The following is a 57,671-nucleotide window of genomic DNA, read 5'->3' on the forward strand; positions in this document are numbered from 1 at the left end:
CCGAGGGGGTCAAGATGGTGATGCCGGGCGACAACATCACGATGAACATCGAGCTCATCGCGCCGGTCGCGCTCGAGGAGCAGATGCGGTTCGCGATCCGTGAGGGCGGCAAGACCGTCGGCGCGGGAATCGTGACGAAGATCGTCAAGTAGCGAGGCGTGATGTCGGTGCAGGGCGGCGGGTCCCGTGGCTCCGGTGGAGCCGCGGGAGAACGAGGGACACGTATCCCGGTCTCGCTGGCCTGCACCGAGTGTACGGCGAGAAACTACAAGACGACCAAGTCCCCCGGGGACTACGTGGAACTGAAGAAGTTCTGCAAGCAGTGCAAAAAGCACACGCTGCACCGGGAGACGAAGTAGTCGGATCCGAAGTAGACGAACCGCTCGGCTCGTGGCATCAGTCCCGGGTCGAGCAGGTTGAAGGGGTATAGCTCAGCTGGTAGAGCAGCGGATTCCAAATCCGCAGGTCGGGAGTTCGAGCCTCTCTGCCCCTGCCCACAAGGGCCCCTCCTTTCGCTGTCCCTTCAGCACCAGGTGGGGGTCGCACGAAACGCCTCGCTCGACCTCGCGGAAGCGAGCGGGCGAGGCGTAGATGTCGGTGACGCTGCTCGAAGCGAGATCCGGCACGTTTGGGACGAACGGCGATGGCGACACGACGAGAGAAAGACGAGGCACGCAAGGCCCCCAAGAAGGGCTCTGCGCCGGAGTCTGCCCCGGACTCGGGGGCGGACGCCTCGCTCGCGGTGCGCAAGGGGAGCGATCTCGACGTGGCGTCGGACGCAGACGAAGCCGGCGAAGAGCACGACGACGCTGCGGCGGAGGGCCCCGAGGGGCAGCCTTCGGGCGAAGAAGCCGGGGACGAGGAGGCCGCAGCGCGGCCGCTCGGCTCCGACCGCTACGTGATGGCGGGGTTCTTCGGGGCGGCGATCCTCGGCGCGTACGTGCTTGGCAAGGCCATCCATGGGATCTGGGCCAACCTCGCGAACCGGGACTGGTTCAGCCGGGCGGTACCTGCGCTCGCGGCGGTCACGGACGAGGACAAGGCGACGTATGCGACCGTGATTGCGGGCGTCGTTGCGATCATCGTCACGCTGCGGACCTATCGTCGTCCCGACGTGCGGGAGTGGACGGACGAGGTCGCTTCGGAGCTGATCAAGGTCAAGTGGCCGACCAAGAAGGACGTCACGAACTCAACCATGGTGGTCATTGCGGCGAGCGCAGTGGCCACCCTCTATCTCGCGTTGCTCGACCGGTTGTGGTCGTTCGTGACGGGCATCGTCTACGGCACTGGGAGCTAGGGCCGTTCGGGAGCCACGCGCCATGGCGAAGAAGTGGTACGTCATTCATACCTACTCGGGCTACGAGGCGAAGGTGCGCGATGCGCTCCAGCAGCGAGCGAAGCAGCACGGCCTCGAGGACAAGATTGGCGAGATCTTGATCCCGAGTGAAACGGTCACGGAGAACCGCCCCGGGGGCAAGCAGCGGGTTCGTCAGAAACTCAGCCTGCCTGGCTACATCTTCGCCGAAATGGAGATGAGCGAGACGGTGTGGCACCTCGTGAAGGACACGCCGAAGGTGACGGGCTTCATCGGCAACCAGACGCCGCAAGAGGTCCCGTCCCCGCAGATCGAGAGTCTGCGTCGCGGCATCGTGGAGGGCGCGGTCAAGCCGAAGCCCAAGCTCACGTTCGAGGTCGGTGAAGAGGTTCGCGTGCTCGACGGCGCGTTCGCCAACTTCACCGGGACCGTGGACGACGTGAAGATGGATAAGCAGAAGCTGAAGGTCAAGGTGTCGATCTTCGGCCGTCCGACCAGCGTGGAGCTCGATTTTTCGGCCGTGGAGAAGCGCTGAGCGACGTTCCGGGTCGGAACGAACAAGGTAGACGCAGCACAGAACGGGTAAAGCAATGGCGAAGAAGGTCACCGGGTACGTCAAGCTTCAGCTCCCTGCGGGGAAGGCCAACCCCTCGCCGCCGGTCGGTCCTGCGCTCGGCCAGCACGGCGTGAACATCATGGCGTTCTGCAAGGACTTCAACTCGCGGACCGCCTCGCAGGGCGACATGATCATCCCGGTGGTGATCACGGTCTATTCGGACCGGTCGTTCACGTTCATTTTGAAGACGCCGCCCGCGTCGGTCCTCCTCAAGAAGGCCGCGGGGCTGGAGACCAAGAAGAAGCCTGGTTCGGGTTCGAAGGAACCGAACAAGGTGAAGGTCGGCCAGGTGTCGCGCAAGCAACTGCAGGAGCTTGCGCAGATGAAGATGCAGGACATGAACACGACGAACCTCGAGTCGGCGATGCGCAGCATGGCGGGTACGGCCCGCTCGATGGGCATCACGATCGTCGATTGAGTCGTTCATCGCGCGTTCTGTCGCATCTCCGTTTGGCGGAGAAGCCGGCGACGAGCGCGCGGCCGCGCAAAAGCGCGGTTTTACAAGAGCACCCCCCCACGTTGGGGGAGAACCACGGTTAAGAACGGCGCACCGTGGGAGGCGTAAGCCGATAAACAGGAGGGCAGATGCCGAAAGTCGCCAAGAAACGCGCTGCGGCCCAGGCCATGGTGGACCGCACGCGCAAGTACACGCTTCAAGAAGCGTGTGCGCTCGTAAAGCAGGCCGCATCGGCGAAGTTCGACGAGACCGTCGACCTCGCAGTGCGGTTGGGCGTGAACCCGCGTCACGCGGACCAGATGGTTCGCGGCGCCGTGGTCATGCCGGCCGGAACGGGCCAGTCGGTCCGCGTCCTCGTCTTCGCCAAGGGCGAAAAGGCGAAGGAAGCGGAAGCGGCGGGTGCTGATTTCGTCGGTGAGGCCGACCTGGTGAACAAGATCCAGGAAGGCTTCATGGACTTCGACCGCGTGATCGCGACGCCCGACATGATGGGCTTGGTCGGTAAGCTCGGTCGTATCCTCGGTCCGCGAGGCCTCATGCCGAACCCGAAGGTCGGCACCGTCACCGTCGATGTGAAGACGGCGGTGTCCGAAGCGAAGGCCGGCAAGGTGGAGTACCGCGTCGAGAAGGCGGGCATCGTGCACGCTCGGATCGGCAAGGTCTCCTTCAAGGAGGACGCGCTCGCCAAGAACGCGGAGGCCTTGATTCAGGCGCTCATTCGCGCGAAGCCGTCGACTGCGAAGGGGATTTATCTCCGGAGCATCACGTTGTCTTCGACGATGGGCCCGGGCGTCCGGATCGACCCGGTGCACCTCAGCGACAAGGGTGAGGAGGGCTGATCATGGAGCGCACGGAGAAAGAGGCTCTGGTCGGCGAGGTCAAGCAGCGATTCGATCGCATGACCTCGGCGGTCTTCCTCGACTTCACGGGGCTCAACGTCGCAGTCGTCACGAAGCTGCGCGACGAGTTCCGGAAGGCGGGCGTCGAGTACCGAGTCGTGAAAAACACGCTCGTTCGTCACGCGATCAAGCATCACGCGTGGTCGAAGAAGCTCGACGATACGCTTGTCGGGATGACCGGGATCGCCTGGAGTTACGAGGATCCCAGCGCCGCCGCGAAGGTCGTGAAGGCCTTCCGCAAGGACAAGGAACACGAGAAGCTGAAGATCAAGGCGGGCCTCATCGAGGGCCAGGTTCTCGACGCCGAAGGCGTGGAGAATCAGCTCGCGACGATGCCCGGCAAGGACGAGCTCAGGGCGACGCTGCTTGCCACGTTGCAGGCGCCTCTCCAGCAGTTCTTGCAGCAGCTCAATGCGCCTCTTCAGAACTTCGCGTACCTGTTGAAGGCCAAGGAGGACGCGGCCGGCGGGGCGGGCTGAGCAGCCCACGTTCCGGGTCCGATCGTGGTCGGGGCGAAGGGGGACCGGAGGTGGTCCGGAGCTCCAAACGCTCGACCAGTGAGAAAGGGCATTGCGCCCTTCGGGTTTTGATCTACAGACGCGCCCCGGGGTACTCATCCCACCGCGGCGCGCAGACGGTTTGAAGGAGTCTCGTCATGGCTGAGATCACGCGGGAGCAGGTCGTCGATTACCTTTCCAACCTGCCGGTCATCCAGATCGCCGAGCTCATCAAGGAGCTCGAGAACAAGTGGGGCGTGAAGGCTGCTCCGGCCGCGGTGGCGGTGGCTGCTGCTCCGAGTGGTGGTGGTGAGGCGGCGCCCAAGGCCGAGGAGAAGACCGAGTTCGACGTCGTGCTGGCGAACGCCGGCGCGAACAAGATCGCGGTCATCAAGGCGGTCCGCGAGATCACGGGCCTTGGCCTCAAGGAGGCGAAGGACCTGGTCGAGGGCGCGCCCAAGAACGTGAAGGAAGCGGTCTCCAAGGCCGACGCCGAGGAGATGAAGAAGAAGCTCACCGAGGCAGGTGCGACGGTCGAGCTCAAGTAAGGATCCGGGCTTCCCGTTCAGGGACAGCGCGATCCGCCATGCGACGGCGGCAGGGGCGAACGTCCCTGCCGCGCGTCGAGTTTTGTCTTTGGGGGGTTTGCTGCTGCGTCTGTCGCGTGTTTCGGGCGCGTCTTCCAGGTCGCGGTAGCGCAGCCGAGTTTGTCCGTCGCCGGGACCTTTGATGGCTGTTTCGTAGCTTCGAGGCTGATGCTCGGTTCGTGGAGCGCGCGGGGATCGAGCCCTGTGCACCCGTAGGAGCCGGAGGAATATCGATGCCGTCGGTCGTCCAATCCAACTTCCGCATCCGTAAGAGTCTGGGGCGTGTTCGTCGCATCATCGACGTTCCGAACCTGATCGACATCCAGAAGTCCAGCTACGACAAGTTCCTCCAGATGAACGTCCCGCCGCACGAGCGGGAGGAAGTCGGGCTCCAGGCGGTGTTCCGCTCGGTGTTCCCCATCAAGGACTTCAACGGGACGAGCGAGCTCGTCTTCGTTTCGTACAACCTCGAGCCGCCGAAGTACGACGTCGAGGAATGCCGCCAGCGAGGCATGACCTACGCGGCGCCGATCAAGGTCACCAACCAGCTCATGATCTACGACACCCGTGACGGCGGCGAACGCATCGTCCGGGATATCAAGGAGCAGGAGGTGTACTTCGGCGAGCTGCCGCTGATGACCGAGACGGGCACGTTCATCATCAACGGCACCGAGCGCGTCGTCGTCAGCCAGCTCCACCGCTCGCCCGGCGTGTTCTTCGATCACGACAAGGGCAAGACGCACTCGAGCGGCAAGCTGCTCTACTCGGCGCGCGTCATCCCGTACCGCGGCTCGTGGCTCGATTTCGAGTTCGATCCGAAGGACATCATCTACGTGCGCATCGACCGTCGCCGGAAGATGCACGCGACCGTCCTCCTGCGCGCGCTCGGCTACTCGACGCAGGACCTCCTGAACTACTTCTACTCGACGGAGACGGTCTTCCTCGAGAAGGGCGGCAAGTACGCGAAGAGCATCGAGTACGACCTCCTCGCGGGGCAGCGCGCGACGCGTGACATCAAGATCAAGGAAGATGTCATCGTCAAGAAGAACACGAAGTTCACGCGCGCCGCGATTCGCAAGATGAAGGAGGCGAAGCTCGAGCGCATGCAGGTCGAGACCGAGGAGCTCGTCGGCAAGGTCGCGGCGCACGACGTCGTCGACCCGGAGACGGGCGAGGTCATCGTCGAGGTGAACGAGGAGCTCACGGACGCCAAGCTCGAGCGCATCCGCGAGGCGAAGCTCGAGAGCTTCCGCATCCTCTTCATCGACGGCCTCAACGTCGGCTCGTACCTCCGCGACACGCTGCTCGCCGACAAGGTGAAGACGCAGGAGGACTCGATCCTCGAGATCTATCGCCGCCTGCGCCCGGGTGATCCGCCCACGCTCGAGACGGCGAAGACGCTGTTCCACAACCTGTTCTTCAACCCGGAGCGCTACGACCTCTCGAAGGTCGGCCGGTTGAAGCTCAACTACAAGTTCTACCGGGATCTGCCGGAGGGCCAGCGTCCGAACCTCGATCTCACGGTGCTCACGCCGCAGGACATCCTCGAGACGGTCCGGCACCTCATCGAGCTCAAGAACGGCCGCGGCTCGGTCGACGACATCGATCACCTCGGCAACCGCCGCGTGCGCGCGGTCGGTGAGCTCATGGAGAACCAGTACCGGATCGGCCTGGTCCGTATGGAGCGCGCGATCAAGGAGCGCATGAGCATGTCGCAGGAGATCGACACGCTCATGCCGCACGACCTGATCAACGCGAAGCCCGTCTCCGCGGTGGTCAAGGAGTACTTCGGGAGCTCGCAGCTCTCGCAGTTCATGGACCAGACGAACCCGCTCTCCGAGGTCACGCACAAGCGTCGTTTGTCCGCCCTCGGTCCGGGCGGCCTCACGCGCGAGCGCGCGGGCTTCGAGGTGCGCGACGTCCATGCCACGCACTACGGCCGCATCTGCCCGATCGAGACGCCGGAAGGTCCGAACATCGGTCTCATCGCGTCGCTCTCGACGTTTGCCCGCGTGAACGAGTTCGGCTTCGTCGAGACGCCGTACCGCAAGGTGACGGAGAGCACGGTGACCGACGAGGTGACCTGGCTCAGCGCGCTCGAGGAAGAGGGCAAGTACATCGCGCAGGCGACGGCCGCGCTCGATGATGGTCGCAAGTTCCGCGAGAACGTGGTCTCGGCGCGTCTCAACGGCGATTTCAAGATCGTCGCGTCGGACATGATCGAGCTCATGGACATCGCGCCGAACCAGATGGTGAGCGTCGCGGCTGCGCTCGTGCCGTTCCTCGAGCACGACGACGCGAACCGCGCGCTCATGGGCGCGAACATGCAGCGCCAGGCCGTGCCGCTCATCAAGAGCGAGGCGCCGCTCGTCGGCACGGGCATGGAGAACCGGCTCGCGCGGGACTCGGGCGTGTGCGTCGTGGCGCGTCGTCCGGGCATCGTGGAGAGCGTCGACGCGACGCGCATCGTGGTGCGCGCGGCGGGCGAGGGCGCCGAGGTGCCGGACATCTACCACCTCATGAAGTACCAGCGCTCGAACCAGTCGACCTGCTACACGCAGAAGCCGATCGTGCGCACGGGCGACGTGGTGAAGGCGGGCGACGTGCTCGCGGACGGCCCGTCGACGGACATGGGCGAGCTCGCGCTGGGGCAGAACGTGCTCGTCGCGTTCATGCCGTGGCAGGGCTACAACTTCGAGGACTCGATCCTGGTCTCGGAGCGCATCGCGAAGGACGACGTGTTCACCTCGATCCACATCGAGGAGTTCGAGTGCGTCGCGCGCGACACGAAGCTCGGCAAGGAAGAGATCACGCGCGACATCCCGAACGTCGGCGAGGAGGCCCTGAAGGACCTCGACGACTCGGGCATCGTGCGGATCGGCGCCGAGGTTCGTCCGGGCGACATCCTCGTCGGAAAGATCACGCCGAAGGGCGAGACGCAGCTCTCCCCCGAGGAGAAGCTGCTCCGCGCGATCTTCGGCGAGAAGGCCGGCGACGTGCGCGACAGCTCGCTCAAGGTCCCGCCGGGCGTGAGCGGCATCGTGATCAACGCGCGCGTCTTCTCCCGCAAGGGCACGGAGAAGGACGATCGCGCGCGGGACATCGAGGATCAGGAGCGCGCGCGGATCGAGCGGACGCGCGACGAGGAGATCAAGATCCTGCGCGATTCGTTCTATCGCCGGGTCCGCGAGATCCTGGTCGGCAAGACGACGAACGGGAAGCTCATCGACGACAAGGGCAAGGTCCTCTTGCAGAAGGGCGATGAGATCACCGAGGCGGCCCTCGCCGAGATCCCGCGCCGTTACTGGGGCGAGATCCCGGTGGAGGAGACGGACCGCATCCAGAACATCCTGCGGGATCTGGAGGACCTCGTCCGCACGCGCGAGGAGCACTTCCGCGACAAGATCGAGCGCCTGTCGAAGGGCGACGAGCTGCCGCCGGGCGTGATCAAGATGGTGAAGGTCTACATCGCCATCAAGCGCAAGCTCCAGGTCGGCGACAAGATGGCAGGCCGCCACGGCAACAAGGGCGTCATCAGCCGGATTCTTCCGGAGGAGGACATGCCCTACCTGCAGGACGGCCGGCCGGTGGACATCGTGCTGAACCCGCTCGGCGTGCCGAGCCGCATGAACGTCGGTCAGATCCTGGAGATTCACCTCGGCTGGGGTGCCTACGAGCTCGGCCGACAGCTCCAGCAGATGATCGAGGTGCAGAAGGCCGGCGCCGAGATTCGCAACCGGCTGGCGGAGGTCTACGCCGGCGACGAGGAGAGCTCGGCCATCGTCGCGTCGATGGATGAGGGTGACGCGGTGCGGGCCGGGCGCAAAGTTCGTCACGGTGTGTTCGTCGCGTCGCCGGTCTTCGACGGCGCGAGCGAGGAGGACATCAAGGGCGCGCTCGCGCTCGCGGGTCTGCCGAGCTCGGGCCAGGCGATCCTGTTCGATGGTCGCACGGGCGAAGCGTTCGATCAGAACGTCACGGTGGGCATCATGTACATGCTGAAGCTTCACCACCTCGTGGACGACAAGATCCACGCCCGGTCGATCGGCCCCTACTCGCTCGTCACGCAGCAGCCGCTGGGCGGAAAGGCTCAGTTCGGCGGTCAGCGCCTCGGCGAGATGGAGGTGTGGGCGATGGAGGCCTACGGCGCGGCCTATGCGCTGCAGGAGTTCCTCACGGTGAAATCGGACGACGTCATGGGTCGTACGCGGATGTACGAGGCGATCGTCAAGGGCGAGTACACGCTGGAGGCCGGCCTGCCGGAGAGCTTCAACGTGCTCATCAAAGAGCTGCAATCGTTGTGTCTGAACGTCGAGCTGGTCGAGACGGGCCTCGAGGCCTCGGCCGCGGAAGAGGAGTGATGCCGAATGCGTGACATCTTCAGCTTCTTCGAGAAGCCCAAAGATCCGCTGTCGTTCAGCGCCATTCGGATCTCGCTCGCGAGCCCGGAGAAGATCCGGGAGTGGTCGCACGGCGAGGTGAAGAAGCCGGAGACCATCAACTACCGCACGTTCAAGCCGGAGCGGGATGGTCTCTTCTGCGCGAAGATCTTCGGGCCTGTGAAGGACTACGAGTGCAACTGCGGCAAGTACAAGCGCATGAAGCACCGTGGGATCGTGTGCGAGAAGTGCGGCGTCGAGGTCATCCAGTCGAAGGTTCGACGTGAGCGCCTCGGCCACATCTCGCTCGCGACGCCGGTCGCGCACATCTGGTTCCTGAAGAGCCTGCCGTCGCGCATTGGCAACATGCTCGACATCACGCTGAAGGATCTGGAGAAGGTCCTTTATTGCGAGGCGTACATCGTCATCGACCCGAAGGAGACGGGTCTGCAGCGCGGCGACCTCCTCAGCGAGGAGCGCTACCTGCAGATCATCGACGAGTACGGCGACGACAAGATCGCGGCGGGCATGGGCGGCGAGGCCGTGCTCGAGATGCTCAAGCAGGTCGACGTGCACGCGCTCGCGGAGTTGCTCCGCGAGGAGATGCGCAAGGCGACGAGCGAGGCGAAGCGCAAGAAGCTCGCGAAGCGCCTGAAGGTCGTCGAGGCGTTCCGGGAGAGCGGCAACCGGCCCGAGTGGATGATGCTCACGGTCATCCCCGTGCTGCCGCCCGACCTGCGCCCGCTCGTTCCGCTCGACGGTGGTCGGTTCGCGACGAGCGATCTGAACGACCTCTACCGCCGCGTCATCAACCGCAACAACCGCCTGAAGCGGCTGCTCGAGCTGAACGCGCCGGAGATCATCATCCGCAACGAGCGGCGCATGCTCCAGGAGGCGGTCGACGCGCTCTTCGACAACGGCCGCCGCGGCAAGACGATCACGGGCCCGAACAAGCGTCCGCTGAAGAGCCTCAGCGACATGCTGAAGGGCAAGCAGGGTCGCTTCCGGCAGAACCTGCTCGGCAAGCGCGTCGACTACTCGGGCCGCTCGGTCATCGTCGTCGGCCCGACGCTGCGCCTGCACCAGTGCGGTCTGCCGAAGAAGATGGCGCTCGAGCTCTTCAAGCCGTTCATCTACAACAAGCTGGAAGAGCGCGGGTACGTCAACACCATCAAGAGCGCGAAGAAGATGGTGGAGAAGGAGCGTCCCGAGGTCTGGGACATCCTCGAAGAGGTCATCAGCGAGCATCCCGTGCTCCTGAACCGCGCGCCGACGCTCCACCGCCTGGGCATCCAGGCGTTCGAGCCGGTGCTCATCGAGGGCAAGGCGATCCAGCTCCACCCGCTCGTCTGCGCGGCGTTCAACGCCGACTTCGACGGCGACCAGATGGCGGTGCATGTGCCGCTCTCGATCGAGGCGCAGATGGAGGCGCGCGTGCTCATGATGAGCACGAACAACATCCTCTCGCCCGCGAACGGCAAGCCCATCATCAACCCGACGCAGGACATCGTGCTCGGGCTCTACTACGCCACGCGCGAGCGCAAGTTCTCGAAGGGGAGCTTCCGCGAGGGCAGCCTGCGCTTCGGCGCAGACGGCCAGGGCACGGACGGCTCGACGGCCGAGGGGTACCTGCGCGGCGTCTACGCATCTCCCGAGGAGGTGCGCATGGCGTACGACGCGGGCGAGGTCGTGCTGCACTCGGGCATCCGCGTGCGCGTGCCGCACATCGACGAGGACGGCAACCTCGTCAAGAACGAGCACGGCCAGATCAAGCGCCGCATCGTGCAGACGACGGTGGGTCGTGTGCTCATCTCCGAGGTCCTCCCGAAGGGCGTGAGCTTCGACTACGCGAACAAGACGCTCGACAAGAAGGCGCTCTCGGCCCTCATCGACGTTTGCTACCGCGTCCACCGCAACAAGGAGACCGTCCTCCTCGCGGACCGGCTCCGCACGCTTGGTTTCGACCACGCGATGCGCGCCGGTATCTCGATCTGCATGGATCACATGGTGATCCCGCCGGCGAAGAAGGACCTCCTCGAGGAGGCGCAGCGCGAGGTCGAGCGCGTCGTCGAGCAGTACCAGGAAGGTCTGATCACGGACGGCGAGCGCTACAACAAGATCGTCGACATCTGGGCCGGCGTGGCGGACGCCGTCACGGCCAAGATGATGGACGGGATCGGCAAGGAGCGCATCACCGATCCGGAGACGGGCAAGGACAGCATCGAGCCGAGCTTCAACCCGATCTACATCATGGCGGACTCGGGCGCGCGCGGTTCGACCCAGCAGATCCGTCAGCTCGCCGCGATGCGTGGCCTCATGGCCAAGCCCTCCGGCGAGATCATCGAGACGCCCATCACGGCGAACTTCCGTGAAGGCCTCACCGTGCTGCAGTACTTCATCTCGACGCACGGCGCGCGTAAGGGTCTCGCGGACACGGCGCTCAAGACGGCGAACTCGGGTTACCTCACCCGCCGCCTCGTCGACGTCGCGCAGGACGCGGTCATCTCCGAGTACGACTGCGCCACGATCGACGGCATCCGCGTGACGAAGCTCGAGGAGGCCGGCGAGGTGATCCAGCCCCTCGGCGACCGCATCCTCGGCCGCGTCGTGCTCGAGGACGTGATCGACCCGCTCACCGGCGAGGTCCTCATCACGGCCAACACCGAGCTCGACGAGGCTTCCGTCAAGCGGATCGAGGACGCGGGCATCGAGGAGGTCGTGATCCGCTCGGTGCTCACCTGCCAGACGCGGCGGGGCGTTTGCGCGCTCTGCTACGGCCGCGACCTCGCTCGTGGCTACCGCGTCAACATCGGCGAGGCGGTCGGTATCATCGCCGCCCAGTCGATCGGCGAGCCCGGCACGCAGCTCACGATGCGCACGTTCCACATCGGTGGTACGGCGGCCCGCGGCAAGATCGAGGCGAGCTACCTCGAGGCCCGGACCGAGGGCACCGTGCGCCTGCGCCGCGCGAACGTGCAGCGCAAGAAGGACGGCTCCATGGTGGTCATGAACCGCCACGGCGAGCTCGTCGTCGTCGACGAGACGGGCCGCGAGCGCGAGCATCATCGCCTGGTCTACGGCGCCAACATGAAGGTTGCCGATGGCCAGCGCGTGAAGCCGGGCGAGCTGCTCGCCGAGTGGGACCAGTTCGCGACGCCGATCCTCACCGAGGTCACCGGCATCGTGAAGTACGGCGACCTCGTCGAGGGCGTCAGCGTCCAGGAGCGCGTCGACGAGGTCACGGGCCTGTCGCGCAAGGTCGTCATCGAGTCCAAGGCGGCCGACCTCCGCCCGCGGATCTCGCTGAAGGATCCGCACTCGAACGCCACCTTGAAGCTCCCGAACAGCGAGCTCGAGGCGCGTTACCTCCTGCCGGTCGGCGCGCACATCGTCGCCCAGCAGGACGACATGATCGAGGCCGGCGACATCATCGCCAAGATGCCGCGCGACACGACGAAGGTGCAGGACATCACCGGTGGTCTGCCCCGCGTCGCCGAGCTCTTCGAGGCCCGCAAGCCGAAGGATCACGCCATCATCACCGAGATCGATGGCGAGGTCTCCTTCGGCAAGGACACGAAGGGCAAGCGCAAGGTGATCATCACGCCGTTCGGCGCGGACGGTCACCCGATCGCGGATCAGGCGCGCGAGTACCTGATCCCGAAGGGCAAGCACATCCAGGTGCAGCCCGGCGATCGCGTGCGCGCGGGCGACCCGCTCCAGGATGGCCCGCCGAACCCGCACGACATCCTGCGCGTGAAGGGTGAGAAGGAGCTCGCGGCCTGGCTCGTGAACGAGATCCAGCAGGTCTACCGCCTGCAGGGTGTCGGTATCAACGACAAGCACATCGAGGTCATCGTGCGGCAGATGCTCCGGCGCGTTCGCGTCAAGGACGTCGGCGACACGAACTTCCTCGTGGACGAGCAGGTCGAGAAGCACATCTTCGAGCGCGAGAACGAGCGGGTGCTCGAGCGTGGCGGCCGTCCCGCCATCGCCGAGCCGCTGCTCCTCGGCATCACGAAGGCGAGCCTTTCGACCGAGTCGTTCATCAGCGCCTCGTCGTTCCAGGAGACGACCAAGGTGCTCACCGAGGCGGCGATCAGCGGCAAGGTGGACGATCTCCGTGGTCTCAAGGAGAACGTCATCATGGGCCGCCTGATCCCGGCCGGTACGGGCCTGCCCGCCTACAAGCGGCTGCAGGTCATCGTCGAGGGCGAGCAGCCGGTGCGCGAGCGCGCGCCGGCGGCCGAGCCCCCGGCGCCGGCCATGGCGCCGCCGCGTCCTCGCCCCGAGGAGACGCTCACGGCCGTCAACGAGGAGTGAGGTGCAGGGGAGGGGGGCCGTCGTCGCTGACGGCCTCCTGACCCCTCGACGCACGCCCGCCCTGTCTTCAGGCGCGGGCGTGTGTTCTTTTGTTCGGCCAGGCACGCGCCGTCTCCTGCCGATCCGCCGGATGGCTGCTGCTTCGCGGGTCTTGGGATCCCCCGTCGTTGCGGACATGTACTATCTCTGCACTCGCGATGTCCGTGCACGGCACCAACCAGCGTGTCGCTGATCGCCTGCTCTCCGAGGGCCGGATCGGGGCCGAGGAGCATCGGCGCGCCGTGGAGCACGCGAGCCGTCAGCGTGGCCGCATCGAGGACTCCCTCGTCGAGCTCGACATCGTGCCCGAAGGAGATCTCCTCAAGTACGTCGCGACGCTGCACAACACGCGGTTCGTCTCGACCGAGAAGCTCGCGAAGGCCGCGATCGAGCCGCGCGTGCTCGGCCGCGTGTTACCGAAGACCGCGAAGATGCACGGCGTCTTCCCGGTGCTGCTCGACGAGGCGAAGTCGGTGCTCTCCGTCGTCACCGCAGATCCCGACAACGACGCTGCGATCCACGAGGTGAAGCTCGCGGCGGGCGTGCGCGAGGTGCGCGCGCTCGTGGCGCGGCCGGCGGCGGTGCGCGCTGCGATCGCGCGGCACTACTTCAAGGACGCATCGGCCTTCGAGGCGGTCCTCCGTCCGGTCGCGACGAACGCGACGACCGGCGACTTCATCGACATCGATCTCGGCCCCTCGCCGGCGCGCCCTGCGACGGGGCCCGTGCCGACGCCTGCCGCATCGCCGCGCAACACGGCCGCGCAGACGCCGCCGCCGCGCGCGCCGATGCCCACGTCTCCCTCTGCGACCGGACAAACCAGCCCGTCCGTGATGGCGCGCGAGCAGACGCAGCCCTCGCCGAATGCGGGCAGCACGCAGCCCTCCGTGAACGGCGGCGGGCCTGCGCCGCTCGCGGCGAGCGCGCAGACGTCGCCGACCGGAGGGCACGCGCCGACCACGCAGGTTCGTCCGTTGACGGCGACCACGCCGTCGCCCACGCCGCCGCCTCCACCGGTCCCGATCCTCACGCCGATCGAGACGCACGAGTACATCGAGACGCTCAACGTCCTCGTGAGCTTGCTCGAAGCGAACCGCCAGGATCTCCGCGGCCACTCGGCCGTCGTCGCGCGCCTCTGCCGCCGCACGTGCGAGCGCATCGGCCTCGCGCCTGCGCACGTCGCGGCGTTCGTCGTGGCCGCGTACCTGCACGATCTCGGCAAGATGGGCGCGTATCACCTCACCGCGCTGAACGTCGCGGAGTACGAGGGCCACCGCGTCGCGGGCCTCAAGGCCGTCGCGCTCCCGGCGCAGCTCATGGGATCGGTCGGGCTACCCGCGGAGACCGTCGCCGCGCTGCAGGCGATGTACGAGCGATACGACGGCCGCGGCTTGCCGCATGGCCTCGCCGGCAAGGAGATCCCGCTCGGCGCGCGCATCCTCGCCGTCGCGGACACCTACGCCGATCTCACGCAGAACCCGCGCAATCCGTTCCGCAAGATCCTCCGCCCGGCCGAGGCGTGCGACGTGCTCGCCGGGTATCGCGGCACGGTCTTCGATCCGAACATCGTCGACCTCTTCCGGCACGAGGTCACGGGCGACGACATGCGCGCGCGGCTTTTGTCCGAGCGGTACACCGTGCTCGTCATCGATCCGGATCCCGAGGAGACCACGGTGCTCGAGCTTCGGCTCATCGAGCAGGGCTTCGAGGTGCGCGTCGCGCGGACCGTGGCGCAGGCGTGGCGCGAGCTCGAGGGCGGCGAGATCGCGGCGGTCGTCAGCGAGATCGACCTCGAAGAGCCGGAGATGGGCCTCGCGCTCCGCGCCGACGCGCAGAAGGAGTCGTGGGGGCGCGGGATCACGTGGGTGATCCTCACGCGCAAGAACGACCGTCACAGCGCGCAGAAGGCCTTTGATCTCGGCGTCGACGACTTCGTCGCGAAGCCGACGTCCGCGGACATCTTCGCCGCGAAGCTCCGTCAGCTCGTCGAGCGCCGCGTCGCGCGCGGCGGCGGGCGTGGCGTGACGGGATCGCTCGCGGAGATGAGCATTCCGGACATGGTCCAGGTCCTCTGGCATGGCCGCAAGACGTGCGCGCTGCGGATCCAGACTGGCAAGGGCACGGGCGAGATCCACTTCGCGGATGGGCAGGTCGTGGACGCGCGCTGGGAGCAGGTCGTCGGCGAGGAGGCCTTCTACCGGATGCTCACGTTGAACGAGGGCGAGTTCCGGCTCGAGCCGGGCGTCGAGCCCTCCGGCCGCACGATCGCTGCTTCGCCCGAGGCGCTCTTGCTCGAAGGCATGCGCCGCCTCGACGAGGGCATGCTGCACGCGCCGTAGCGGTCATTCCAGTGACCGCTCTCTTTTCCTGATCTCCCGTCACCGCGCGTCTCTGGAGCGTGGAGCGGCGTAGAATGAAAGCGCCGCGCGCCTTCATGGGGTGGCTCGCGTGGCGAAGCGTTCCTCGCTCGGCGTTGCCGGGCCCTTGCCTTGGAGAATCGCGATGAAGCTCCTTCGCGCCCTCGCCTTGTCTTTGCCGTTCCTCTTGGCGCCCGCCCTCTACGCGACCGATTCGGATGCGTGCGGCGGTTGTTTCATCAGCCAGCAGGAGACCACGCAGGTCACCGGCCATCGCATGGTTCTTTCGATCTCAAACGATCGCACGACCCTTTGGGATCAAATCACCTACGCCGGTGATCCTTCCTCGTTCGCCTGGCTCCTGCCGATCAAGGGACAGGTCGACGTCGGGCTCTCGTCGGACGCTGTCTTTGGCGCGCTCGAACAGGCCACGCAGGTCTCGGTCCTCTCGCCCTCGATCAACTGCCTCCCGTCGGGCTGCGTGGGCGCGCCGAACGCCGGCGGGGACGGCGCCGGCGGCAGCGGCGGCGCGGGCGGCGGCGTCGAGGTCATCGCCGAAGAGGTCGTCGGTCCGTACGCGACGGTGCAGCTCTCCTCGCAGGATCCGAGCGCGCTCGCGAACTGGTTGCTCACGAACGGCTACAACATCCCGCCGGACATCAAGCCGATCGTCGACGCGTACGTGAGCGAGGGCTTCGACTTCCTCGCCCTCAAGCTCGTGCCCGGCCAGGGCATCGATTCGATGCGCCCCGTGCGCGTCACGTCGCCGGGCGCGGTGCCGGTCTTGCCGCTGCGCATGGTCGCCGCGGGCACGGGCGCGATCACGCCGATCACGTTGTGGGTCCTCGCCGAGGGCCGCTACGAGCCGACGAACTTCCCGAGCTTCAAGATCAAGGCCCCGGATCTCGTGTGGAACTGGGACACGCAGTCGAGCAACTACAAGGACCTCAAGCAGAAGAGCTTCGACGCGTCGGGCGGCAAGGCGTGGCTCGTCGAGGCGGGCGAGCCGCTGTCGCGCTACTGGATCGAAGACAGCCTCAAGTACACGGCCGAATACGACCCGGAAAACAGCGGCTACGGCGGCGATCCGATGGGCCCGACTGCGCTCGAGGAGTGCGTCGAGGACCTCGACGCGCTCTTCGGTGCGATCCCCGAGAACAACCTCTGGGTGACCCGCATCCACGCGGAGCTCTCGCGCGCGGCGCTCGCGGCGGATCTGAAGCTCGGCGCGTCGAACGACCAGTCGTACATCGAGCGATGGCTCCAGGTCACGAACGCCGTCGGCACGCCGCCCGTGTGCCCGCCGCCGCCGGAGTGGTGCACGGGCACGGGCGAAGGGCCGGGATCCGACCCCGACCTGAACCCGTGGGACAACGGCTTCGGCGTGGGCGAGGACGACCCGAACCCGGGCTCGAGCAGCGGCGGCTGCGCCGTCGGCGGCGAGTCGGGCATGCCCGCGGCGCTCGGGCTCCTCGGCGGCGCGATGCTGCTGTCCGTCGCGCGTCGCCGTCGTCGCCGCTGATTTCACCGCGCGTGCAGTTTTTCCGGGGGCCGCGAATGCGCGGCTCCCGCGAAATTTTCGCGGATCGCGCGTCTTGCTGTTTCGTTCGGGTCACCCTAGCCTCTTCGGAGGCGTGGACCGCGTCCATGCGGCCGCGACCCGGAGGAAGACATGTACGGTCCCAAAGGTCAGAGCAGCGGCGGTGGACGACCGCCTGCGGCCCCGAAGAAAGTCACCGTCCCGGACATCCGCGCGCGCAAGGCGGGTGGGCCGCCGATCGCGATGGTGACGGCCTACGACTTCACGATGGCGCGCCTCCTCGACGAGGGCGGCGCGGACATGCTGCTCGTCGGCGATTCGCTCGGCATGGTCGTGCAGGGGCATCCGACGACGCTGCCGGTGACGGTCGAGGAGATCTGTTACCACGGCCGTGCGGTCGCGCGCGGGGCGCGGCGCGCGCATGTGGTCGGGGACATGCCGTTCATGAGCTTCCAGGTCTCGGCCATGCAGGCGCTGGAGAACGCGGGCCGCATGATGAAGGACGGCGCGTTCGAGAGCGTGAAGCTCGAAGGCGGCGAGGAGATCGCCGAGCACGTGCGCCGCATCGTCGCGGCGGGCATCCCTGTGTGTGGGCACATCGGGCTCACGCCGCAATCGGTGCACGCGATGGGCGGCTTCAAGGTGCAGGGCAAGGGCGAGGAGAACGCGGCGCGGCTCGTGCGGGACGCGCAGGCGCTCGACGAGGCCGGCGCCTACGCGATCGTGCTCGAAGCGATCCCGCCGGATCTCGCGGAGGAGATCACGGCGGCCGTATCTGTCCCGACGATCGGGATTGGCGCGGGCGCGGGGTGTGATGGGCAGGTGCTCGTCTGTTACGACATGCTCGGCATGTACCCGGATCTGCGCCCGCGCTTCGCGAAGCGTTTCTCCGAGGTGGGCGAGCAGATCATGGCGGCGACGCGGGCGTACGTGGACGAGGTGCAAGCGCGCACGTTCCCCGGCGCCGAGCACAGCTTCAAGCCGAACGGCCCGCGCCGCATCACGCCGCCGGCCGAGCCTGCTGCTGCGGTGCTGGAGCTGGAGGAGATTCCTCCGCACTGGCAGACGCATTGAGCTTCGAGGGCGAGGGCGGGCCCGCGAGCCCGCCCCGCGCCTTCGGCATCAATTGCAGTTGATGCCGCAGATGAGCTCCACCTCGCCCACGCAGATGCCGTCCCAGCTCTGCTCGCAGCAATAAGGATCGGCCTTGCAAACGGCCGCGGCGCACGGGTTGCACGTCGGATCCAGCGCGCCGCCGTTTCCCTGGCAGATCGAGTGCGCGCAGTTGCAGCTCACGCCGCACTTCATCGTGGCCGCGTCCACGCAGGCCTGGTTCCAGCCCGTCGTGCAGCACTCGGGCTGATCCATGCACACCGACGTGATGCACGGATCCGCGCCGCAGATCATGTCCGCGAGGTAGGAGCAGGCTCCGTTCCACGGCGCGCTCGAGTTCATGCCGCAGCAGTTCGCGTCCTGCATGCACACCTCGTCCACGCAAGACGCGCGGCAGACGTCCGGATCGAGCGCCTCGCCCGTGCCGCAGACCGAGTGCGGGCACTCCGCGCAGGGCCCGCAATCCTCGGCGCACGAGCCACAATCCTCGCCGCCGTTGCACGCGCCGTCGCCGCAGAAGCAGGCGCCGCAGTCGTTCGGGCACGTGTCGCACGTCTCGCCGTTGCACTCGCCGTTGCCGCAGCAGCCGGCGTTGCAGAGCTGATCGGCGAGCGCGACGCAGTTGCCGCCCCAGAATCCGTCGCAACACCCAGCGCCGTTCTGCGACCCGCAGACCTGCGCGACGCAGGAATTGCAGCCGTCCGTGAGCGGGTCCCCGACGGTGCAGACCGCGTGCTGGCAGACGTCGCCGCCGCCCGATGAGGACGAGGAGGACGACGACGACGACGACGAAGACGAGGACGAGGACGAGGACGCGCTTGAGCTCGATGCGCTCGACGAGGACGACGAGGACGACGAGGCGGACGACGACGACGCGCTCATGCCGCCCATGCCGCCGCTTCCGCCTGCGCCGCCGTCACCGCCCGCGCCGGCGTTGTTTCGCGTGCCGAAGAGGTCCCTGCCGTCGGCGGTACACCCGGCCGCGGCAAGCGCGGCGATCGCAAGCAAGCACGTGAATCGCATGTCCCCACTCCTGGGCAAGGACGCGATGCTAACGCGGTTCAGGCCGGCGTGGACGCCGAACCCTCGCGCTTTTGCCCCACCGCGCGCAGGAACAGCTCCAGCACGGCGAGGCCGAGCAGCCCGAGCGCGACGTACGGCGACGCGTCAATCGAGGGAACGACCCCGCCGAGCTCCTCGGCGCGCGCCGCGTCGATCACGCGCCGCGGACGCAGATCGATCTCGCGCTCGGGCACGGTCGCGACGCGGATCGCGCGCTCGCCGTCGAGGCGCACCTCGTACCTGCCCTGGACTGGCGCCACGGCGCGGCGACGGCCGTCCTGCTCCACGACCGGGATCGGCCGGCGCGCCTCGCCCGCGCGCACGGGCAGCCGCTCGATCGCGACGTCCTTGAACCCGTCGAACGTGAACGCGTCGCCGACGTCGATCTGCCGCGCCCCGCCTCGCGCCCGCGCCGTCCCGACGAACCGGTCGAGCAGCGCCAGGAAGGCGGGCCGGAGGACGAAGTCGCTCTCGTCCACGGTGAGCGGCAAGGACAGCGCGAAGACGGCGCCCCGGCCGAGTGAGCGGCGCAGGAGCAGGGGCGCGCCGTCGTCCCACCGCGCGAGCACGTCCGCGTTCGTCGCGGCGGCCGGGTCGAAGGACGCGCGCCCGTCGGGCGAGAGTTTTCCCAGGCCCTCCGCGCTCGGCCCGAAGAACACCGCGCTCGTGAGATCGGCGCCCGGGGACGGGCTCGGCCCCCAGCGCACCACGCCTGGCACGAGCGGGTCGAATCCTGCGCCGAGCGGGGCCGTCGCCGCGCGCGGGCCGAACGTCAAGAGCAGCACGCCCCCTCGCTCGACCCACGCCGACAGCGAACGCCGTCCCTCCGGCGTGAAGCCCGGCACGTCGTCGACGATGAGCCCCGCGAATGCAGCGAGCTCGTCCGTGTGGTCCGGCACCGCGGGCAGCGGCCGCACCTCCGCGTCGAGGTGCATCGCCGCGAGGGCCTGCTCGATCGGCGGCGGCCCGCCCGTGGCCACGTGCGTCGAGGCCACGTCCACCACGACCGCGATCGGCAGCGCCCCGCCGGCCGGCACCACCGGCGCCTCGTCGTCCTCGAGGATCGCGTCGCCCGGCGTCAGCCCGACGATCAGCTCCTCCGGCGCGCCTTCCGGCACGTCGAGCGCGATCTCCTCGGCGCGGATCGCGGGCCCGAGCGGCGCCGACGCGAGCACCTTGCCCCCGGCGCGCAGCTCCACCGCCCGCCCGACCGAGGCCGAGATCACGGCCGCGCCCTCGCCTGCCGGCCGCGCCTCGGGGCTGCACACGACACGCGCTCGCACCTTGCCCGAGCGCAGATCCGCGCGCGTCACCGCGCAATCGCGGCCCGAGGCTTCGAGCTCCGGCAGCGGCACCCACAGCGTCGTGTCCGAGCCGCCGCCGAGGGGCGTCGCGTTCGGCGTCCCGTCCGCGAGGTCGCTGAGCAGCACCACGCGCCGATCGGTGTGCGGCACGCTGCGCAAGAGCTCCCGCGCAAGCGTCAGCGCCCCTTCCAGATCGGTCGCGCGATCGGACGGCTCGATCGCGTCGAGCGCGCCCGTCACGGCTGCCATGTTCGTCGTCGACGCGAGCGCCACGCGCGCCGGCGCGCCCCCGAGGACCACGGCCACCGCGTCGCCGCTGCGCAGGCCCGTGGCGAGCTCCCGCGCCGACGCGAGGGCCCGCTCGAACTTCGTCCGCTTGCCCGGCCCGCCCGTCCCGCCTTCCAGCGGCGCGCGCATGCTCAGCGAGTCGTCGATCACGATCGCGAGCGCCACCGAGGCCCCGTCCTTCCGCGACAGCCCGAGCCGCGCGCACCGCACGAAGGGCGTCGCGCCGAGCACCGCGAGCATCAGCACGCTGAGCGCTCGCACCGCGAAGAGCGAGCGATCCTCCAGCATGCTCCGCCGCCGGGCCATGGGCTTCGTCGGCGGCACGAGCTTCGCGGGGGGGAAGGGTTGCTCCTCGGCTTGCCTTCGCCGCAGCAGGTGCGCCGCGACCGGGGCGCCGACGAGCAGCGCCACGAGCAGCGCGGCGAGCGTGGCGAAGCTCATGCCCGCGCCTCGGCCACGGCGCGCACCACCTCGCGCACCACGTCGGCGGGGGGTCGGTCCGTGACCGCCTCGACCCAGCGACCGCCCCGCGCGGACAGCTCCTTCGACCAGCGCTCGGCGATCCCGGCGAGCCGCTCGCGGTAGACGGCGCGCACCTCCTCGGCGTCCGTCTCGACGACCACGTCGCCCTCGCTCGCGCGGAGCCGCACGTGCCCGGAGAAACCGAGATCCGCCTCGTTTGGATCGAGCACCCGGAGCGCCACGAGCGATCGCCCGCCGGCCCCGAGCGCCGTGAACGCCGAGAGCGCCCTCTCTGGCAGGTCCACGAAATCGCTCACCAGCACGATCACCGCGCCTCGCCGCGCGCGCCGCGCCACGGGGGCGAGGGCGCGCTCCATGGCCCCGTCGTCCGTGCTCGCGTCGCCTGCGGCCGCGGCCCCTTCGAGCGCCCCTGCGACCCTGTCGAACGCCTCGCGCCCGCTCGACGCCGGCAGCGGCAGCGTCCCCCGCCCGCCGAGCCACGCGAGCCCCACGGGATCGCCCGTCGAGAGCGCCACGCGCGCGAGCGCCGCGGCCACGAGCGCCCCGTACGCGAGCTTTGCGCCTGGGGCCCGCTGGCTCCGGTAGGCCATCGACGCCGTCGCGTCCACGCAGAGCCACAGCGCGCGATCCGTCTCCGTCTCGAACTCGCGCACCATCATCCGGTCGTGCCGCAGCAGCGCGCGCCGGTCGAAGAACCTGAGATCGTCGCCGGGCACGTAGGGCCTGTGCCCTCCGAACTCCACGCCGGGGCCTTTGCGTACGCTCCGATGCCCGCCTGCGTATACGCCTTCGGCCAGCGTCCGGGCTCGCAGGCGCAGCGGCGCGAGGCTCCCCCAGTCGATGGGGATCCCGTCCTTTCCGGAGCGCGACGAGGGGCGAAGCTCGGCCATGGGGGGACCGATGAATTACCCCAACGCCAAAGGCCCGCCACGACAAAACTTGTGGCAAGGAGAGGACCGTGCGCGTGTTCTTCTGCGATCACGTGGAGGTCCCGCTTCCGCCCGGGCATCGCTTCCCGATGGCGAAGTACGCGCGCCTTCGCGAGCGCTTGCTGGAAGCTCGCCTGCTCGATCCGACCGACCTCCTGCCCTCGACGCCCGCCTCGATCGCCGACCTCGAGCGTGTCCACGCGCTGTCCTACCTCGAAGGCTTGCTCTCGGGCACGCTCGACCCCCGCGTCCTCCGCGCCATCGGTTTTCCCTGGTCCGACGCGCTCATGCGCCGGTCCCGGGCCAGCGTCTCCGGCACGATCTGCGCGGGCCGCGCCGCCCTGGAGGACGGCATTTCGGGAAACCTCGCCGGCGGGACGCACCACGCGTTTGCCGATCGGGGCGCTGGATTCTGCGTCTTCAACGACATCGCGGTCGCCTGCCGCACCTTGCTCGACGCGGGCGACGTCCGCCGGGTGCTCGTCCTCGACCTCGACGTCCACCAGGGCGACGGCACCGCGGCCATTTTCGAGGGCGAGCCGCGCGTCTATACGGCCTCGATCCACGGCGAGAAGAATTTCCCTTTTCACAAGCAGCGAAGCGACCTCGACCTCGCGCTGCCGGACCGGACGGGCGACGACGAATACCTTGGCGCGCTCGAACCCTTTCTCGCGCGCGCGTTCGCCGAATCGAACCCCGATTTGGTGTTTTTCCAGGGCGGCGTGGACGCGCTTGGGGCGGATAAATTGGGCCGGCTTGGCATGACGGCCGCGGGCATGCGCCGGAGGGACGAGCGTGTCCTCGGGGAAGCGCGCCGCCGGGGCATTCCGATCGCGCTCACGCTCGGCGGCGGTTATGCCGATCCCATCGACGCGACCCTCGACGCGCACGTCGGGACGTATGCCGTCGCCCGCGAGGTCTTCGGATGACGCCCGGACGAACCACGCTGCTCCTGCTCGCGGCTTTGCTCCCGGCCTGCCGCGGCGGCGACTCCGCGGAGCCCTCTCCCGCTCCGCCCGAGCCCACGGCATCGGCCGCGCCTTCTGCTGCAATGCCGCGGCGCCCGACGATCCGCCATTACCTCGCGCGCACGGCCGAGCGATGCGAGGTGTATTCGGTCGACCGGGACGCCGTCTCTCCGGCGACGCGCACGCCCTGCCCGCAGGATTTGCAGGTCGGCGAGCGTATTCGTGTCACGGGCAAATCGTGCTTGCGGGAGGGGAGCACGGAGCGGACGCAGCCGGTGGTTTGTCCGGGGGCGCTGCTCTCGGCGGCGCGGCCGGCGACGGTGGATGGGGGGGGTTAGGGCGGCTACGTCCTGACCCCCTTGTCCGCCGCGCGCCATGGAGCGTACCCTCGGAACCTTGGGAATCAGGGTTCAAGGGAAAATCGGCGATAAATACGAGCTCTCGACCGTTCTCGGGGAGGGGGCGATAGGCACGGTCTACGCCGCGAAGAACCTGCAAACCGGCCGGCGCGTGGCGATCAAATCGCTGCGGCTGGGGAGCGTCCTTGCCCCGCATGATCCCGAGCTCCTGCGCTTCGAGCAGGAGGCGCGCATCGCGGGGTCGCTCGCGTCGGAGCACATCGCCCAGGTGCTCGACATCGAGCGGGATCCCGCCACGGACGCGCCGTTTCTCGTGATGGAGCTGCTCCGCGGCGAGGACTTGCAATCCCTCCTCGACCGGGTCGGTCCCTTGCAGGTCGACGTGGCGCTGCGGATCGCGGCGCAGGTTTGCGTGGGGCTCGCGGCGGCGCATGCGGCGGGCGTGGTGCATCGGGACATCAAGCCCGGCAATCTCTTTCTCGCGCGGCGGGAAGGCGGCGCAATCGTGGTCAAGATCCTCGATTTCGGCCTCGCCAAGATCCGGCGCCTCCCACCGGATCCTTCCACGAGCGCCGCGCCTTTGGCCCTCTCGGCACCGCAGCTCTCCATGACCGAGACGGGGCAGCTCCTCGGCTCGCCGCTTTACATGTCGCCGGAGCAGCTCGACGGCGCGAAAGGCGTCGACGCACGCAGCGACCTGTTTTCGCTGGCGGTGACGCTGTTCGCGATGCTCGCCGGAAAGCCGCCGCATGCGGACGTCAAATCGTTCCCCTTGCTGCTCAAGCATATCGCGACGAAGCCGATGCCCAAGGTGCGCGAGGTCGTGCCGGGGGTCGGCCCCGATGTGGAGGCGCTCCTCGAACGGGCGTCACGGCTGGAGCGTGAAGAACGGTTCTCCAGCGCGGCGGCGATGCTCGAAGCGATGATGCCCCTCTTGGCGGGAGGCATGGCGTTGCGGGAGGACATGCTCGTCGGCCGCAGGGACGCGCCCAGCGAGGTGGGCATGACCCAGGTGAAGAGCGATCCGTACGCCACGATCGAGCGCGCGGTGGCCGAGGAACGGGCGCCGACGGAGGCGACGGTCGCGTCGCGCCCCCGGCGATGGCCTGTGTGGCTCGGGATCGCCGTCGTCCTCGTGGCGGCGGTCGTGATGGCCCTCGGACTCCTTGGGCGCTAAGGATGGGCATGAACCAGCGGCAAATCCTGGGTTTCGTCGATCGGCTCCGGAAGGCGAGAACCTTCGAGGACGCCGCGCACACCTTGCTGCGCGCGATGCTCGACGCGGCGCTCGCGGCGCTCGCGGAGAGCGGTTTCGCCGGCCGCGGCAAGATCCTCCGCGGCATGGCGCACTGGCGGCCCGGCGACGGCTACCGGCGACTGGTCCTCCTCGACGACACGCAGCGCGGCGGCGAGCCGACCATCAACTATTTGCCCTCCGTGAGCGCGTGGCGCTGGGTCGTCACGCGCGCATGCCCCATTGCGATCGACGTCCCGCTCGGCCGCGTATGGTCGTGGCAAAACGAATCCGCGAACGTGTTCCAGGAGGGCGGATTCTCCGGTCAGGACAGCGTGCTTCGGCTGACGAGCCGCGACACGAGCCACCTTTACGCGATCCCGCTGCGCACCCTGCACGGCGCGATCGAGGGAATGGCCACCGTCGAGGCGGGGTGCCCGAGGGCTCTCGGCGACGATTTCATCTTTCCGGCCATTCACGAACCGCTCGAGCTCCTCGCCGACCTCGCGGCGCCTTACCTCGCGACCCTCCCGCCCCGGCCCGCGGCGACCGGCGCGACCGACGACCTCTTGCCCGTCATGGGCCAGAGCATGGCGGGCTTGATCGACATGCTCCGCGTCTTTGCGCAGCAGGAGGAGACCCTGCTCATCGGCGGTCCCACGGGTGCAGGCAAATCGCGCCTCGCGCGCTGGTGCCACGCGCGATCGGTCCGGCGCGGGGCGCCCTTCGAGGTCCTCGACCTCATCGCCGTGCCCGAGGAGCTGCAAATGGCGGAGCTCTTCGGCTGGAAAAAGGGCGCGTTCACGGGCGCGGTGCGCGATACGCCCGGGTGCATCACGCGGGCCTTCAAGGGGACGTTGTTCATCGACGAGATCGACAAACTCTCGCTGAAAGCGCAGGCGGGATTGCTCCAGCTCCTCGAATCGCGTACGTATCGCCCGATCGGGGACGGCGCGCGAGAGCAGCTGGCGAACGTGCGTTTCATCGTGGGGAGCAACGTCGACCTGTACGATCAGGTGAAGGCCGGTCGATTTCGGGAGGACCTTTACTACCGGATCAACGTGCTCCCGGTGCAGATCCCCCCGCTCGACGAGCGCCGGGACGAAATCGCGGAATGGGCGCGCTTCATGGCCACGCGGCGCCATCGAGAATCGGTCCCGGGCGGGGAAGCGCGGATCGCGGCCGGCGCGGAGCGGCTGCTCGGCGAGCACAGCTGGCCGGGCAATTTGCGGCAGCTCGACAACGTCGTCCGCCGGGCGTACGCGCTCGCGCTCATGACGCAGGGCGAGGCAGGGCTCGAGATCTTGCTGGAGGAAAAGCATTTCGCGCGCGCCCTGAGCTACGAGCGGGGGAGCGGGCGAAGGTCGACCCTCGACGACCTGCGCGTCGCGGCGGGCGCGATCGTGGAAGAGGCCGAGCGGCAGCAGGGAAAGGGCCTCGTGCTCGACCTGGAGCTCTCGGACGCATTCCGCGGCATCGTGCTCGGCACGGCGGTGGAGCGGCTCGGCAGCAAGGACGCGGCGTTCCGGCTTTTTGGGAAGGGCGCGCAGGTGCAGGCGCGCAATCACCACAAGATGCTGCGGCGCGAGCTGGAGAAGGTCGAGGCGCTCTGCAAGGCGCTCGGGGAGGACGGCGGGCCCTTTCGGGAGCTGGGGGACGACGAGGCCTGAGCGCCCCGGGCTCCGCGTCCACGGGTGACGCAGGCGCGTACCTACGTTACGCGCGCCGAGCCCCGCGCGGGCCCCGCGTCTGGGCGAGGCTCGTGGGCACGTAGCTTTCACGTGCCTTTCGGGCCTGTCTCTCGCGTGTCGGCATGCGGGTTGCTTTGCGGCTCTCCGCACCGCGAGCAACGCGGCCCAACATAGTATCCCGCTGGAGCTTCGACACCCATGAAACGTTATCATTCGATGGCGATTGCCATCGCGTCGGTCCTTGCCATTTCCTACGCGTCGGCCGGCTGCTCTGGCCCGGCCGAACCCTCCGCCGAGGAAAACGTTCAGACGGACGTGGGCCCGCTTTATGTGGCCTCGACGAAGTTGTGGAGCACGCAGACCGTCCAGGTCTGCTGGGAAAACCCCAGCGCAGCGCCTCAAGCCGAGAGAGACTGGGTCCGACAAGCCGTCCTCAGGACGTGGGACGCCCACACGTGGGTGGATTTTAATGGCTGGGGTACATGCACCAGCTCGTCGAATGGAATTCGCATTCGAATCGCCGATGATGCCGAGGGCCCACACACAAAGGGGCTCGGCACCGATCTCGACGGCATGACGGATGGTATGGAATTGAACTTCACCTTCCAGAACTGGGACGGCCCGGACTGTCAGAGCAAGCGCCAGTTCTGCATCGAAGCAATCGGAGTGCACGAGTTCGGGCACGCGCTCGGATTCGCTCACGAGCAGAATCGGCCCGACACCCCGTCGGACTGCGACATGAGGCAGGGGAGCTACGGTGACCTTACCGTCAACCCGTGGGATGCGGATTCGGTGATGAATTACTGCAATCTGAAATGGAACAACGACGGCGCGCTCAGCCAGAGCGACATCGCCGGCGCGATCGCGATGTACGGCATTCCGCGATGGATAACGCAATACGGCTATGTTCACGGATGGCGTGTGGACAAGCACCCCCGTATGATGGCGGACGTCAACGACGATGGGATGCAGGATGTCGTCGCATTCGGCGATGCGGGGACGCTCGTGTCCAGGTCCACCGGGACCGGCTTCATGGCGCCGGAACTATGGGTGGACCAATTCAATTACGATCACGGCTGGCGCACCGAGTATCACGAGCGGATGATGGCGGATGTCAACAACGATGACAAGCAGGACATCGTCGGCTTTGGGGACGCAGGCGTGCTGGTCTCGCTCTCGACGGGAACTTCGTTCACGGCGCCGTCACTCTGGGTCGCCGATTATGGCTGGAATCAGGGCTACCGCGTGGACAAGCACCCGCGCATGATGGCCGACGTCAACAACGATGGGAGGCTGGACGTCGTCGCTTTCGGGGACAATGGCGTGGTCGTGTCGCTCTCGACGGGAAGCTCCTTCACGGCGCCGTCGCTCTGGCTCGCCAGTTACGGCTACAATCAAGGCTATCGCATCGACCAGCACCCGCGCATGATGGCCGACGTCAACAACGATGGGAAACAAGACGTCGTCGTCTTTGCCAACGACGGCGTGCACGTGGCGCTCTCGACGGGGACCTCATTCTCGACGCCATCGCTTTGGGTCGCAAATTATGGTTACAACCACGGTTACCGCGTGGACATGCATCCGCGGATGATGGCCGATGTCAACGCCGACGGGAAGCAGGACATCGTCGCCTTCGGTGACAACGGCGTGGTCGTGTCTACCTCGACGGGAAGCTCCTTCACGACGCCCCAGGTCTGGGTCAGCAACTACGGGTACAATCAAGTCGGATGGCGCGTGAACCAGCACCCGCGCATGATGGCGGATGTCGACGCTGACGGGAAAGCGGACGTGGTCGGCTTTGCGGGCAACGGCGTTTATATCTCGCGCTCGACCGGGAGCTCGTTCACGGCGCCGAACCGCCTGGTGGAAGCCTTCGGTTATGATTTCGGATGGCGCGTGGACCAGCACCCGCGCATGATGGCGGACATCAATAATGATGGAACGCAGGACGTGGTCGGCTTTGCAAATGACGGCGTCTTCGTCAGGCAGAACTACTGAGGTCCGCTCCCATCGCTAGGAACTCCGCGTCCGCGGATGACGCGCGCGCGTACCTACGTTACGCGCGCGCCGCTCCCCGCTCGGGCCCCGCGTCCGTGCGATGCTCGTGTGCACGCAGCTTTCACGTGCCTTTCGGGCCTGAATCACCTACGGACGACCTCTGGCATGACGGGTGCATTGTCCGTGCTCGTCAGCTTCGACAGGAGCCTCTCATGAATTCTGGAACCACGCTGCTTCGTTGTGCTTCGCCGTTCGTGTTCATCGCCATGAGCCTCTATGGCCTGGGTTGCATGGTCGACCCCGCGGAGCCGGGCTGGGATCCCGAGGAGGAGAAGCTCGGGGAGGGCGAGCTCGGTATGGGTGGGGATCCGGGGACCACCAATCACTTGAGGTATCGTGTCACCCACAACCACGGTGTGCAGCGGACCGTCCGTGTGATAGGTAATGCCGCGCTGGCCCCTTCCAACATCCTGCCCAGCATGCCCGACATGCCATCGCCTACCGCGGCGGGTGAGTGGGCAGGCGCCAGGGTCGAGTTTCTGGAGACGCTCATCGGTTGCGCCTTGCCCGAGGGAACCACCGTGGTGGACACGGCACATATTGTCGGATACGTGACGAGTGGGGGGTCCCCTTTCCCGTGTTCCAGCAGTACCACGGTGAGATCGGTCTTGCGCCGGACTGGAGGACGCGCGCGCTCACGACGGATGAAAAGAGGTGGGTCACGGCCTGCGTCGTGGCGCGCACCAACCGCTACGGCGCGACGATCAACATCCTGCTCGGAGGGGCTCACCCGGAGATCACCTATCGAGCCAGCGAGGCCTACCCCTACACGGTGCCGGAGTCGACGGTGTGGGGCAATATGTTCGATTCTACGGTGCCGCTGGGTAGCACCACCGATAGCGGTTACGCGTTCAATGCGTACATCTGTAGCAACGTGACGTTCTGCAGCTCTGCCGAGGGGGCGACCTTCCGGGAATGCGACGAGCTGTATACGCCCTGCGGCTTCAGCTACATGGGACTCTGCGACACCTTCGATGACTTGTGCAGTGATCCGTTGTATGCGGTGTTCGAGGGCTGCATGGACCGCTCCTATGAGATTCGCACCTACTTGAAGGCGAGCGAAGCGACTTGCCCCTGAGCGCCCGCCTCCGTCCGACGTCCCTCTGCTGCCGGACACGCGCTCACTCCATTCCCTTCGCCTCCTGAAGGTTCGCCCGATGCGCCTCCGCGAGCCGCGGGTTTTCCCGGATCGCGGACGCGAACGCCTCGCCCGCCGCGCGCGCGGCTTTCTTTCGATCCTCTCCGCGTGAGGCCCTCGCCCGTACCAGGAGGAGCTCCCCCTTCGCCACGAACGCTTGCGCGCTGTGCGGGTGAATGGCGAGCGCCTTCTCTGCGAATTCGAGCCCCACGTCGACATCAGCGTTCGCGCTTTTCTCGTGCCCATCCAACCACGTCGCCTTTTTCGCGTGAATCTCGGCGAGCATCTGATAGGGCCGAGGGTCGTTGCGCTCCTTCGCGACGAGAGGTCGCAGGACGGCCGCCGCGGCATCGAATCCTTGCTCGCGCGCCTCGCCGCTCACCGCGCGCGCGCGGGCGGCGAAGAGGTGGAGCCTGGCAAGGATATGGTGCGAATCGATGTCCCACGTGTCCTCCTCGGCGACCTTCTCCACGCGGTCCCGCAGCGAAAGGAGCTCGGGGACGGGTAGGAGGCGGTTGGAGAGCGTGTGCTCGGCTTCGAGCAGCCGGAGCTCGGCGACCTCCATCAACAAATAGCCCGTCTCCGTGCCTGGCGTCGCGAATGCATGGATCTTCTTCAGGCCTGCGGCGATCGAGGCGCGAGGATCCTTGCCGACCGAGAGGTCGTACGCAGCCCGAACCCGCAACGACTTGGCCGCGTAGTAGGCGGGTAGAAAGCCTCCGAGGCTCCGCTGTTCGACCAGGGCTACGGCGTTCGAGAGTGCATCCACGCTGCTCTGCGCTTCGAGGCCGTGCTCGGTCTCGTACACGAGCCTGTAGATGGCAGCGCGGATCCTGCCGAACATGGGCAAGGTGAAGCTCGGGTCCACTTCGATGGCTTGATCGAACCGCTGCGATGCGCTCCCGAGGAGCTTCCGAGGATCCTCGCCATGGAGACGGTCGAACTCCGCTTTTATCAGATACGTTTGTCCGAGTTCGTTCAGCGCCCAGGTAAACCGAGGCTCGACGTCGAGGACGCGGTGAAACGCCGCTATCGCGTCCTCGGCGGTCACGCGCTCGCCGCGCGCGGCCTGCCGCGCTGCCCGGACGTTCAATGTGGCAGCCAGCGCGTAAAGCGCCATCGCGTCCCGAGGGCGGACGCGTACGGCCTCTTCCACGGCCTGGAGGACGGCTTGCTGAGCCGCGTCCGCGTCATTCCCCTGGGCATTCACCGTAAAAAATTGATAATAAAGCGCGAGCGCACGTTCGACCCGCGCGGCGCCATCCAGGCTGCTCGATTGTACCGCCCGGGCGCAGGTGGCCTCCGCGTTACCGAACTCGATCTGCGCAGGTTTTCCCAGCGCTCCTGCCGCGAGCCCCATCTTCTCCCAAAGCTCACACGCCGCCCGATGCACCTCCGGATCACTCTCGGCCATCTCCGCCGCGACCTTGTACGCCTCGGCCGCCGGGCCAAACGACAGCATCATCTTGTCCCAGTCGAATGCCGCGTCGTGCCGGTACTTGCTCCCTTCCGCGAACAGGGCATCCGCTTCGAGCTTCTTCGCCTCGTACATCCATGGCGCCTGCTCGAAGGCCTCCCGCGCCTTCGCTTGCGCCTCCTCGTTTTTCCCCTCGTACAGCGCGATGAGCCCTTCCACGTACGCCGGCGCCTCGATCTCCGCCCCTGACGCCGCCCTCAAATGCCCGAGCGCCGGATCTCGCAGCGCCGCCGCGAGCTCCACTTCCCGCTTCTTGCGCTCCTCCGCGTTCGTGATCCGCTTCGTCCCCTCGAGCGCCCGCCGATAAAGCTCCCCGAGCGTCCGCCCCAGCGCGTATTCGAGCTCCGGCGATCGATACCCCGCGCCGACCGCCTCCTCCAGATGCACCCGCGCCTTTTCCGGATCCCCGAGCGCCAGATATCCTCGCCCGAGCGCGTAATGCCCCGGGCCCTCGCCGGCCCGCCCTGCCTCCTTCATGCGCTCCTCGATCGCCGAGAGCTTCCGCCGCACCACGTCCCGCTCACGCTCCACGTCGTGCAGCGGCAGCTCGTAGGCCGCGCGCAAGAATAGCTCCATCTCCTTCACCCGCTCGCCGAGCTCCTGCGCGATCCTCGCCTCGGCTGCCGCCTGCTGCCGCGCCTTCCACCACACGCCGGCGAGCGCGAGCGCCGCGACGAGGAGCACGCCGGAGACCGCCGTCGCGAGCTTGTGTTTCCGCGCTTTCTTCCACAGCACGTACCCCACCGACGTCCGCCGCGCCAGGATCGGCTCTCCGTCCAAAAATCGCTGCAAATCCTCGGCGAGCGCCCGTGCCGAGTCGTATCGCCGCCCCGGGTCTCGCTCCAGGCATTTCATCACGATCGTCTCGAGATCCGCCGGCACCCCTTTCTTCACCTGCCCCAGCGCTGGGGCTTCCTCGAAGGCGACCATCATCAGGAGCTTCCACGTGTGTGGCGCGACGAACGGCGGCCGCTCCGCGACGACGTCGTAGAGCGTCGCGCCGAGCGAATACACGTCCGAGCGTCGATCCAGCGCTCGAACGTCGCCTTGCGCTTGCTCCGGCGACATGAACGCCGGGGTCCCCAGCACCGCCCCCGTCACCGTCTCTCCTTTGTCCGCGACCTCCCGCGCCAGACCGAAATCCATCACGTAGGGCTTGATGTCCCCGTCTGCGCTCCTTTCGACCATGATGTTGCCGGGCTTGATGTCCCGGTGAATGAGCCCGAGCCGGTGCGCTTCGTGGACCGCGGCCGAGACCTCCCGCATCACCTTCACGCGTTGTTCGAGCGATAGCCGTTCGGCCATTTTCGAGAGCGGCTCGCCCTCGATGTATTGCATTGCGATGAAAGGCTCGCCGTCGGCCTCTCCGGCCTCGTAGATCCGGCAAACGTTCTCGTGCTGGACCTTCGCCTGCGACCGCGCCTCCTGCAGGAAGCGCCGCCCGAGCTCCGGATCGCTGTCCCTGAGCAGCTTGAGCGCCACCGCGCGTCCGAGCCGCGGATCCCGGCCGCGATAGACGGTCCCCATCCCGCCTTCGCCGAGGAAATGAATGTCCTCGTATCGCTCCGCGAGGGACGGTGGCACGCCGCGACGCTCCGAACGGAGCCCCGAAGCAGGGTCGAGTTCCGTCTGCGCGAGCGCGGGATCGACCAGCACCGTGCTGCTCTCCACGTCGACGTCCACCTCGGGCGACGCACGAACGACCCTCATTCAACCATTCCTTGCAGGCAGGGCATTCCGGGCAAGCAACATACCAGTCGGGCGGGCGTCGCGGAAGCCGTCATCCGAACGTCCGTGACGTCCGCGCCTCGCCTGTTGCTCGACGAAATGTCATGCTCCCGCGACGCACCTCGCCCTTCTGGCATCGAACCCGGGATCGAGGAGGCACTTCCCATGGACCGCTGGGACACGATCATCATCGGATCGGGCTCGGGGGGACTCACGGCTGCGGTCGCGCTCGCGCGCGCGGGGCAGCGTGTCCTCGTCCTCGAACAGCATTACTTGCCGGGCGGCTGGACGCACAGCTTCGCGCTCGAAGGATATCGGTTCAGCCCGGGCGTTCATTACATCGGCGAGCTCGGCCCCGGCCAGTCCGTCCGCGCGCTTTACGAGGGCCTCGGCCTCTCCTCGGACCTTGCCTTTCACGAGCTCAACCCGGACGGCTTCGATCATTTCCTCCTCGGCGGCGAACGTTTCGACGTCCCGCGCGGATTCGACCGCTACTTCGAGCGCCTCGTCTCCCGTTTTCCCCACGAGCGCAAGGGGCTCGAACGATACTTCGACGTCATCGGCCGCATCGTCGCCGACACCCTCCGCTGCGAGGATCTCCTCGTCTCTCCGCGGAGCGCCCTCGCGCTCCCGTTTCGCGCGAAAACCCTCGTCGCGTGGGGCCTCCGCACCCAGCGTGCCCTCCTCGACGACACCGTTCGCGACCCGCTCCTCCGCGGCATCCTCGCCGCGCAATCGGGCAACCATGGCTTGCCTCCGTCGCGCGTCTCGCTCCCCCTCCATGCCCGCATGATCGCCCATTACTACGATGGCGGGTATTATCCGCGGGGCGGCGCCAAGCGCATTCCGTCGGCCATGATCAAGGCCCTCCGCAAGCGCGGCGGTGAGATCCGCCTCCGCACCCGCGTCCGTCGCATCCTCGTCGAATCCGGCCGCGCGGTCGGCGTCGAGCTCGCCTCGGGCGAGCGTATCTTCTCCCGCGCCGTCGTCTCCAATGCCGACCCTGCGATCACCTTCGGCAAGCTCCTCGAACCGCCGCACGGCGAGCGCGAGCGGAAGAAGATCCGCCGCATGGAATACTCCGTCGGCCTGCTCAGCGTCTTCTGCGCCACCGACCTCGACCTGCCCGCGATGGGCCTCGATTCCGGCAATTACTGGTGGTATCGTACCCTCGACGTGAACGGCGTCTACGAGCGCGCCCAGCACGCGCTCCCCCACGGAATCGTCGAGGGCCTCTTCCTCACGGTCACCACCCTCAAAGACCCCGGCCACGCGCCGAAGGGCCACCATACCCTGGAGCTCTTCACGTTCGTCCCGTACGAACCCTTCGAAAGCTGGGCCGGCACCGCCGCGGAGCGCCCCGCGGGATATCACGACCTCAAGGAGCGGCTCGGCGACGCCATGATCGCCGCGGCCGAGCGCGTGATTCCGGGTCTCGGCAAGAACCTCACCTTCCGCTCCGTGGGCACGCCCCTCACGAACGACTTTTATTGCGAGACCCACCGCGGATCGAGCTACGGCACGGCGAAGATCCCCTTCCAGCTCGGCCCCTTTTCGTTCGCCATTCGATCGAGCGTCCCCGGGCTTTACAACGTCGGCGCGAGCACGCTCAGCCATGGCGTCGCGGGCGCGGCCACCTCCGGCCTCTTCGCGGCGCGCGACATCCTCGGCCTCCGGCGCATCGAGGACCTCCTCGCCCCGGCCGACGGCTCGCTCCAGGTCGTCCCGGCGAGCGACATCGCGCCCATCTCCGGCGCGCGCGGACCCGCGCTCGACGACGACACCAACGACGCCCTCGCTTCCTGAGCGACCTTCCGCTATCGGGAAGGGCGTCGATGCCCGATTCTCGCCCTGCCTGGTCGCTCTTCCTCGACGTCGTCCGCGCGCCCCGCGCCGCGATGGCCGGCGTCGCCGCGCGCGCCGATGCGCGGGAAGGCCGGTCCGTGATGCTCGTGCTCGGCGCCTTGCACGGCGCGTTTTCCCTCCTCCTTTTCCTCGAAGGCCATGCGCCGCGGTTTGGCATCCCGGGCCTCGGGCGGGAGCGGCATTACCTGTTCCAGGCGATCCTCGCCGTTCCGCTTTATCTCGTCCTCTGGCACATCGGCGGCGCCGTCGCGCACGCCATCGCGCGCCGCGCATCCCCGCCGGGCGGGGAGGGGAGCCGGCAGGCCGCTTCGCTCGCGGTCTTCGGCGTTTCGTATGCCGTGCCGATGACGCTCCTCTTCATCGTTCCCGACATTGCCGTCGATTTCGCCCTCGGCTTTTCGGCCATCGGAAAGGCCATGCGTTATTACGCGCCGCTCGCCGCGGCCGGTTGCCTCGCGCTCGGCACGATCGGTTTGTCACGCGCGCACCATCTCCCCAAGAGGACGGCCTTCCTCGCCGCGCTCGCCGGCTTCGTCACGCAGGCTGTCCTCGGCTCATTGTTCCTGCGATAGGAGCGCATCGTGGACACCTCCGATACCCTCGTCATCCTCGGCTGTGGTTTTACGGGAACGTACGCGGCCAAGCTCGCCCTCGCGGCGGGCATTCGCGTCGTAGGCACCACCCGCTCGCCCGAGCGGGCCGCCTCCTTGTCGCAGCTCGGCGTCGACGTGCGCCTCGCGCCGCGCCTCGACGTGGACCTCGTCGCGCCGCTCCTCCGCGCGGACGCCCGCGTCCTCGTCACGTACCCGCCGGACGACGCGATCGACGCGGCCCTCTTGCCCCTGCTCTCCCGCGCGGCGTCCGCGGTCTACCTCTCCTCGACCGGCGTGTATGGCGGCGCCGCGGGCCGGATCGACGAGCAGACCCCGGTGGATCCCAGCGAACCTCGCGCCGCCGCGCGCCTCCGGGCCGAGGCGCTCGTGCGCGCGGCCGGCGGCGTCGTCCTCCGCGCGGCGGCCATTTATGGCCCGGGCCGTGGACTCCATGTCCGGCTTGCGCGGGGCGAACACAAGATCGCCGAGGGCGGGCAGGGCGTCATCAGCCGCATCCACGTGGCGGACCTCGCGCGCCTCGCCCTCGCCGCCCTCGCGCGCGCCCCGCGAGGCGAGGTCTTCGTCGTCGCCGACGAAGCGCCCGTCCCCCAGGCCGAGGTCATCGACTGGCTCTGCGCCCGGCTCGGCGTGCCCCGACCCGCCGAGGTCCCCAAGGACCGCCTCCCCCCGACCCTCCGGAACGACCGCCGCATCGACGCCGGGAAGATTCGACGAAACCTGGGGGTTTCGCTCGATTACCCGACGTACCGGGAGGGATTCGCGGCCTGCCTCGCGGAGGACGGCTACCCCTCGACCTCGTAAGAAAATAGTTTGCGTTGCCAACTATTTTCGTTGGCCCACCAATGACGTCGAGCTACCTTGCGCGGTCATGGAAAAGTTGATCCGTGGCCTCGTCGACTTCCGCAAGAACAAGCTCCCTGGCCTGGCTCCGCTCTTCAAGCAGCTCGCAGAGCGCGGCCAGAAGCCTGACGTGCTCTTCTTCGCCTGCGCGGACAGCCGTGTCGTCCCGAACCTCATGGTGTCCACGGACCCGGGGGACCTCTTCGTGGTCCGGAGCGTCGGCAACCTGGTCGCGCCGGCGAACGCCGAGGGCGTCTCCGTGGGCGACGTCTCCGAGGCCTCGGCCATCGAGTTCAGCCTGGCCAAGCTGAAGATCCGGCACATCGTCGTCTGCGGCCATTCCAAGTGCGGCGCCATCGAGGCCATCCTCAACGGTCGCGAGCACTACAGCTCCTTGCCGAACCTCAAGGCCTGGCTCGCGTACGGCGAGGCCTCCTTCGCGCGCCTCGTGCGTTCGCCGTTCATCAAGGCCGACCTGCCGGCCGTGGACCGCCTCTCGCAGGCCAACGTCCTCCAGCAGCTCGAGCACATCGCGACCTACTCGAACGTCCGCAAGCTCGTGGACGAGGGCGCGATCAAGCTACACGGCTGGTGGTTCGACGTCGCGACCGGCGACGTGCACGTCTACGACAAGGAGCGCGGCGGCTACATCCTGCTCGACGAGGCCGAGGCCGAGCGCGTGCTCGACGGCCAATCGGCATTCCAGCATTCCTGACGAGGCTCAGCCGGCGGCGCCACCCGGCAGCCCCGTCGGGTCAGGGTCGCCGGCGTCTTTTGGGTCGCGTCGCCGCCTCGCCGCGGGATCGTCGTACATGAAGATCACCGTGAACAGCACGAACGCGCCCCACATCGCGACGTGGTGGTAAAGCATCGCGACCCCACCGAAGCGCTGGAAGATCTGGCTCGCGACGAGCGGGCCCGAGAGGATGCCCGCCGCATAGAACATGTTGTAGATCGAGTTCGCGCGGCTGTAATCGCGCGGCTCCATGATGACGCCCGTGAGGGCCAGCGCGACCGGCGACATCGACGCGAACGACCCGCCACACCCGAAGACGATGGCGAGCATGAGCCAGTAGTTGTCGGCGTAGATGAATCCGGCCACGCAGCAGAGCCCGATGAACGAGAGCACGCGGACCGCGCGCAGGTGCCCCACGCGGTCCGCGACGCGGCCGGCCACGTTCGAGAAGATCATCATTCCGAGGCAAAAGAGCCCCGGCAGCACGATCGTGCGGTTCTCGGGAATCCCCTTCGACTCGATGAGGTAGAGCGGCAGGAAAATCACCACCGCCGCCTGGAAGTATCCGTACGAGAACGAGGCGAAGCACGAGGTCTTGATGCGCCACAGGATCGTGGCGGCCGAGAGCTCCGAGCCCTTCCCGTCGTCCTTTTCGTCGCCCGTGCTCGCGCCCTCGACCGGCGGCGCCGGCGGCATCCTCAGGGCGACGTAGAGGCCCGCGCCGAGCGCGAACAGCGCGGCCACGCTGAACGTGATGGTCGCCGGGACGAACCGGTCCATGCCCGTCGCCATCAGCGGACCGGCCACGTATCCGCTCGCGAGCCATATCGCATAAAGGGTCGTGAGGTACGCCTTGTTCTCCTTGCGGGCCTGCGCGAGCAGCACCGTCTCGGAGCTGACCCAAATGCCGATCGTGAACAGGCCGTCGATGAAGCGCACGCCCGCGACCGAGGCGAAGGTCTTCGCGAACGGGAAGGCGGCGAGGCAGCCCGCGTACCCGACGAGCGACGCGGCCAGGATTCGCTCGGCCGAAAACCGTCGAATGATCCCGCCGACGGGCAGCGCGAAGAGCACGAGCCCCGCGCCGAAGAAGAGGGCCAGAAAGCCGATCGAATCCTTCGAGAACCCCAGCCGGTTCAGGTGCACCGACGTGAGCCCGATCGAGATGCCGCACGCGATCCCGAACGGTAACGTGGTCGCATAGAGACGGCGAAGCGGGGGGGTGACAGGACTCACGCCCGGCCTGTACCATGGCGGCCGCGCGTGGGCTATGTGCCTCTGCTGCGAACGTTTTTTCTCATCGACCGCCGCGGCGCAGCATGAAAGCCCGCCCGTGGAAGTGTCGAGCCTCGCGGCACGCTTTTGTGCAAAAGGATACGCGGGCCCGCGGGCGGGCGAGCCCGGCGCGCGTCAATCGGCAATATCGGATTCGCCAGGGGCCACGACCGCGAAGATGTCCGAGAGCGCCGCGAGCGCGGCCTCGTGCACCGTCGCGGCGGGCACCACGCGCCCGCTCGGCCCGGGCAGGGCGCGCGTGGCCGTCGCGCCCCCGACCACCGTCGCGCGGTAGCCGCGGTTGAATGCCGCGCGGGCTGTCGAGTTCACGCATACGTGGGTCATGAACCCGGCCAAAATCAGGTTTTTCGCGCCAAGCGTTTGCAGCCGCTCGTGGAGATCCGTCCCCTCGAACGAGCTCGGGAGCTTTTTCACGATCACGGGCTCGCCGGCCCGCGGGGCGACGATGTCTGCGATCTGCCCGATCTCGGCGTTCACGTCGTACGGGCTGCCGGGGCCGGCGTCGTGCGCGATGTGGATCACCGGCGCCCCGACCGCGCGCGCCCTCGAAAGCAGGCGAGCGGCTTGATCGAGCGCCGCCTCCACGCCTTCGAGCTGCATCACGCCGCGCCGGTACGTGTTCTGGCAATCGATCAGGACGAGCGCGGAGTCACGGAGCGCCGTCGGATCCGCGGGGAGTCCGACGAGGGCGCGCAGGGTCGTGGGTTCAGCCATGGTTTTCCTTCAATACCCGTCGCAGGCGCCGGGCACAAGCTCGGTCTTGTGGATGACCTCGCCGTCGAAGCGACAGATCTTGCTGACCGGCGGGTCGCCATTGAGCAAGCACATGTCGAGCGCCTCCTGGCAGGAGATGTTCGGGAAGAACCCACCGCCGCTCGGGTCCTCGGAGCAGAATCGGAACGAGTAACCCCCGAGGCCGTCCTTGCCCGCGCACGGATCCGCGGTCGGCGGCTCGTCGTCGCATTCGAGCGCGTCCTCGGCCACGTGGCTCGTCTGCGTGTAGCCCTGCTCGACCGCGCACGTCGAGTCGGCCTGGAGGTCGTCGTGCAGCGTGAATTGCGTGGCCTGGTAGCAGCCGTGGAACGAGGTCAGCGCGCGCCCCGTCAGGCCCTCGACCGCCGCGACGAGCGCCTGCGTATCGCTGCCGCCCTCGGCGTGCGGCCAGGCATAGGCATAGGCGCCGAGCGAGCCGTCCGGGCCGTCATGAATCTCGACCGGCACGCCCGCGGGCACGTCGGCCGATTGATCGTGATAGCCGTTCAGGATCACCTTTTCGAGGATGACGCCATCGGCCGCGGTGACGGTCCAGTGCACCGGCTCGTACGACGAGAGGACCAGGATCGAGCTCGATTGCCGCTCGACGTGCACCGACGCGGCGCCGGGCGGGTGGACGTTGCCGCTGTGATCGCCGTGCGACTCGTAGACGCCGATGAGGTGCAGCTCGGAGCCGCAGACCGGGGGCGGGCTCACGCTGCCAGGCCCACCCGGATCGGGCTGCCCCGGCTGGCCGGGCTGCCCGTCGTCGCCGCCCCCGATCACGACCGTTCCCTTGCAGCCCAAAAGACCGAGCGCGCTCGTGAGAAAGAGCCCCGCGAGCGCGCGTCCGAAATTCGATAAGGTCATTGCCATTCCTCCGCGCAAAAGCCGATGCGGCCGGGAACGTAGCACGCGTGGAATGGCTGGAGAAGTGTCGACGCGCCGCCTGCCAAGGTTTTGGCAGATATCCGCCTACACCTGCTGCGGCGCGTTGATCGTCAATGAACCGCCTGCACTTGGCCGCCGCCCGTCTCCGCGTCGCTGCCGAGCGGGACGGTCTCTTCGTCCGCCGGCCGCTCTTCCAGCGCCGCGTGGATGACCTGGCTCATGTCCTCGGCGAACACGAACTGAAGCGAGCTGCGCACCTCCTCCGGCACCTCCTCGACGTCGCGCGCATTCTTTTGCGGCAGGATCACCCGCTTGATGCCGGCCCGATGCGCCGCCATCACCTTCGACTTGATCCCGCCGACGGGCAACACGCGCCCGCGCAGCGTGCATTCGCCGGTCATCGCCGTGTCGCTGCGCACCCGCCGCGACGAGAGCAGCGACGTCAGCGCCGTGAACATCGTCACGCCCGCGCTCGGCCCGTCCTTGGGCACGGCGCCCGCGGGCACGTGGATGTGCAAATCCTCCTCTTCGAGCTTCGACGCATCCACGCCGAGCTCCGCCGCGTGGCTCTTCACGTACGAGAGCGCCGCCTTCGCCGATTCCTTCATCACGTCGCCGAGCTGCCCCGTGATTTCCACGCGGCCTCGACCCGGCATCCGGCTCGTCTCGATGAACAGGATGTCCCCGCCCACCGGCGTCCACGCCATTCCCGTCGCCACGCCCGCCGACGCCGTCCGCTCGGCCACCTCCGCGAAGAACTTCACCTTGCCGAGGTATTTCCCGAGATCGCTCTCCTCGACGTGCAAATTCGGCTTTTCGTCCTTCGCCCGCGCCACCTCCAGCGAGAGCGCCCGGCAGAGTTTTTTGATCTCTCGTTCGAGCTGACGAACGCCCGCCTCGCGCGTGTAATCGCGAACGATCGCCCGGAGCGCGTCGTCCGTGATCGTCAACGTGCCCTCGGGGATCCCGTGCGCCCCGAGCTGCTTCGGGATCAGGTGCCGCCGCGCGATCTGCGCCTTCTCGTCCGGCGTGTATCCGGGGACCTCGATGATCTCCAATCGGTCGCGGAGCGGACCCGACAGCGTGCCGAGGTCGTTCGCCGTGCAGACGAAGAGCACCTCGGACAGGTCGAACGGCAGCTCCATGTAATGGTCCTGGAACGTCTTGTTTTGCTCCGGATCCAGGACCTCGAGCAACGCCGCCTCGGGATTTCCCGCCCAGCCCACGGCGAGTTTGTCGATCTCGTCGAGCAGGACGACCGGGTTCTTCACCTTCGCCTTCTTCATCCCGTGGATGATCCGACCCGGCAACGCCGCCACGTACGTGCGCCGATGCCCGCGGATCTCCGCCTCGTCGCGCACGCCGCCGAGCGCGATCCGCACGAACGGCCGGCCCGTCGCGTCCGCGATCGATTGCCCGATCGAGGTCTTGCCGACCCCGGGCGGGCCCGCGAGGCAGAGGATGCTCCCCTTCGCCGTGCCCTTCAATTTGAGGACCGCGATGTGCTCCAGGATCCGACGCTTCACGTCGCCGAGCCCGTAATGGTCCTCGTCGAGCTTCTTGCCGACCGCGTCGATGTCGTCCTTCGCGTCCGCGCGCTGGCTCCAGGGCAGCTCCGCGATCCAGTCGAGGTACGTCCGGATCACGTTGTATTCGGCCTGCTGCGGCGAGAGCGCCTCGAGCCGCTTCATCTCGCGATCGGCGACGGCGCGCACCTCGTCCGGCAAAACCGCCTTTTCGAGCCGCTCGCGCAGCTTGCCCGTCTCGTCGTCGCCGCCCTCCTCGCCGAGCTCTTTCTTGATCGCACGGAGCTGCTCGCGCAGGATCGCCTCGCGCTGGTGATTGCCGATCTCGCGGCGCACGTCCTGCTCGATCTTGCGCTTCACCTCGGAGAGCGATTTCTGCTCGATGACGAAGCCGGCCACGATGCGCAGCCGCTCGACCACGTCGAGCGCTTCGAGCACGCGCATGTCCTTGTCCGACGCGAGCCCGAGCAGCGCCGAGACCCGATCCGCGAACAGGCCCGGATCCTCCTCGGCGAGCGACGCATCGATCGAATTCTCGATTCCGCGGCCGAGCTCGCGCACCTGATCGAAGAGCGCGCGGGCGAAGAGCTTGGCCTCCTCGCTCACCTCGCCCGTCTCGGCGGCGACCTCGCCCTCGGCGAGCCAGAACGGATCACGACGCACGATTGCGCCGAGGCGCATGCGGCCCACGCCCTCGATGACGAGCTTCATGTCGCCGCTCGGGAGCCGGCCCGTCTCCACGACCCGGGCGAACGTCCCGAGGCGATAAAGATCGGCCTCGGACGGGTCGCTGACGTTGCGGTCTTTCTGCGTGAGGACGCCGATCACGTCCCCTTTGCTCAGCGTACGAACGAGCGCCACCGAGCGCTCACGGCCGATGGGAAGAGCGATCGCCGCGCCGGGAAACAGCACCCCGTTGCGGAGCGGAAGCACGGGAAACGGAGATGAGGGCACGCGGGCCCCGTCGCGGAGCGTCGTCATCGTGGACTCCTTGGGACTTCAGGAAAGAGCGCCTCGCCACGGTCGGCATCGCCGGTCCGGTGGCCCGAGGCGTGAACGAACCATAAATCCGTTCACCGCTCCGTCAACGGGGGGACGTGCGAGAAGGTGACGGGACGGTACGGGAGGCTCGTGGGGGGCCTTGCGGACGCGGGCGTCACGTGCGCGACGTTCGTCGTGACCGCGTGGAGGATGGTGATCCGCGCTCTTCCGACGCGTATGCTGGTATCGGTGCGGGTAAACTGGACCTCGACGTCGTCGGACCACGGTCCTCGCAGATCGCCTTCGGGATGAGAGTCGGTCAGGTCCTCGCGCAGCGATTCCGCATCGACGCCCAGGTCGGGGGCGGCGGTATGGGGCAGGTCTATCGAGCCTTCGATCTCTCCACGGGCGAGGTCGTGGCCGCGAAGATCCTGAACGACACGTCGACCGAGACCGTGATGCGTTTCGAGCGGGAAGGCCGGGCGCTCGCGCGGCTCTCGCACCCCGGCATCGTCCGCTACATCGCGTACGAGGTGATGCCGGACGGGCAGCCATTCCTCGTGATGGAGTGGCTCGAAGGCGAGGATCTCGCGCAAAGGCTTTCGCGCTCGCACCTCACGGTCCCCGAGACGATCACGCTCGCGACGCGCGTGGCCGACGCGCTCGGCGTCGCGCACGCGCAGGGCATCGTCCACCGCGATCTCAAGCCTGGCAATGTCTACCTCGTTGGAGGTCGAATCGAGTCCCCGAAGATCCTCGATTTCGGCATCGCGTTTTTCGGAGGCAGCGCCCGCATCACCGCGACCGGCACGATGATGGGCACGCCGAGCTACATCGCGCCCGAGCAGGCGCGCAGCGGCGGCATCGTCGACGCCTCGGCCGACGTGTTTTCCCTCGGATGCCTGCTCTTCGAGTGCCTCTCGGGGAGGCCGCCGTTCCAGGGGGATCACTTCGTCGCCGTGCTCGCGAAGGTCATCTTCGAGGAGGCGCCGCGGCTCTTCGAGCTCGGCGTCGTCGTGCCCCCGTGGCTCGAAGAGCTCGTCGCGCGCATGCTCTCGAAGGAGCCCACGCGGCGGCCGCGCGACGGCGCCGTGCTCGCCCGCGCCCTCGAAGCCGAGGCGCTCGAAGGCGAAGGCCTCGACGAGATCCCGCCGCGCTCCCTCGGCAAGCGCGAGCGGCGCTTCCTCGGCGTCGTGCTGCTCGGCCCGCCCGCGTCCGCGCCGCCCATCACGTCGACCTCGAAGACGCTCGCGGTCTCCACGCCCGACACGATGCGCTCGGTCGTCACGCGGTTCGGCGCGCACCTCGAGCTGCTCGCGGACGGCACGGCCGTCGTGATCCTGGATCATACGAGCGTGCCCACGGACATCGCCGCGCAGGTCGCCCGCTGCGCGCTCACGCTCCGCGAGTTCTTCCCGGGCGTGCCCATCGCCGTGACGACCGGCTGGTGCGAGCTCGGTCGCGGCCTGCCGGTCGGCGAGGCGATCGAGCGAGCGCTCTGGCTCCTGCACATGGAGGGCTCGATCCCCGGGCCGCGCGTCGCGATCGACGAGACCACCGCGGGCCTGCTCGACAGCCGCTTCGACATCGTCGATCTCGCGCCCGGCGGCTGCGAGCTGCGCGGCGAGCGCATCGCGGCCGAGGCCTTCCGCCCGCTGCTCGGCAAGCTCACGCCGTGCGTCGGTCGCGAGCACGAGCTCACCTTGCTCGAGCAGAGCTTCGCGACGGCCGAGGGCGAACCCGCGGCGCTCGCCGTGGTGGTCACGGGCTCTGCGGGCGTCGGCAAATCGCGCCTCGTCCACGAGTTCATCGAGCGGCGCAAGCGCGCGGCCGTGCCCGTCGAAATCCTGTGGGGGCGAGGGGATCTCCAGCGGGCCGGCTCGACGTTCGGCCTTCTCGCGGACGTGTTCTGGCGCGCGGCCGAGGTGAAGGGCGGCGAGCCGATCGAGGTGCGGCGCGAGCGCCTCGCGGCGTTCGTCGCGCGCTACGTCCCTGAGCGGGATCTGCGCCGCGTGACCGAGTTCCTCGGCGAGCTCTCGGGCATCCCTTTCTCCGACGACGACAGCCTCCCGCTGCGCGCCGCGCGCCAGGACCCGGAGCTCTGGGGCGAGCAGATACGACGCGCATTTCGCGATTTTTTGCGCGCCCTTTCCGCCGAGCGGACCGCGCTCATCGTCGTCGAGGACGTGCACTGGGGCGATCGCGCCTCCGTCTCCGCGCTCGAAGCGGCGCTGCGCGAGCTCGCGGACGAACCGATCTTGCTCGTCGCGACCGCGCGCCCGGAGGTCGAGCAGGTCTTCCCGCAGCTCTGGGTCGAGTGCGGCCGCCAGGAGATCCGGCTGAAGCACCTCTCCGCGAAGGCGAGCGCGCGGCTCGCGCGCAAGGTGCTCGGCGACGCGGCGGACGCTCCGCTCGTCGAGCGGCTCGTGGCGCTCTCCGAGGGGCACCCGTTTTTCCTGGAAGAGCTCGTCCGGGCCGCGTCCGAGGGCACGCTCGGCGAGTCCTTGCCGGGCACGATCGTCGCGATGGTGCAGACGCGCCTCGAACGGCTCGAGCCGCGCGCGCGCCGGGCCCTGCGCGCCGCGAGCATCCTCGGCGAGGTCTTCTGGCGCGGCGCCGTCGTGCACATGGTCGGCGAGGGAGAGCCGGGCAGCGATCCGCTCGCCGCGCTCGTCTCCGGCGAGATCTGCCTGCGCCACCGCGAGAGCCGTTTCCCCGGGAACGAGGAGCTCTCGTTCCGCCACGCGCTCCTGCGCGAGGGCGCGTATGCGCTGCTCACGGACGACGATCGGCAGCTCGGCCACAGGCTCGCCGGCGAATGGCTCGAACGCGCGGGCGAGGCCGATCCGCTGGTCCTCGCGGGCCACTTCGAGCGCGGCGGCCTCTTCGATCGGGCGGGCACGATGTACATCCGCGGCGCCGAGCAGGCGAGCGCGCGGCGCAATTATCAGGACGCCGAGCGGTACTTCGCGCGCGCCGACGAGCTGCTCTCGGGTTTGCCCGTGGCGGCGCGGCGAGCGCGCGGCCTCGCGCGGTTCCGCGTCGGCCGACATGCCGACGCCGTCGCCGAGCTCGACGCGGCGCGCGTGCAGGCCGAAGCCGAAGGGGATGGCCTCGCGGCGGTCGATCTCTTGCTCGACGAGGCCATGGTGCTCGACTGGATGGGGGACGTGAAGCGCGCCGAGGAGCGCGTCCTCGCGGCAAAGGCGTGTTACGTCGAAGGCACATCCCCCCTTGTCGACGTGCGCCTCTTGCTCGGGCTCGGACGGAGCTCGGATCGCGCCGATCGCAAGGAGGAGGCGGCCCGGTCGCTCTCGGCCGCTGCCGAGAAGGCTGCGCGGCTCGGGGAGGAGGGCTACGAGACGCGGACCATCGCGTTTCTCCTGCTCGGGTTCATCCTGCCCATTCTCGGGCGGCTCGAGGAGGCGGCCGCGGCCCTCGACGACGTCATTCGAGGCTGCGAGGAGCGCAGCGATCTTCTTCATCTCGGCGCGGCGCTCAGCTCGCGTGCGCTCGTGCGAGGCTACCGCGGCGACCGACCCGGCACGGTCTCCGACCTCGAAAAGACCATCGAGCTCGGCAGGGAGCTCGGCCATCCCGCGCTGGAGCTCCTCGGGTATTACAACCTCGGCGAATACCTTTATTTGACGGACGACCTTCCCGCGGCCGAGCCGTACATCCGCTCCGCCGCGGCCGCGTTGGGTCGGCCGAACATCGGCGCTCACCCTTCGATCGTCCGATTGCTCGAAGCTCGTGTGGCTCTCTATCGTGGCGACGAGGCGAGCGCGGCGGCAATCCTCGGCTCCATTCGCGCGGAGCAGGCCGAAGCTCGGGCGCAGGGGACCGAGATCCTCGCGCCGTCGGAGGAGGTCCTTTGCACCATGGTCGAGCTCGCCGCGACCGACGCGCCGTCCGAGCGCTGGGACGAGCTCGAAGAGCGTTCGGCGCGGTGCTCGGTGGGCCAGGAGCGGATCGAGGTCCTCGAAGCGCGGGCGCTCACGGCGCTCCGCCGGGGCCGCCGCGACGACGCTGCGCGGCAAATCGGGGTGGCGCTCGACATCGCGTCGCGGGTCGCGAACGTCATGACGCCGCGGCTCCAGCGTGCGCTCGCCGCTGCGAAGGCCTGAGGGCGAACGTCCGTTCGTTCGTAAGGGCCACATCTAAGGCCCGCATCAGGTTTTTGCTGTATGCCAATGCGTTGGTTCGTGCGCCGACGCACCAATTCTATCGGCCTCGGGCGGAGCTTGCGCATGTTGAGCAATTTCGGCGCAGTGGATCGCGCCATTTTTCTGCTTGCTTCGTTGTTGGAGTGCATATAGACATAATGGAATGTCCGGAAACCCTGCGTCTTTCGGCTCCGACATTTTCTTGCTGCAGGATCGGAGGTCAATCATGCGTGTTCTCGGTCGAGGGGCTCTGCTCGTGGCGTTGACGGCGGCTCTTACGGGATGCACCGCGGAGGTGGGACCGGAGGTGGAGGCGGATGCGGTCGGCGAGGCGGCGAACGCGATCGAGAAGGCCAATGCGCTCCACATGAATGCCCTCCACATGAATGCGCTTCACATGAATGCGCTTCACATGAACGCGCTCCACATGAACTCGCTCGATCCGGATTCGCTCTCGGCGATCCGGGATCCCTCGGCGAACGGCGATCTCGCGCGTGAGTTCATCAAGTATGCCGTGGCCTGCGCGCTCCCCACGACGAAGTCGTTCGAGTTCGTCTGGACCGACGCGCAGAACGTCGAGCATCCGGAGTCGTATCCGGGGGTGCTCGGCCTCGCCCCGGATTGGGCCACGCAGGCCCCCGGGCTGACCGGCCAGCGCATGGTGAGCGCCTGTTTGGCCGCGCTCACGAACTACTACGGCCAGCACGTCCTCGTCTCGATCCGCGCCCCCGAGGCACCGCTCAAGGTGATCGACCCGAACGAGCTCACGGCGTACCCGGAGATCGAGGGCGCGTTTTGGGGCAACCTCTGGGGTGATACGCCCTACCTGCACGCCTGTTACAACAGCGATACGATCGCGAACTCCCGCTCCCATATGCGCGATTGCGCTGCGGGCCACCTCAATCCCGACAACTCCCTCGAGGAATGTGGTCCGATCGACATCGTCGGGCCCTGCGACACCGTCTGCGAGGCGGTGAACAGCGAGACGGGCGCGTATCCGTCCTGCGTCCTGCACCCGGGCGTGGAGCTCTCCCCGACCGAGCACGTCATCACGACCGCGCTGCCCTGAACGGGCCCGCCCCCCCCGATTCCGCCCGCACGACCCATCTTTATCCTGCCCGCGCGCGCGGCCGACATGATGTTTCGGCCGCGCAACGCGTTGCGCCCTCCTGCATCGAAGCACGAACCCGTCGGCGATCCGACCCACGCGTGTTTTTCCGTGTGTCGTTCATGGCGCCGGCGAACGTCGGAGGAAACAACATGCGTATCGAGCTTTGGGCGATGGGACTCTCTGCTCTCTTTTCCTTGGGTTGCGCGGGGGATTTGGTGGATCTCCCCGACGACGTCCTCGACGGCGAGGGCGCGCTCGTCGAAGGCAACAAGCTATCGTCGAACTCCCTCGCGCTGAATTCGCTGGCGCTGAACGGCGTCGTCCTGAACGGGATCGCCATCAACACCATGGACGCGAAGTCGCTCGCGGCGATCCAGGATCCGACGGACCGGGGCGCGCTGGCCCGCGCGTTTCTCCGGTACGCCATCGGTTGCGCGCTCCAGACGTCGCAGAGCTTCTCGTTCACCTGGACCGACGCGACGAACGTCGTGCACGCCGAGACGTATCCGGGCGAGCTCGGCGTCGCCCCGGCCTGGGCCACGGGGCCGCTCGATCTCAATGGTCAGCACATGGTGAGCGCCTGCGTGGCGGCCCGCGTCAATTATTACGAGGTGCCGGTGCTCCTCTCGCTCCGGTCGATGGAGTATTCCCTCCGGCTCCTCTCCGGCTCCCAGGAGCTCGTCGATTTTCCGAATGTCGAGGGCGCGTTCTGGGGCAACCTCTGGGGCGCGTCACCGGTCATGTACGCCTGCTACAACAGCGCGACCGTCGCGAACTCCCGCGCGCTCCGCCGGGACTGCGCCACGGGCCATCTGCGCGACGACGGCACGATCGAGGAGTGCGGCATGATCGACGTCGTCGGCCCGTGCAGCTCCGTGTGCGCGTCCTTGAATGGCGGCGGCCAGTATTACCCGTTCTGCGTGGAAAAACCCTACGCGGCCGGCAATGCCAATACGAAGCTCGTCATCACGACCGCGCTGCCCTGATCGCCGTTTCCGGCCGGGACACGCCTCGCGCGCCGTGTCCGACCCTGCCGCGCAACGCCCTCGAAGGAAGGCTCATCGAACCGAGCGCCCCCGCGGTGCGCGTCCGCCTGTCTTCGTTCGCGGACGAACCACCCCAGGGAGCGCAACGTTCCTTGGAGGTGCATATGCGAGCTTGGTCATGGTGGATGGTGGTCCTGGCGGTGACCCCCGGTTGTACAGCTTACATCGACGAAAGCTCCGATGACGTCATGGAGGCCGAGGTCGCGCTGGTGCAGGGAAACCAGCTCTCCTCGAACGCGCTCGCGTTGAATTCGCTCGCGCTGAATTCGCTCGCCCTGAACGCGATCGCGACGAAGACCATCGACCCGAACGCCCTCGCGGCGATCCAGGACCCAGGGCCGAGTGGCACCCTCGCCCGGGCATTTTTGAAATATGCCGTCGGCTGCGCCTTCACCACGGCGCAGAGCTTCGCGTTCACGTGGACCGACATCGACGGCCTCGCGCACGACGAGCTCTACAAGGGCGAGCTCGGCGTCGCGTCCGGCTGGGCCACGGGGCCGCTCAATACGCAGGGCAAGTACATGGTGAGCGCCTGCCTGGCGGCCCGGGTCAACTATTACCAGGTGCCCGTCACCATTTCGATCCGGTCGCTCACCGAGCCGCTGAAGACGCTCACCGGCAGCCAGGAGCTCGCCCAGTATCCCGACGTCGAAGGCGCGTTCTGGGGCAACCTCTGGGCGCCCACGCCATTCCTTCACGCTTGCTACAACGACAGCACAGTCTCGAATTCCCGCTCTTGGAAGCGCGATTGCGCCGTGGGGCACCTGCTCGCCGGCGGCGGCGTCGAGGAGTGCGGGATGATCGACATCGTCGGCCCCTGCTGCAACGTGTGCCAGACGTTGAACAGCGCGGGCCAGTATTATCCGTCCTGCATCGAAAGGCCCGGCCAGAGCTCGACGACGACGAAATTCGTGATCACGACTGGATTGCCTTGATACCACCCTGAAAGACCGGTCGCCCTTTCCACGCCGACCTCCGTCCAGGCGGCCCGCCGTGCCATTGCAATTCGACCCGGTCGAATATCGATTGTCGTTTCCTTTCCGATGGTACCTGGACGCCAGAAATCCTAGGGTTACGCTTCCCCTCGTGCGGCCGGGAGAAGTGCTCGGTGGACGCTTCCGCGTCGAGGCGCGGGTCAATGCAGGGGGGATGGGCGAAATCCTTCGCGCCATCGACCTCGCGACGGGACACGTCGTCGCCGCGAAGATCCTCGTCGCCGTCTCCCCCGAGAGCCTCGAGCGCTTCCGTCGCGAGGCGCAGATCCTCGCGCGCCTCTCGCACCCGGGCATCGTCCGCTACGTCGCCTACGACACCTCCTCGGCGTCGAGCCCGCTGCTCGTGATGGAATGGCTCGAAGGCGAGGACCTCGGGCGCAGGCTCGCCCGCGGGCCGCTCTCGCTCCGCGAGGCCGTCACGCTCGGCCAGCGCCTCGCCGAGGCCCTCGCCGTCGCGCACGACGCCGGCGTCGTGCACCGCGACCTCAAGCCGCAAAACGTCTTCCTCGTGAACGGGTCCGTGGGCGATCCGCGGATCCTCGACTTCGGCATCGCGCATTGTGGTGAGGCCTCACGCATCACCCAGACCGGCACCGTCATCGGCACGCCGAGCTACATGGCGCCCGAGCAAGTCCGCAGCGGCAGCATCGTCAAGGCGAGCGCCGACGTCTTCTCGCTCGGCTGCCTGATCTTCGAGTGCATCACCGGCGCGCCGCCCTTCCGCGCCGATCACACGATCGCCGTCCTCGCGAAGATCATCTTCGAGGACGCGCCGCGCCTCAGCGAGCGCGCGCCCTCCGTGCCCTCGTGGCTCGACGGCCTCATCGCCCGCATGCTCGCCAAGGAGCCGCTCGGGAGGCCCCCAGACGGCGCGGCCGTCGCGATCGCGCTCGCCGCCGAGAAGGACCTCGATCCCCCGAGCTCGGAGGCCCCGCGCTCCTCCGCGCCCCGATCGACGCTCGGCGAGGGCGAACGGAGGTTCCTCGGCGTCGTGCTCCGCGGCCGCCGGGAAGGCTTCGGCCCGTTTGGCCCGGCGACCACGCTCGCCTGCGCCTCGCCGACGGACGACCTCGGCGCGATCGCCGAGCGCTTCGGCGGGCAGCTCGAGGTCTTCGCCGACGGCACCGCGGCCGTGGTGATCGACAGGACGCGCGTGCCCACGGACGTCGCGGCCCACGTCGCCCGCTGCGCGCTCGCGCTCTGGGAGCGCGCGCCGGGCGCCGCCATGGCCGTCGCCGCGGGCTTTGGCGAGCGCGCGCGTGGCGTGCCCGTCGGCGAGGCGATCGACCGCGCGGCGCGGCTCCTCCACGCGCGGAGCGGAGATGCGCGCATCGCCCTCGACGAGACCACGGTGGGCCTGCTCGACGCGCGCTTCGACGTCGAGGCCCTCGAAGGCGGCGGCTTCGCGCTGCTCGGCGAGCGCGCGAGCTTCGAGGTCTCCCGGCCCCTGCTCGGCAAGCCCACGCCGTGCGTCGGCCGCGAGCACGAGCTCGGCCTCCTCGACCTCACGTTCGGCGCCTGCAAGAACGAGCCGGCCGCGCGCGTCGTCGTCGTCTCGGGCCTCGCCGGCATCGGCAAATCGCGCCTGCTCCACGAGTTCGTCGAACGCCAGCGGGCCGCGGTCGAGCCCGCCGAGATCTGGTTCGGCCGCGGCGATCCCTTGCGCGTCGCTTCGAGCTTCGGCCTGCTCGCCGAGGTCCTGCGCGGCGCCTCGGGCATCCGCGGCGGCGAGACCCTCGCGCGCCGCCGCGAGCTCTTCTTCGCCCGCGTCGCTCTCCGCGTCCCCGAGCGGGATCGCCGCCGCGTCGCGAACTTCCTCGGCGAGCTCGCGGGCGTGCCTTTCCCCGACGACGACGACTTGCCGCTGCGCGCCGCGCGCCAGGACCCCGAGCTCTGCGGCGAGCAGATGCAGCGCGCCCTCCGTGATTTCTTACGCGCCGAGTGCGCGGCCAAACCCCTCGTGCTCCTGCTCGAAGACGTGCACTGGGGGGATCGCGCCTCGCTGCTCGCGCTCGACGCTGCGCTCGAAGGCCTCGCGTTCGAGCCGATCCTCCTCTGCGCCTCGGCGCGCCCCGAGATCGACGAGCTCTTCCCCGGCCTCTGGTCGAGCCGCGGCCGCCAGGACGTGCGCCTCCGGCATCTCTCGCCGCGCGCGTGCGTGCGCCTCGTCCGCCACGCGCTCGGCGAGCTCCGCGAAGGGCTCGAGGAGCGCCTCGTCGCGTCTTCCGAGGGCCACCCGTTTTTCCTGGAAGAGCTGATCCGCGCCGAGGCCGAGGGCCGCGGGGGCACCCCGCCCGGGACGGTCGTGGCCATGGTGCAATCGCGCCTCGAACGATTGGAGCCGAGCGCGCGCCGCACCTTGCGCGCCGCGAGCATCCTCGGCGAGGTCTTCTGGCGGGGCGCCGTCGCGCGCCTCGCGGGCGATGACGACGAGGCCGCCACGCGCGATCTCGCGGCCCTCGTCACGCACGAGATCGTCACGCGCCAGCGCGAGAGCCGCATCCCGGGCGAACCTCAATATGCGTTTCGCCAGGCGCTCTGGCGCGAGGGCGCGTATGCGATGCTCACGGACGAGGATCGCGCGCTCGGCCATTACCTCGCGGCCGAATGGCTGGAGGAGAAGGGCGAGGCCGATGCGCTCGTCCTGGCGGAGCATTTCGAGCGCGGCGGCGCGGCGGCGCGGGCGGCCTCGTTTTACCTGGCCTCGGCCGAGCAATCGGCGGCCCGCAAGGATTACCTCGACGCCGAGCGATGTTATGGCAAGGCCGAGGCGCTCTGGGGCGAGCTGCCGACGCTGGCGCAGCGCGGCCGCGGCCTCTCGCGTTTTCGCCTCGGCCGCTATCACGACGCGCTCACCGTGCTCGCCCGTGCGCGTGAAGCCGCGGCGCGGCGCGGTGAGGCGTCGCTCGTCGTGGAGCTCTACCTCGACGAGGCCATGGTGCTCGACTGGACGGGCGAATATCGCGAGGCCGAGCGCCGCGTGCAGTGCGCGCGTGTCGAGGAGCAGGCCCTCGCGTCGCGCTCGCTGCTCCTCGAAGCGCGCGTCTTGCTGGGCGTCGGGCGATCGGCGATGCGGGCCGAGCGCGAGGAGGAGGCCGCCGACGAGCTTTCACGCGCGGCCGAGCTCGCGAGTCGCCTCGGCGACGAGGGATACGAGACCTACATGATCGCGCATCTCCTCCTCGGATACCTCCTGCCCTTGCTCGGCCGGGTCGACGAGGCCGCGGCCTTGCTCGACGAGGTCATTCGACGCTGCGAGGAGCGCGGCGATCTTTTGCACCTCGGCGCCGCGTGGAACACCCGCGCCATGGTTCGCGCTCTTCGCGGCGATCGCGACGGCATGATCCGGGACTTCGAGCGCACGAGCGAGCTCGGTCGTGAGCTCGGCCAGCCCACGATGGAGCTCGCGGGCCATTACAACCTCGCCGAGCACCTGTACTGGATGGACGACGTCGAGGCCGCCGAGCCCATGATCCGCGCGGCGCTCGGCGTCGCGGCGCGGCGGGCCGGCTGCGTGCGTCCGGCCATGCTCGCGCTGCTCGACGCGCGGATCGCCCTCGTCCGCGGCGACGCGCGGACGGCGCGCGCCATTGCCTCGGCCTTGCGCGGGGGCGCGGCCGAGATGTCGCCCTCGGAGGACGTGCTCTGCGCGATGATCGAGCTCGCGACGGGGGACGGCGAGGGCAGCTTCTCGGACGTCGATGCGGCGTGGGAGGCGCTCGAAGCCCGCTCGGCGCGCGAGAGCGTGGGGCAGGAGCACATCGAGGTTTTGGAGGCGCGGGCCATGCACGCCTCGCGCCTCGGCCATCGCGAGCGCGCCATGCGCCAGCTCGACGAGGCGATCGCTGCGGCGTCGCGGATCCCGAACGTCATGAGCGAGCGGCTCCGGCGCAGGCGGGACGAGCTCGCGTGCCTGGGCGCGGCTTGATTCAGCCTTCGTGCTTCGCCTCGCGGGCTCTTTCGTTCCTCGCCGGACCAACCTGGTAATCCAGCAAGGGGACGAGGGGCCCGAGCACCTCGGCTCCATTCTGCATGCAGTCTGCCCTGCGCTTGGCCTGCGCGGCGGCCTCGGCGAGGAGGGTGGCGATCTCGTGCCGCGTCACCTGGCGCGTCTCGTGGAGCAGCTCCGTGAGCTTGTGCGCGGCGGGCAGGAGCTCGCCGATTCGCAGATCCCGCGCGAACGCCGCGGCCAGCCGCTCCTTGTCTTTCTCGTCGAACCCTGCGCGGTTGGCGTCTTCGGGCCTGAGCCCGAGCAGGTTCTTGACTGCGACGTCGAATCCGTCGCGCGTCTTCGCGAGGTGATGCATTTGAACCGGCCGGATGTCCGTCATCTCGATATCGCTCGCGTCGATGACGAGATCGCCCACCTTGGGATGTTTCGGGTCGCTCATGATCGTCCCCCCTCTCCGCGGCTTTCCGCGTTCGAGGTTGACGATCTCACAAATGGAGCGGAACTTCCACTGCCTCTGGCAGGAAAACGACGCTCCCTCCGCCACGCTCTGCGGGGGCGCGCCATTCGCTTCGTTCAGCGCCGCGCGACCACGCCGCCGAGCACGATCGCGTGCATCCCCGCGGAGAGCCTCGCCACCTCGTCCCGCGCTTCCATGAAGATCCACGGCGGCGTGAAGCTCTTGTAGGCCCGGAGGATCACCTTGGCCGTCAGATCCGGGTCGGCCACGTCGAGCTCCCCGGCCTCGGTCCCTCGCCGCAGCAGGTCCGCGAGCAGCGCCCGTTCTTCCTGGTAAAACCGCTCGGACGCGCTCTTCACGGCGGGGCTGCCGCAATGGAAGAGGTCACACGCGTGCGCGCCGCCGTCCGCCTGCGTGAAATACGCTCCCAGCCGCGCGTCGAGCGCGCCCACGAGCCGCTCGCCGAAGGACCGCCCGTCCGCCGCCGCCGCCGCGCGCATCCCTTCGAGCACGACCTCGTACCGCGAGCGCGACAGCTCCTCGACGATCGCCTCCTTCGACGGGAATTCGAGGTACACCGAACCCACGCCCACGCCGGCTTCTCGCGCCACGTCCGCCACCGTGGTTTTTTGCGGCCCGTAATGCCGGAGCAATCGATCGGCGGCCTGGAGGATCTGCTCGCGGCGCGCGGTTTCGTTCATGAAGTTTCCCTCGAACCGTGAACGAGTTTGCCACAGGTTCACGCCCGAGGGATCCCCCCATCGTCACGGCCTTGCTCGGGGCCGTGCGTCCGGGTCACTCGGTGGGCGCGGTGCGCGGGGCCATCGGGCCGGGGGTGGTGCGGGGGCGAGGTGTGGCGCGCAGATCCGCGGGGGCCGTGCCGTCCTTCGCCGTGGCGGCCGGGGCCGCCCCCGCCGGGGCCTGGGCCGTGGTCGTCCCTGCGGGCTTCGGGGCCGCCGAGGACGCAGGATCGGCCGGCAGGTCGGCGGCGGACATGGCGGGCACGGGCAGCGGGCCGAGGTCGACCTTGGGCGGGCTCGCGGGCACGACGTCCATCGGCTTCGGCGCCGTGAGCGGCTCAGCGGAGGCGGCGGGCGAGGGCGAAGGCGTGCCGTCCTCGCAACCGAGGGCGAAGGGCGCGAGCCCGAGGGCGAGCGCGGCGAGGGCGAGCGACGTCTGCGTGCGGGTCATGCGTTCCGGCTTAACAGAACGACGGCGCGGCGTCACCGGCGCGCGGTTTGCAGCCCTGCACAGCGGGAGGAGCCATGGTGCGTGGGGCGCTTTGCGGGGGCCTGCTCCTGCTCGGCGGGTGCGTGGTCGTCATGCGGGACACCACCTCGCAGGCGGTGCCGCCGCTCACCCGCCAGATCCAGCAGGAGGCGATGCGGGTATCCCCGCCGCCCGACATTTACGTCGCTTCCGAGCGCTTCGCCGAGCGCCTCTCGGACTTCAGCATCGCCCTGCGCCGCACCGAGCTCGGCGGGATGCCGCCGGGCGACGCGGACATGAATCTTCTGCTCCGGCTCTTCGCGCTCACCCTCGAAGAACTGCCCGCCGGCGAGCGGGTGGGGACGAGCGTCGCGGCCGCAGAGATGCAGGAGGCGGCCGAGGCGATGCGGACGCCGGAGTTCGGCCTGCCGGGTTCGCCGCCTCGGCGCGAGGCCTTCGTGCATGGTCTCTCCGTCGGCGCGGAGACGCTGCTCGCGCTCGCGTACGGCCCCTACGGCGGCGCGGGTCAGGACCTCGCCGACCGGACGGCCGAGCTCGAATCGAGCTACGAGGCGGCGATGGCCGAGCCGCAGCCGATGCCTTACGAGGTGGCGCTCGGCGTGCTGCGGCGCTCGCTTCTCGTGCTGAAGGTGATGCACAAGATCGTGGGCGCGCCGGTGGTGCCCTGAGCCCGCGGCTCGTTCAGCGCAGCCCGCCCGCCGCGCTCGTGGCCTCGCGGGCGCGTCGATGCGTCTGCAGCCAGGCGAACGCGGCCGCATGATCGTCGAAGAATGCATAAGGGAACGATAACTCTGGCGAAAGCACCTTCGTCGCGCGCATGACCATTTCGGTGATCACGCGCAGGCCGAAACCGGCGCCCACGAACGCGAGGGCGTCGTACGCCGGCACGATGCGGGCCCCCGCCGTCCGCACGCGCTGGGGCACCGTCGTCACGCCCGAGAGGTCCACCAGGGTGAAGAGCTGCCCCTCCCGCTCCTTCACGGCCCGGAGGACGTCGGTGAGGGCGACGACGTCCTCGGCGTTGGTGAAGGTCCTGAATTCCGCGATGACCACGTCGGGCGCCACGAATTTGACGCAATGGTCACCAAAATGGAGGACCGTGGGCGGGGAAGCGGGCGCCATGGAGAGAGGCTTATATCTCGCAGACCTTCGATCGTTCAAGCGGCGTCGTTCGAGGGGGCGGCGCGCGGCAGCGATTGCAGCCATGCGAGCGCCTCCTCCTTGCGATCGAAGAATGCCTGGGGATAACGCGGCCATTGCGGCTTCAGGATCCGGAGGGCGGCGATGATCATTTCGAGGCCGACCCGCACGGAGAACGGCGCGCCGACGTAGGCCACGGCCGCGTTCTTGGCGGGGTCTTTGCGGGCGCGGGCGGCCTCCCGGATCTCGCGCGGCAGGCTCTTGATGCGGGAGATATCCATCAGCACCTTGCACGGGCCTCGCTCGTTCCCCGTCCGGTACAGGTGATCGAGGACGCGGCTGAAGTCGTCCACCTCGAGGGGAAGCCCGAACTCCAGGACGAGCAGGTCGGGCGGCGTGAACGTCACGACGTGCGGGCCGATGGTGATGCGCTCGATCGAATCGGTCTTCATGGGCGCGTATCGGTCGAGCGGCGCGGGGCGGACGGCGCGGCGCGCAGCCAGGTGAGCGCGTCCTCCTTGCGATCGAAAAAGCCGTGGGGGTACGAAGGCACGTCGGGCCGGAGGACACGGACGGCGTGGATGATCATGTCGATGGCGACGCGCACGCCGAAGCGCGCGCCGACGAAGGCCAGGGCGGCGGTGGTGCTCTCGGTGGTGCGGGTGCGGATCGACTCGCGGACGCCCCGAGGCACGTTCGTCACGCGGGTGATGTCCATCAGCACCTTGAGCGGGCCCTGCCGTCTCCCTGTTTGCCACATCAGGTCGAGGATGCGGCCCGCCTGGTTTCCATCGAGGGGAGAGCCGAAATCGACCACGAGCATGTCGGGCGGCAGGAGGGTCACGACGTGCGGGCCCACGGCCATGTGTTCCGTCGAGTCGTTTTCCATACGCAGGACGCGCCGGCGGCGCCACCGGGCGGCGCCCTCCGTGAATCCATCATGCCAGCGTTTTCCGGCGCCTCCTAGCGTCGAGCAGGGCCGTGGCGATGGGGCCACGAATGCCATGCGCCCTCACGCGCTGCAAAGCACGTGACAAACCGTCAGAGGGTCCCCTTGAACGTGAATCCACCCACGATGTAGGGCACCGTGGCCGCGACCTCCTGCCCCGTTCGATAGGGATTGCGGATCCACCAGCTCATGTTCAAGAAGATGCCGGGCGCATTGAAACGCTTCGGCCCGTTGTGCTCGGGGAACTGCCATCCGACGAGCGGACCGGCGAACTCGATCGGCGT

Annotated in this window: 43 protein-coding genes, 1 tRNA gene and 1 pseudogene (1 of these 45 running past the window's edge); 30 read left to right on the top strand and 15 right to left on the bottom strand. The window is 68.4% G+C overall.

Annotation, left to right across the window (positions count from 1 at the left end):
• From QHF85_RS30885 to panB, 14 genes and pseudogenes are all read left to right on the top strand, one after another.
• A pseudogene (locus QHF85_RS30885) lies at positions 1–152 on the top strand (elongation factor Tu); the annotation flags it as partial.
• A 72-nt stretch (positions 153–224) separates the two neighbouring features.
• Positions 225–359, top strand: coding sequence for a 50S ribosomal protein L33 (rpmG, locus tag QHF85_RS30890; RefSeq protein WP_272422023.1), 135 nt, complete (start codon positions 225–227; stop codon positions 357–359).
• 61 nt (positions 360–420) lie between these two features.
• A tRNA-Trp gene (locus QHF85_RS30895) sits at positions 421–493 on the top strand.
• 150 nt (positions 494–643) lie between these two features.
• On the top strand, positions 644–1,297 hold the full coding sequence (secE, locus tag QHF85_RS30900; protein WP_281330958.1) for a preprotein translocase subunit SecE: 654 nt from the start codon (positions 644–646) through the stop codon (positions 1,295–1,297).
• Between the two features lie 22 nt (positions 1,298–1,319).
• Positions 1,320–1,850 carry a transcription termination/antitermination protein NusG gene (gene nusG / locus QHF85_RS30905; protein ID WP_281330959.1) on the top strand — a complete coding sequence of 177 codons (531 nt, stop codon included), beginning with the start codon at positions 1,320–1,322 and terminating at the stop codon, positions 1,848–1,850.
• A 55-nt stretch (positions 1,851–1,905) separates the two neighbouring features.
• Positions 1,906–2,349, top strand: coding sequence for a 50S ribosomal protein L11 (rplK, locus tag QHF85_RS30910; protein ID WP_281330960.1), 444 nt, complete (start codon positions 1,906–1,908; stop codon positions 2,347–2,349).
• 167 nt (positions 2,350–2,516) lie between these two features.
• A complete protein-coding gene (gene rplA, locus QHF85_RS30915) occupies positions 2,517–3,227 on the top strand; it encodes a 50S ribosomal protein L1 (RefSeq protein WP_281330961.1) in 711 nt (236 codons plus the stop codon).
• 2 nt (positions 3,228–3,229) lie between these two features.
• A complete protein-coding gene (rplJ, locus tag QHF85_RS30920; protein ID WP_281330962.1) occupies positions 3,230–3,766 on the top strand; it encodes a 50S ribosomal protein L10 in 537 nt (178 codons plus the stop codon).
• A gap of 176 nt (positions 3,767–3,942) precedes the next feature.
• Positions 3,943–4,332: a 50S ribosomal protein L7/L12 gene (gene rplL / locus QHF85_RS30925; RefSeq protein ID WP_281330963.1), complete on the top strand. Its 390-nt coding sequence runs from the start codon at positions 3,943–3,945 to the stop codon at positions 4,330–4,332.
• Positions 4,333–4,604: 272 nt separating this feature from the next.
• Positions 4,605–8,732, top strand: coding sequence for a DNA-directed RNA polymerase subunit beta (gene rpoB, locus QHF85_RS30930; protein ID WP_281330964.1), 4,128 nt, complete (start codon positions 4,605–4,607; stop codon positions 8,730–8,732).
• A gap of 6 nt (positions 8,733–8,738) precedes the next feature.
• Complete coding sequence (gene rpoC, locus QHF85_RS30935; RefSeq protein WP_281330965.1) at positions 8,739–13,070, top strand: DNA-directed RNA polymerase subunit beta'; 4,332 nt, start codon at positions 8,739–8,741, stop codon at positions 13,068–13,070.
• Between the two features lie 197 nt (positions 13,071–13,267).
• Positions 13,268–15,448 (top strand): DUF4388 domain-containing protein, encoded by a 2,181-nt coding sequence (locus tag QHF85_RS30940; protein WP_281330966.1) that lies wholly within the window; start codon positions 13,268–13,270, stop codon positions 15,446–15,448.
• A 163-nt stretch (positions 15,449–15,611) separates the two neighbouring features.
• Positions 15,612–16,988 carry a DUF2330 domain-containing protein gene (locus QHF85_RS30945; protein WP_281330967.1) on the top strand — a complete coding sequence of 459 codons (1,377 nt, stop codon included), beginning with the start codon at positions 15,612–15,614 and terminating at the stop codon, positions 16,986–16,988.
• A 150-nt stretch (positions 16,989–17,138) separates the two neighbouring features.
• Positions 17,139–18,080: a 3-methyl-2-oxobutanoate hydroxymethyltransferase gene (gene panB / locus QHF85_RS30950; RefSeq protein WP_281330968.1), complete on the top strand. Its 942-nt coding sequence runs from the start codon at positions 17,139–17,141 to the stop codon at positions 18,078–18,080.
• Between the two features lie 48 nt (positions 18,081–18,128).
• On the opposite strand, the gene QHF85_RS30955 is transcribed toward panB, so the two are convergent.
• The 3 genes from QHF85_RS30955 to QHF85_RS30965 are packed head-to-tail and all read right to left on the bottom strand — an operon-like array spanning position 18,129 to position 22,146.
• Positions 18,129–19,142, bottom strand: coding sequence for a hypothetical protein (locus QHF85_RS30955; protein ID WP_281330969.1), 1,014 nt, complete (start codon positions 19,140–19,142; stop codon positions 18,129–18,131).
• 38 nt (positions 19,143–19,180) lie between these two features.
• Entirely contained in the window at positions 19,181–21,214 is a 2,034-nt protein-coding gene (locus QHF85_RS30960; protein WP_281330970.1) for a VWA domain-containing protein, read from the bottom strand.
• On the bottom strand, positions 21,211–22,146 hold the full coding sequence (locus QHF85_RS30965; RefSeq protein ID WP_281330971.1) for a DUF58 domain-containing protein: 936 nt from the start codon (positions 22,144–22,146) through the stop codon (positions 21,211–21,213). Before QHF85_RS30965 ends, QHF85_RS30960 begins: the two co-directional genes overlap by 4 nt.
• 68 nt (positions 22,147–22,214) lie before the next feature.
• Between QHF85_RS30965 and QHF85_RS30970 the strand changes: the two genes are divergently transcribed.
• The 6 genes from QHF85_RS30970 to QHF85_RS30995 all read left to right on the top strand — a co-directional run bounded on the left by QHF85_RS30970 (position 22,215) and on the right by QHF85_RS30995 (position 29,573).
• A complete protein-coding gene (locus QHF85_RS30970) occupies positions 22,215–23,114 on the top strand; it encodes a histone deacetylase (RefSeq protein WP_281330972.1) in 900 nt (299 codons plus the stop codon).
• Positions 23,111–23,491 carry a hypothetical protein gene (locus tag QHF85_RS30975; RefSeq protein WP_281330973.1) on the top strand — a complete coding sequence of 127 codons (381 nt, stop codon included), beginning with the start codon at positions 23,111–23,113 and terminating at the stop codon, positions 23,489–23,491. Before QHF85_RS30970 ends, QHF85_RS30975 begins: the two co-directional genes overlap by 4 nt.
• Before the next feature lie 58 nt (positions 23,492–23,549).
• Complete coding sequence (locus tag QHF85_RS30980) at positions 23,550–24,689, top strand: serine/threonine-protein kinase (RefSeq protein WP_281330974.1); 1,140 nt, start codon at positions 23,550–23,552, stop codon at positions 24,687–24,689.
• A gap of 8 nt (positions 24,690–24,697) precedes the next feature.
• Complete coding sequence (locus QHF85_RS30985) at positions 24,698–26,416, top strand: sigma 54-interacting transcriptional regulator (RefSeq protein ID WP_281330975.1); 1,719 nt, start codon at positions 24,698–24,700, stop codon at positions 26,414–26,416.
• A 219-nt stretch (positions 26,417–26,635) separates the two neighbouring features.
• Positions 26,636–28,435, top strand: coding sequence for an FG-GAP-like repeat-containing protein (locus QHF85_RS30990; protein WP_281330976.1), 1,800 nt, complete (start codon positions 26,636–26,638; stop codon positions 28,433–28,435).
• Between the two features lie 637 nt (positions 28,436–29,072).
• The gene (locus QHF85_RS30995) at positions 29,073–29,573 is read left to right on the top strand and encodes a hypothetical protein (protein WP_281330977.1); all 501 of its coding nucleotides are present in this window, start codon (positions 29,073–29,075) and stop codon (positions 29,571–29,573) included.
• A gap of 43 nt (positions 29,574–29,616) precedes the next feature.
• On the opposite strand, the gene QHF85_RS31000 is transcribed toward QHF85_RS30995, so the two are convergent.
• The gene (locus QHF85_RS31000) at positions 29,617–32,820 is read right to left on the bottom strand and encodes a serine/threonine-protein kinase (RefSeq protein WP_281330978.1); all 3,204 of its coding nucleotides are present in this window, start codon (positions 32,818–32,820) and stop codon (positions 29,617–29,619) included.
• Between the two features lie 183 nt (positions 32,821–33,003).
• On the opposite strand from QHF85_RS31000, the gene QHF85_RS31005 reads away from it, so the two are divergent.
• The 4 genes from QHF85_RS31005 (at position 33,004) to QHF85_RS31020 (ending at position 36,873) form a co-directional block, all read left to right on the top strand.
• Positions 33,004–34,644, top strand: coding sequence for an NAD(P)/FAD-dependent oxidoreductase (locus QHF85_RS31005; RefSeq protein WP_281330979.1), 1,641 nt, complete (start codon positions 33,004–33,006; stop codon positions 34,642–34,644).
• Positions 34,645–34,673: 29 nt separating this feature from the next.
• Positions 34,674–35,276: a YIP1 family protein gene (locus QHF85_RS31010; RefSeq protein ID WP_281330980.1), complete on the top strand. Its 603-nt coding sequence runs from the start codon at positions 34,674–34,676 to the stop codon at positions 35,274–35,276.
• A 9-nt stretch (positions 35,277–35,285) separates the two neighbouring features.
• Positions 35,286–36,119: an NAD-dependent epimerase/dehydratase family protein gene (locus QHF85_RS31015; protein WP_281330981.1), complete on the top strand. Its 834-nt coding sequence runs from the start codon at positions 35,286–35,288 to the stop codon at positions 36,117–36,119.
• A 67-nt stretch (positions 36,120–36,186) separates the two neighbouring features.
• The gene (locus QHF85_RS31020; RefSeq protein WP_281330982.1) at positions 36,187–36,873 is read left to right on the top strand and encodes a carbonic anhydrase; all 687 of its coding nucleotides are present in this window, start codon (positions 36,187–36,189) and stop codon (positions 36,871–36,873) included.
• Between the two features lie 6 nt (positions 36,874–36,879).
• Here QHF85_RS31020 and QHF85_RS31025 read toward each other — a convergent pair whose 3' ends face one another.
• The 4 genes from QHF85_RS31025 to lon form a co-directional block, all read right to left on the bottom strand.
• Complete coding sequence (locus QHF85_RS31025; protein ID WP_281330983.1) at positions 36,880–38,130, bottom strand: MFS transporter; 1,251 nt, start codon at positions 38,128–38,130, stop codon at positions 36,880–36,882.
• A gap of 174 nt (positions 38,131–38,304) precedes the next feature.
• On the bottom strand, positions 38,305–38,904 hold the full coding sequence (locus QHF85_RS31030) for a cysteine hydrolase family protein (protein WP_281330984.1): 600 nt from the start codon (positions 38,902–38,904) through the stop codon (positions 38,305–38,307).
• A gap of 9 nt (positions 38,905–38,913) precedes the next feature.
• Positions 38,914–39,813, bottom strand: coding sequence for a hypothetical protein (locus tag QHF85_RS31035; RefSeq protein WP_281330985.1), 900 nt, complete (start codon positions 39,811–39,813; stop codon positions 38,914–38,916).
• Between the two features lie 131 nt (positions 39,814–39,944).
• Entirely contained in the window at positions 39,945–42,341 is a 2,397-nt protein-coding gene (gene lon, locus QHF85_RS31040; RefSeq protein ID WP_281330986.1) for an endopeptidase La, read from the bottom strand.
• A 308-nt stretch (positions 42,342–42,649) separates the two neighbouring features.
• Here lon and QHF85_RS31045 point away from each other — a divergent pair, with 308 nt between their 5' ends.
• The 5 genes from QHF85_RS31045 (at position 42,650) to QHF85_RS31065 (ending at position 53,587) form a co-directional block, all read left to right on the top strand.
• On the top strand, positions 42,650–46,468 hold the full coding sequence (locus tag QHF85_RS31045; protein ID WP_281330987.1) for a serine/threonine-protein kinase: 3,819 nt from the start codon (positions 42,650–42,652) through the stop codon (positions 46,466–46,468).
• Between the two features lie 265 nt (positions 46,469–46,733).
• On the top strand, positions 46,734–47,576 hold the full coding sequence (locus QHF85_RS31050; RefSeq protein ID WP_281330988.1) for a hypothetical protein: 843 nt from the start codon (positions 46,734–46,736) through the stop codon (positions 47,574–47,576).
• A 191-nt stretch (positions 47,577–47,767) separates the two neighbouring features.
• A complete protein-coding gene (locus tag QHF85_RS31055) occupies positions 47,768–48,604 on the top strand; it encodes a hypothetical protein (protein ID WP_281330989.1) in 837 nt (278 codons plus the stop codon).
• A gap of 248 nt (positions 48,605–48,852) precedes the next feature.
• Entirely contained in the window at positions 48,853–49,599 is a 747-nt protein-coding gene (locus QHF85_RS31060; RefSeq protein WP_281330990.1) for a hypothetical protein, read from the top strand.
• 151 nt (positions 49,600–49,750) lie between these two features.
• A complete protein-coding gene (locus QHF85_RS31065; protein WP_281330991.1) occupies positions 49,751–53,587 on the top strand; it encodes a serine/threonine-protein kinase in 3,837 nt (1,278 codons plus the stop codon).
• Between the two features lies 1 nt (position 53,588).
• On the opposite strand, the gene QHF85_RS31070 is transcribed toward QHF85_RS31065, so the two are convergent.
• The 3 genes from QHF85_RS31070 to QHF85_RS31080 all read right to left on the bottom strand — a co-directional run bounded on the left by QHF85_RS31070 (position 53,589) and on the right by QHF85_RS31080 (position 55,259).
• Positions 53,589–54,050, bottom strand: a complete 462-nt coding sequence (locus tag QHF85_RS31070) for a hypothetical protein (protein ID WP_281330992.1) — start codon at positions 54,048–54,050, stop codon at positions 53,589–53,591.
• A gap of 134 nt (positions 54,051–54,184) precedes the next feature.
• Positions 54,185–54,769, bottom strand: a complete 585-nt coding sequence (locus QHF85_RS31075) for a TetR/AcrR family transcriptional regulator (RefSeq protein WP_281330993.1) — start codon at positions 54,767–54,769, stop codon at positions 54,185–54,187.
• Positions 54,770–54,863: 94 nt separating this feature from the next.
• Positions 54,864–55,259, bottom strand: a complete 396-nt coding sequence (locus QHF85_RS31080; protein ID WP_281330994.1) for a hypothetical protein — start codon at positions 55,257–55,259, stop codon at positions 54,864–54,866.
• A gap of 74 nt (positions 55,260–55,333) precedes the next feature.
• Between QHF85_RS31080 and QHF85_RS31085 the strand changes: the two genes are divergently transcribed.
• The gene (locus QHF85_RS31085; protein WP_281330995.1) at positions 55,334–55,966 is read left to right on the top strand and encodes a hypothetical protein; all 633 of its coding nucleotides are present in this window, start codon (positions 55,334–55,336) and stop codon (positions 55,964–55,966) included.
• A gap of 13 nt (positions 55,967–55,979) precedes the next feature.
• Here the strand turns inward: QHF85_RS31085 and QHF85_RS31090 are convergent, their stop codons facing one another.
• The 4 genes from QHF85_RS31090 to QHF85_RS31105 form a co-directional block, all read right to left on the bottom strand.
• Entirely contained in the window at positions 55,980–56,420 is a 441-nt protein-coding gene (locus tag QHF85_RS31090) for an STAS/SEC14 domain-containing protein (protein WP_281330996.1), read from the bottom strand.
• A 35-nt stretch (positions 56,421–56,455) separates the two neighbouring features.
• Complete coding sequence (locus QHF85_RS31095) at positions 56,456–56,890, bottom strand: STAS/SEC14 domain-containing protein (RefSeq protein ID WP_281330997.1); 435 nt, start codon at positions 56,888–56,890, stop codon at positions 56,456–56,458.
• The gene (locus QHF85_RS31100; RefSeq protein WP_281330998.1) at positions 56,887–57,327 is read right to left on the bottom strand and encodes a hypothetical protein; all 441 of its coding nucleotides are present in this window, start codon (positions 57,325–57,327) and stop codon (positions 56,887–56,889) included. Before QHF85_RS31100 ends, QHF85_RS31095 begins: the two co-directional genes overlap by 4 nt.
• Before the next feature lie 152 nt (positions 57,328–57,479).
• Positions 57,480–57,671 carry the 3' end of a hypothetical protein gene (locus QHF85_RS31105; RefSeq protein ID WP_281330999.1) on the bottom strand. 807 nt of this gene lie beyond the right edge of the window, so only the last 192 of its 999 coding nucleotides appear in the window; the start codon falls outside the window, past its right edge; its stop codon occupies positions 57,480–57,482.

Source organism: Polyangium sp. 6x1, assembly GCF_029946515.1.
Taxonomy (GTDB): domain Bacteria; phylum Myxococcota_A; class Polyangia; order Polyangiales; family Polyangiaceae; genus Polyangium.

Bases quoted from the DNA above. Each gene is read 5' to 3' on its own strand.
- secE (WP_281330958.1), top strand. From the start codon at position 644: ATGGCGACACGACGAGAGAAAGACGAGGCACGCAAGGCCCCCAAGAAG.
- nusG (WP_281330959.1), top strand. From the start codon at position 1,320: ATGGCGAAGAAGTGGTACGTCATTCATACCTACTCGGGCTACGAGGCG.
- rplK (WP_281330960.1), top strand. From the start codon at position 1,906: ATGGCGAAGAAGGTCACCGGGTACGTCAAGCTTCAGCTCCCTGCGGGG.
- rplA (WP_281330961.1), top strand. From the start codon at position 2,517: ATGCCGAAAGTCGCCAAGAAACGCGCTGCGGCCCAGGCCATGGTGGAC.
- rplJ (WP_281330962.1), top strand. From the start codon at position 3,230: ATGGAGCGCACGGAGAAAGAGGCTCTGGTCGGCGAGGTCAAGCAGCGA.
- rplL (WP_281330963.1), top strand. From the start codon at position 3,943: ATGGCTGAGATCACGCGGGAGCAGGTCGTCGATTACCTTTCCAACCTG.
- rpoB (WP_281330964.1), top strand. From the start codon at position 4,605: ATGCCGTCGGTCGTCCAATCCAACTTCCGCATCCGTAAGAGTCTGGGG.
- rpoC (WP_281330965.1), top strand. From the start codon at position 8,739: ATGCGTGACATCTTCAGCTTCTTCGAGAAGCCCAAAGATCCGCTGTCG.
- QHF85_RS30940 (WP_281330966.1), top strand. From the start codon at position 13,268: ATGTCCGTGCACGGCACCAACCAGCGTGTCGCTGATCGCCTGCTCTCC.
- QHF85_RS30945 (WP_281330967.1), top strand. From the start codon at position 15,612: ATGAAGCTCCTTCGCGCCCTCGCCTTGTCTTTGCCGTTCCTCTTGGCG.
- panB (WP_281330968.1), top strand. From the start codon at position 17,139: ATGTACGGTCCCAAAGGTCAGAGCAGCGGCGGTGGACGACCGCCTGCG.
- QHF85_RS30955 (WP_281330969.1), bottom strand. From the start codon at position 19,142: ATGCGATTCACGTGCTTGCTTGCGATCGCCGCGCTTGCCGCGGCCGGG.
- QHF85_RS30960 (WP_281330970.1), bottom strand. From the start codon at position 21,214: ATGAGCTTCGCCACGCTCGCCGCGCTGCTCGTGGCGCTGCTCGTCGGC.
- QHF85_RS30965 (WP_281330971.1), bottom strand. From the start codon at position 22,146: ATGGCCGAGCTTCGCCCCTCGTCGCGCTCCGGAAAGGACGGGATCCCC.
- QHF85_RS30975 (WP_281330973.1), top strand. From the start codon at position 23,111: ATGACGCCCGGACGAACCACGCTGCTCCTGCTCGCGGCTTTGCTCCCG.
- QHF85_RS30985 (WP_281330975.1), top strand. From the start codon at position 24,698: ATGAACCAGCGGCAAATCCTGGGTTTCGTCGATCGGCTCCGGAAGGCG.
- QHF85_RS30990 (WP_281330976.1), top strand. From the start codon at position 26,636: ATGAAACGTTATCATTCGATGGCGATTGCCATCGCGTCGGTCCTTGCC.
- QHF85_RS31000 (WP_281330978.1), bottom strand. From the start codon at position 32,820: ATGAGGGTCGTTCGTGCGTCGCCCGAGGTGGACGTCGACGTGGAGAGC.
- QHF85_RS31005 (WP_281330979.1), top strand. From the start codon at position 33,004: ATGGACCGCTGGGACACGATCATCATCGGATCGGGCTCGGGGGGACTC.
- QHF85_RS31010 (WP_281330980.1), top strand. From the start codon at position 34,674: ATGCCCGATTCTCGCCCTGCCTGGTCGCTCTTCCTCGACGTCGTCCGC.
- QHF85_RS31020 (WP_281330982.1), top strand. From the start codon at position 36,187: ATGGAAAAGTTGATCCGTGGCCTCGTCGACTTCCGCAAGAACAAGCTC.
- QHF85_RS31030 (WP_281330984.1), bottom strand. From the start codon at position 38,904: ATGGCTGAACCCACGACCCTGCGCGCCCTCGTCGGACTCCCCGCGGAT.
- QHF85_RS31035 (WP_281330985.1), bottom strand. From the start codon at position 39,813: ATGACCTTATCGAATTTCGGACGCGCGCTCGCGGGGCTCTTTCTCACG.
- lon (WP_281330986.1), bottom strand. From the start codon at position 42,341: ATGACGACGCTCCGCGACGGGGCCCGCGTGCCCTCATCTCCGTTTCCC.
- QHF85_RS31045 (WP_281330987.1), top strand. From the start codon at position 42,650: ATGAGAGTCGGTCAGGTCCTCGCGCAGCGATTCCGCATCGACGCCCAG.
- QHF85_RS31050 (WP_281330988.1), top strand. From the start codon at position 46,734: ATGCGTGTTCTCGGTCGAGGGGCTCTGCTCGTGGCGTTGACGGCGGCT.
- QHF85_RS31055 (WP_281330989.1), top strand. From the start codon at position 47,768: ATGCGTATCGAGCTTTGGGCGATGGGACTCTCTGCTCTCTTTTCCTTG.
- QHF85_RS31060 (WP_281330990.1), top strand. From the start codon at position 48,853: ATGGAGGCCGAGGTCGCGCTGGTGCAGGGAAACCAGCTCTCCTCGAAC.
- QHF85_RS31070 (WP_281330992.1), bottom strand. From the start codon at position 54,050: ATGAGCGACCCGAAACATCCCAAGGTGGGCGATCTCGTCATCGACGCG.
- QHF85_RS31075 (WP_281330993.1), bottom strand. From the start codon at position 54,769: ATGAACGAAACCGCGCGCCGCGAGCAGATCCTCCAGGCCGCCGATCGA.
- QHF85_RS31080 (WP_281330994.1), bottom strand. From the start codon at position 55,259: ATGACCCGCACGCAGACGTCGCTCGCCCTCGCCGCGCTCGCCCTCGGG.
- QHF85_RS31085 (WP_281330995.1), top strand. From the start codon at position 55,334: ATGGTGCGTGGGGCGCTTTGCGGGGGCCTGCTCCTGCTCGGCGGGTGC.
- QHF85_RS31090 (WP_281330996.1), bottom strand. From the start codon at position 56,420: ATGGCGCCCGCTTCCCCGCCCACGGTCCTCCATTTTGGTGACCATTGC.
- QHF85_RS31095 (WP_281330997.1), bottom strand. From the start codon at position 56,890: ATGAAGACCGATTCGATCGAGCGCATCACCATCGGCCCGCACGTCGTG.
- QHF85_RS31100 (WP_281330998.1), bottom strand. From the start codon at position 57,327: ATGGAAAACGACTCGACGGAACACATGGCCGTGGGCCCGCACGTCGTG.